Source organism: Pseudomonas sp. OF001, from assembly GCF_904426495.1.
Classification (GTDB): domain Bacteria; phylum Pseudomonadota; class Gammaproteobacteria; order Pseudomonadales; family Pseudomonadaceae; genus Geopseudomonas.
The window spans coordinates 1-56,117 of record NZ_CAJGBM010000020.1; the positions used below are offsets into that span (position 1 = coordinate 1).

General features: G+C 69.5%; 50 protein-coding genes, 1 tRNA gene, 1 other RNA gene and 1 pseudogene (1 of these 53 running past the window's edge). 27 read left to right on the top strand and 26 right to left on the bottom strand.

Features of this window, described 5'->3' with window-relative positions; translation table 11 throughout:
* From RA210_RS12615 to RA210_RS12625, 3 genes and pseudogenes are all read right to left on the bottom strand, one after another.
* A pseudogene (locus RA210_RS12615) lies at positions 1-327 on the bottom strand (molecular chaperone DjlA); the annotation flags it as partial.
* Complete coding sequence (gene murU / locus RA210_RS12620) at positions 327-1,010, bottom strand: N-acetylmuramate alpha-1-phosphate uridylyltransferase MurU (RefSeq protein ID WP_201486685.1); 684 nt, start codon at positions 1,008-1,010, stop codon at positions 327-329. The pseudogene RA210_RS12615 and the gene murU, both read right to left, overlap by 1 nt.
* Positions 1,007-2,023, bottom strand: coding sequence for an aminoglycoside phosphotransferase family protein (locus tag RA210_RS12625; protein ID WP_201486686.1), 1,017 nt, complete (start codon positions 2,021-2,023; stop codon positions 1,007-1,009). The genes murU and RA210_RS12625 overlap by 4 nt, the downstream gene beginning before the upstream one ends.
* A gap of 129 nt (positions 2,024-2,152) precedes the next feature.
* On the opposite strand from RA210_RS12625, the gene RA210_RS12630 reads away from it, so the two are divergent.
* The 11 genes from RA210_RS12630 to RA210_RS12680 all read left to right on the top strand — a co-directional run bounded on the left by RA210_RS12630 (position 2,153) and on the right by RA210_RS12680 (position 16,114).
* Positions 2,153-4,888 (top strand): LPS-assembly protein LptD, encoded by a 2,736-nt coding sequence (locus tag RA210_RS12630; RefSeq protein ID WP_201486687.1) that lies wholly within the window; start codon positions 2,153-2,155, stop codon positions 4,886-4,888.
* Positions 4,866-6,161 (top strand): peptidylprolyl isomerase, encoded by a 1,296-nt coding sequence (locus RA210_RS12635; protein ID WP_178084108.1) that lies wholly within the window; start codon positions 4,866-4,868, stop codon positions 6,159-6,161. Before RA210_RS12630 ends, RA210_RS12635 begins: the two co-directional genes overlap by 23 nt.
* Positions 6,158-7,150: a 4-hydroxythreonine-4-phosphate dehydrogenase PdxA gene (pdxA, locus tag RA210_RS12640; protein ID WP_201486688.1), complete on the top strand. Its 993-nt coding sequence runs from the start codon at positions 6,158-6,160 to the stop codon at positions 7,148-7,150. Before RA210_RS12635 ends, pdxA begins: the two co-directional genes overlap by 4 nt.
* A gap of 161 nt (positions 7,151-7,311) precedes the next feature.
* Positions 7,312-8,118 carry a 16S rRNA (adenine(1518)-N(6)/adenine(1519)-N(6))-dimethyltransferase RsmA gene (gene rsmA / locus RA210_RS12645; protein WP_136490406.1) on the top strand — a complete coding sequence of 269 codons (807 nt, stop codon included), beginning with the start codon at positions 7,312-7,314 and terminating at the stop codon, positions 8,116-8,118.
* A gap of 43 nt (positions 8,119-8,161) precedes the next feature.
* On the top strand, positions 8,162-8,548 hold the full coding sequence (gene apaG, locus RA210_RS12650) for a Co2+/Mg2+ efflux protein ApaG (protein WP_136490405.1): 387 nt from the start codon (positions 8,162-8,164) through the stop codon (positions 8,546-8,548).
* Positions 8,548-9,372: a symmetrical bis(5'-nucleosyl)-tetraphosphatase gene (locus tag RA210_RS12655; protein ID WP_201486689.1), complete on the top strand. Its 825-nt coding sequence runs from the start codon at positions 8,548-8,550 to the stop codon at positions 9,370-9,372. The genes apaG and RA210_RS12655 overlap by 1 nt, the downstream gene beginning before the upstream one ends.
* Complete coding sequence (gene glpE, locus RA210_RS12660; RefSeq protein WP_136490403.1) at positions 9,369-9,698, top strand: thiosulfate sulfurtransferase GlpE; 330 nt, start codon at positions 9,369-9,371, stop codon at positions 9,696-9,698. The genes RA210_RS12655 and glpE overlap by 4 nt, the downstream gene beginning before the upstream one ends.
* A 240-nt stretch (positions 9,699-9,938) precedes the next feature.
* A complete protein-coding gene (locus RA210_RS12665; protein WP_136490402.1) occupies positions 9,939-11,861 on the top strand; it encodes a PrkA family serine protein kinase in 1,923 nt (640 codons plus the stop codon).
* Between the two features lie 89 nt (positions 11,862-11,950).
* On the top strand, positions 11,951-13,225 hold the full coding sequence (locus tag RA210_RS12670) for a YeaH/YhbH family protein (protein ID WP_136490401.1): 1,275 nt from the start codon (positions 11,951-11,953) through the stop codon (positions 13,223-13,225).
* Positions 13,222-14,781 carry a SpoVR family protein gene (locus RA210_RS12675; RefSeq protein ID WP_136490400.1) on the top strand — a complete coding sequence of 520 codons (1,560 nt, stop codon included), beginning with the start codon at positions 13,222-13,224 and terminating at the stop codon, positions 14,779-14,781. The genes RA210_RS12670 and RA210_RS12675 overlap by 4 nt, the downstream gene beginning before the upstream one ends.
* Before the next feature lie 94 nt (positions 14,782-14,875).
* A complete protein-coding gene (locus RA210_RS12680; protein ID WP_136490399.1) occupies positions 14,876-16,114 on the top strand; it encodes a multifunctional CCA addition/repair protein in 1,239 nt (412 codons plus the stop codon).
* 54 nt (positions 16,115-16,168) lie between these two features.
* Here RA210_RS12680 and folK read toward each other — a convergent pair whose 3' ends face one another.
* The gene (gene folK, locus RA210_RS12685) at positions 16,169-16,711 is read right to left on the bottom strand and encodes a 2-amino-4-hydroxy-6-hydroxymethyldihydropteridine diphosphokinase (RefSeq protein WP_201486690.1); all 543 of its coding nucleotides are present in this window, start codon (positions 16,709-16,711) and stop codon (positions 16,169-16,171) included.
* Complete coding sequence (gene folB, locus RA210_RS12690; RefSeq protein ID WP_201486691.1) at positions 16,702-17,058, bottom strand: dihydroneopterin aldolase; 357 nt, start codon at positions 17,056-17,058, stop codon at positions 16,702-16,704. The genes folK and folB overlap by 10 nt, the downstream gene beginning before the upstream one ends.
* Positions 17,059-17,132: 74 nt before the next feature.
* Between folB and plsY the strand changes: the two genes are divergently transcribed.
* The gene (gene plsY, locus RA210_RS12695) at positions 17,133-17,702 is read left to right on the top strand and encodes a glycerol-3-phosphate 1-O-acyltransferase PlsY (RefSeq protein WP_136490396.1); all 570 of its coding nucleotides are present in this window, start codon (positions 17,133-17,135) and stop codon (positions 17,700-17,702) included.
* Here the strand turns inward: plsY and tsaD are convergent.
* Positions 17,699-18,724: a tRNA (adenosine(37)-N6)-threonylcarbamoyltransferase complex transferase subunit TsaD gene (gene tsaD, locus RA210_RS12700; protein WP_136490395.1), complete on the bottom strand. Its 1,026-nt coding sequence runs from the start codon at positions 18,722-18,724 to the stop codon at positions 17,699-17,701. The genes plsY and tsaD overlap by 4 nt on opposite strands.
* Positions 18,725-18,954: 230 nt before the next feature.
* On the opposite strand from tsaD, the gene rpsU reads away from it, so the two are divergent.
* The 5 genes from rpsU (at position 18,955) to RA210_RS12725 (ending at position 23,953) form a co-directional block, all read left to right on the top strand.
* Positions 18,955-19,170: a 30S ribosomal protein S21 gene (gene rpsU, locus RA210_RS12705; RefSeq protein ID WP_003085057.1), complete on the top strand. Its 216-nt coding sequence runs from the start codon at positions 18,955-18,957 to the stop codon at positions 19,168-19,170.
* A 145-nt stretch (positions 19,171-19,315) separates the two neighbouring features.
* Positions 19,316-21,226 carry a DNA primase gene (dnaG, locus tag RA210_RS12710; protein ID WP_201486692.1) on the top strand — a complete coding sequence of 637 codons (1,911 nt, stop codon included), beginning with the start codon at positions 19,316-19,318 and terminating at the stop codon, positions 21,224-21,226.
* A gap of 91 nt (positions 21,227-21,317) precedes the next feature.
* Positions 21,318-23,174, top strand: a complete 1,857-nt coding sequence (rpoD, locus tag RA210_RS12715; protein ID WP_201486693.1) for an RNA polymerase sigma factor RpoD — start codon at positions 21,318-21,320, stop codon at positions 23,172-23,174.
* 192 nt (positions 23,175-23,366) lie between these two features.
* Positions 23,367-23,443, top strand: a tRNA-Ile gene (locus RA210_RS12720).
* Between the two features lie 174 nt (positions 23,444-23,617).
* Positions 23,618-23,953: a DUF2388 domain-containing protein gene (locus RA210_RS12725; RefSeq protein ID WP_136490392.1), complete on the top strand. Its 336-nt coding sequence runs from the start codon at positions 23,618-23,620 to the stop codon at positions 23,951-23,953.
* A 57-nt stretch (positions 23,954-24,010) separates the two neighbouring features.
* Here RA210_RS12725 and gcvP read toward each other — a convergent pair whose 3' ends face one another.
* The 9 genes from gcvP to RA210_RS12770 all read right to left on the bottom strand — a co-directional run bounded on the left by gcvP (position 24,011) and on the right by RA210_RS12770 (position 35,893).
* On the bottom strand, positions 24,011-26,881 hold the full coding sequence (gene gcvP, locus RA210_RS12730; RefSeq protein ID WP_201486694.1) for an aminomethyl-transferring glycine dehydrogenase: 2,871 nt from the start codon (positions 26,879-26,881) through the stop codon (positions 24,011-24,013).
* Between the two features lie 106 nt (positions 26,882-26,987).
* Positions 26,988-27,371 carry a glycine cleavage system protein GcvH gene (gcvH, locus tag RA210_RS12735; protein WP_201486695.1) on the bottom strand — a complete coding sequence of 128 codons (384 nt, stop codon included), beginning with the start codon at positions 27,369-27,371 and terminating at the stop codon, positions 26,988-26,990.
* A 99-nt stretch (positions 27,372-27,470) separates the two neighbouring features.
* Positions 27,471-28,556, bottom strand: coding sequence for a glycine cleavage system aminomethyltransferase GcvT (gene gcvT / locus RA210_RS12740; RefSeq protein ID WP_201486696.1), 1,086 nt, complete (start codon positions 28,554-28,556; stop codon positions 27,471-27,473).
* A gap of 89 nt (positions 28,557-28,645) precedes the next feature.
* A complete protein-coding gene (locus tag RA210_RS12745) occupies positions 28,646-30,262 on the bottom strand; it encodes an ABC transporter permease (protein ID WP_201486697.1) in 1,617 nt (538 codons plus the stop codon).
* Between the two features lie 139 nt (positions 30,263-30,401).
* Positions 30,402-31,403: an extracellular solute-binding protein gene (locus RA210_RS12750; RefSeq protein WP_136490387.1), complete on the bottom strand. Its 1,002-nt coding sequence runs from the start codon at positions 31,401-31,403 to the stop codon at positions 30,402-30,404.
* Between the two features lie 76 nt (positions 31,404-31,479).
* The gene (locus tag RA210_RS12755; protein WP_201486698.1) at positions 31,480-32,730 is read right to left on the bottom strand and encodes a 2-octaprenyl-3-methyl-6-methoxy-1,4-benzoquinol hydroxylase; all 1,251 of its coding nucleotides are present in this window, start codon (positions 32,728-32,730) and stop codon (positions 31,480-31,482) included.
* A 47-nt stretch (positions 32,731-32,777) separates the two neighbouring features.
* A complete protein-coding gene (gene ubiH, locus RA210_RS12760) occupies positions 32,778-33,974 on the bottom strand; it encodes a 2-octaprenyl-6-methoxyphenyl hydroxylase (RefSeq protein ID WP_201486699.1) in 1,197 nt (398 codons plus the stop codon).
* Position 33,975: 1 nt separating this feature from the next.
* Positions 33,976-35,310 carry a Xaa-Pro aminopeptidase gene (gene pepP, locus RA210_RS12765; RefSeq protein WP_136490384.1) on the bottom strand — a complete coding sequence of 445 codons (1,335 nt, stop codon included), beginning with the start codon at positions 35,308-35,310 and terminating at the stop codon, positions 33,976-33,978.
* A gap of 19 nt (positions 35,311-35,329) precedes the next feature.
* Positions 35,330-35,893 (bottom strand): UPF0149 family protein, encoded by a 564-nt coding sequence (locus tag RA210_RS12770; RefSeq protein WP_201486700.1) that lies wholly within the window; start codon positions 35,891-35,893, stop codon positions 35,330-35,332.
* 147 nt (positions 35,894-36,040) lie between these two features.
* On the opposite strand from RA210_RS12770, the gene RA210_RS12775 reads away from it, so the two are divergent.
* From RA210_RS12775 to RA210_RS12790, 4 genes are all read left to right on the top strand, one after another.
* Positions 36,041-36,250, top strand: a complete 210-nt coding sequence (locus RA210_RS12775) for a TIGR02449 family protein (protein ID WP_136490382.1) — start codon at positions 36,041-36,043, stop codon at positions 36,248-36,250.
* Positions 36,247-36,567, top strand: coding sequence for a cell division protein ZapA (locus RA210_RS12780; RefSeq protein WP_136490381.1), 321 nt, complete (start codon positions 36,247-36,249; stop codon positions 36,565-36,567). Before RA210_RS12775 ends, RA210_RS12780 begins: the two co-directional genes overlap by 4 nt.
* Before the next feature lie 31 nt (positions 36,568-36,598).
* Positions 36,599-36,776: non-coding RNA, 6S RNA (gene ssrS / locus RA210_RS12785), on the top strand.
* A gap of 112 nt (positions 36,777-36,888) precedes the next feature.
* Positions 36,889-37,545 carry a 5-formyltetrahydrofolate cyclo-ligase gene (locus tag RA210_RS12790; protein WP_201486701.1) on the top strand — a complete coding sequence of 219 codons (657 nt, stop codon included), beginning with the start codon at positions 36,889-36,891 and terminating at the stop codon, positions 37,543-37,545.
* A 327-nt stretch (positions 37,546-37,872) separates the two neighbouring features.
* Here the strand turns inward: RA210_RS12790 and RA210_RS12795 are convergent, their stop codons facing one another.
* The 4 genes from RA210_RS12795 to trxA all read right to left on the bottom strand — a co-directional run bounded on the left by RA210_RS12795 (position 37,873) and on the right by trxA (position 42,345).
* Positions 37,873-38,853 carry a CDP-6-deoxy-delta-3,4-glucoseen reductase gene (locus RA210_RS12795; RefSeq protein WP_201486702.1) on the bottom strand — a complete coding sequence of 327 codons (981 nt, stop codon included), beginning with the start codon at positions 38,851-38,853 and terminating at the stop codon, positions 37,873-37,875.
* Between the two features lie 94 nt (positions 38,854-38,947).
* Positions 38,948-40,414 carry a 4-hydroxy-3-polyprenylbenzoate decarboxylase gene (gene ubiD, locus RA210_RS12800; protein WP_201486703.1) on the bottom strand — a complete coding sequence of 489 codons (1,467 nt, stop codon included), beginning with the start codon at positions 40,412-40,414 and terminating at the stop codon, positions 38,948-38,950.
* 112 nt (positions 40,415-40,526) lie between these two features.
* Positions 40,527-41,786, bottom strand: coding sequence for a transcription termination factor Rho (rho, locus tag RA210_RS12805; RefSeq protein WP_136491241.1), 1,260 nt, complete (start codon positions 41,784-41,786; stop codon positions 40,527-40,529).
* A 232-nt stretch (positions 41,787-42,018) separates the two neighbouring features.
* On the bottom strand, positions 42,019-42,345 hold the full coding sequence (gene trxA, locus RA210_RS12810; protein ID WP_136491240.1) for a thioredoxin TrxA: 327 nt from the start codon (positions 42,343-42,345) through the stop codon (positions 42,019-42,021).
* A 211-nt stretch (positions 42,346-42,556) separates the two neighbouring features.
* Between trxA and ppx the strand changes: the two genes are divergently transcribed.
* Entirely contained in the window at positions 42,557-44,059 is a 1,503-nt protein-coding gene (gene ppx, locus RA210_RS12815; RefSeq protein WP_136491239.1) for an exopolyphosphatase, read from the top strand.
* A gap of 67 nt (positions 44,060-44,126) precedes the next feature.
* Here the strand turns inward: ppx and ppk1 are convergent, their stop codons facing one another.
* Positions 44,127-46,343 (bottom strand): polyphosphate kinase 1, encoded by a 2,217-nt coding sequence (ppk1, locus tag RA210_RS12820; protein ID WP_201486704.1) that lies wholly within the window; start codon positions 46,341-46,343, stop codon positions 44,127-44,129.
* A 20-nt stretch (positions 46,344-46,363) separates the two neighbouring features.
* Complete coding sequence (gene hemB, locus RA210_RS12825; RefSeq protein WP_136491237.1) at positions 46,364-47,374, bottom strand: porphobilinogen synthase; 1,011 nt, start codon at positions 47,372-47,374, stop codon at positions 46,364-46,366.
* A 250-nt stretch (positions 47,375-47,624) separates the two neighbouring features.
* On the opposite strand from hemB, the gene elbB reads away from it, so the two are divergent.
* The gene (gene elbB, locus RA210_RS12830) at positions 47,625-48,278 is read left to right on the top strand and encodes an isoprenoid biosynthesis glyoxalase ElbB (RefSeq protein WP_201486705.1); all 654 of its coding nucleotides are present in this window, start codon (positions 47,625-47,627) and stop codon (positions 48,276-48,278) included.
* 136 nt (positions 48,279-48,414) lie between these two features.
* Here the strand turns inward: elbB and RA210_RS12835 are convergent, their stop codons facing one another.
* Positions 48,415-48,867 (bottom strand): YaiI/YqxD family protein, encoded by a 453-nt coding sequence (locus RA210_RS12835; protein WP_136491244.1) that lies wholly within the window; start codon positions 48,865-48,867, stop codon positions 48,415-48,417.
* A 230-nt stretch (positions 48,868-49,097) separates the two neighbouring features.
* Between RA210_RS12835 and RA210_RS12840 the strand changes: the two genes are divergently transcribed.
* Genes RA210_RS12840 through RA210_RS12855 form a run of 4 tightly spaced genes read left to right on the top strand, consistent with a single transcriptional unit; the run spans position 49,098 to position 52,223 of the window.
* Positions 49,098-50,465 (top strand): COG3014 family protein, encoded by a 1,368-nt coding sequence (locus tag RA210_RS12840; protein WP_201486706.1) that lies wholly within the window; start codon positions 49,098-49,100, stop codon positions 50,463-50,465.
* A 9-nt stretch (positions 50,466-50,474) separates the two neighbouring features.
* Positions 50,475-50,867 (top strand): YcfL family protein, encoded by a 393-nt coding sequence (locus RA210_RS12845; protein WP_136491234.1) that lies wholly within the window; start codon positions 50,475-50,477, stop codon positions 50,865-50,867.
* 12 nt (positions 50,868-50,879) lie between these two features.
* A complete protein-coding gene (lpoB, locus tag RA210_RS12850; protein ID WP_136491233.1) occupies positions 50,880-51,473 on the top strand; it encodes a penicillin-binding protein activator LpoB in 594 nt (197 codons plus the stop codon).
* A gap of 3 nt (positions 51,474-51,476) precedes the next feature.
* Positions 51,477-52,223 carry a penicillin-binding protein activator LpoB gene (locus RA210_RS12855; protein ID WP_201486707.1) on the top strand — a complete coding sequence of 249 codons (747 nt, stop codon included), beginning with the start codon at positions 51,477-51,479 and terminating at the stop codon, positions 52,221-52,223.
* A 70-nt stretch (positions 52,224-52,293) separates the two neighbouring features.
* On the opposite strand, the gene RA210_RS12860 is transcribed toward RA210_RS12855, so the two are convergent.
* The 4 genes from RA210_RS12860 to RA210_RS12875 all read right to left on the bottom strand — a co-directional run.
* Complete coding sequence (locus RA210_RS12860; protein ID WP_201486708.1) at positions 52,294-54,183, bottom strand: FTR1 family protein; 1,890 nt, start codon at positions 54,181-54,183, stop codon at positions 52,294-52,296.
* A gap of 107 nt (positions 54,184-54,290) precedes the next feature.
* Positions 54,291-54,923 carry a LysE family transporter gene (locus RA210_RS12865; RefSeq protein ID WP_201486709.1) on the bottom strand — a complete coding sequence of 211 codons (633 nt, stop codon included), beginning with the start codon at positions 54,921-54,923 and terminating at the stop codon, positions 54,291-54,293.
* Positions 54,924-55,027: 104 nt separating this feature from the next.
* On the bottom strand, positions 55,028-55,786 hold the full coding sequence (locus tag RA210_RS12870; protein WP_201486710.1) for a TerC family protein: 759 nt from the start codon (positions 55,784-55,786) through the stop codon (positions 55,028-55,030).
* Positions 55,787-55,792: 6 nt separating this feature from the next.
* Positions 55,793-56,117: the 3' portion of a mechanosensitive ion channel domain-containing protein gene (locus RA210_RS12875; RefSeq protein ID WP_136491699.1), read on the bottom strand. The gene runs 263 nt beyond the window's last position; the window shows 325 of its 588 coding nt (coding positions 264-588); its start codon lies off the right edge, out of view — the gene reads right to left on this strand; the stop codon is at positions 55,793-55,795.

Below are 56,117 nucleotides of genomic sequence, written 5' to 3' on the forward strand. Positions count from 1 at the left end.
GCGCGCGCCGCGACGGCCGCGCTCGAAGGCCAGCAGCGCGGCCGTCTCGGCCAGCCCGGCGCGCTGCGCCTCGCGGCGCAGCTGGCGGCGCTGGGCCACGGCGGCATGCGGGTTGGCCGCGGCCAGGCGGCCGAGCAGCTGCATCAGGCGCAGGGCGTCGAGGGTGTCGTGGCCGTGGCCGGCCAGGCGCTCGCGCAGGTCCTCCCAGTCGTGCAGCTGCAGGCGCCGGTCCAGCCAGTGGCCGAGCAGGCCACCGAGCAGCGCGCCCGGCACGCTGGCCAGCACGAAGCCGGCCATGCCGCCCAGTGCGCTGGCCGGCCACAGCATCAGGGGCGCTCCGCCAGCAGGCGCTCGACCTCGTCCAGCCGCTCGCGGGTGCCGACGTCCACCCAGCGGCCGCGGTAGTGCTCGCCGCTGACCTGGCCGAGCGCCATGGCGTCGAGCAGCAGCGGCGCCAGCTTGAACGCTCCCGGCCGGCAGCCGGCGAACAGCGCCGGGTCGAGCACGGCGATGCCGCTGTAGGTCAGTCCGGGCTGCGCGCCGCGGGCGCTGACCCGTCCCTCCTGCAGGCGGAAGTCGCCCTCGGGGTGGTGCGCCGGGTTGTCGACCAGCACCAGATGGGCCAACCCGTCATGGGCCTGCCCCGCCAGCGGGCGGCGCAGGTCGGCGAAGGCGTAGTCGGTCCAGATGTCGCCGTTGACCAGCAGGAAGGGCGCCGCGCCGAGCAGCGGCAGGGCACGATGGATGCCGCCGCCGGTCTCCAGCGGCTCGCCCTCGGCGGAGAAGGCGATGGACACGCCGAAGCGCGCGCCGTCGCCCAGGTAGTCCTCGATCTGCTGGCCGAGCCAGGCATGGTTGATCACCAGCTCGGTGAAGCCGGCGGCGGCCAGGGCGCGGACGTGGTGCTCGATCAGCGGCATGCCGCCGACCGGCAGCAGCGGCTTGGGGGTGTGCAGGGTCAGCGGGCGCATGCGCTCGCCCTTGCCGGCGGCGAGGATCATCGCCTTCATGCCGCGGGCTCCTTGGGCAGGCCGGCGAGCAGCGCGCCGAGCGGCGCCAGTTCGGGGCGGCGGGCGATCACCGTGTCGAGGTAGGCGAAGAAGCGCGGCACGTCGCCGAGGTATTTCGGCTTGCCGTCGCGGTGGCAGATGCGCGCGAAGATGCCGATCACCTTGAGGTGGCGCTGCGCGCCCATCAGGTCGCTGGCGCGCCGGAACTCGGCGAAGCTCTCCGGCAGCGGGATGCCCGCCTCGCCCGCCAGCTGCCAGTAGCGGCGCAGCCAGGCCTCGACGCGCGCCTCGGGCCAGCTGAGGAAGGCGTCCTTGAACAGGCAGGTGACGTCGTAGCTGACCGGGCCGAACACCGCGTCCTGGAAGTCCAGCACGCCGGGGTTGGGGGTGCTGAGCATCAGGTTGCGCGGCATGTAGTCGCGATGCACCAGCACCCGCGGCTGGGCCAGGGCGCTCTGCACCAGCAGGTCGCAGGCCGCCTGCCAGGCCGCCAGCGCCTCGCCCTCCAGGGTCACGCCGAGGTGCCGGGCCAGGTACCAGTCGGGGAACAGCTGCAGCTCGCGGCGCAGCAGCGCCTCGTCGTAGGCGGGCAGCTGGCCCTCCACCGGCAGGCGCTGGAAGGCCACCAGCGCCTGCAGGGCATCCTCGAACAGGGCGTCGGCGTTGTCCTCGCCGATCACTTCCAGGTAGGTCTGCCGGCCGAGGTCGGGCAGCAGCAGGAAGCCCTGCGCCAGATCGCCGGCGAGGATCTCCGGCACGTGCACGCCGGCCTGGGCAAGCAGGCCGGCGACCCTGACGAACGGACGGCAGTCCTCCTGCGGCGGCGGTGCATCCATGACGATCAGGCTGCGCGCGCCATCTTCCCAGCGGAAGTAGCGGCGGAAGCTGGCATCGCTGCTCGCCGGCGTCAGGCTGGCCGGCCCCGGCACGCCCCAGCCGCGCGCGGCGAACACTTCGGGCAGGCACCCGTCCAGCCAGGCTTTCAGGCTTTCCAATCGACTATCCACGGACATCCAGGGCTCCCCTTCTACGCTAGCCGTTGCGTGACGCATTGATTTATTATCCGCGATCTTACTCCAGCCCATCGAAAGGCGTGCGGCCGCACAGGCTGTTGGCGCGCAGGAAGCCCGGACATCGACAAGATGGCACTCACTCCCCCCCTGTTCCGCAGAAAGTTCCCTCTCCTGGTCACCGGCAGCCTGCTGGCCCTGGGCTCCGCTCCGCTGCTGCACGCCGCCGAGCAGTTCGACTGCCAGGCTTCGGCCGGCGGCGGCTGGGCCTGCGCGCCGAAGAGCACGCCGGGCGCCGTGCCGCCGCGCCCCCAGGCAGCGACGACGCCCGCCGCCGCCCCGACGCCCGCCGCCCAGGCCGCAGCGCAGGCCAGCGACAACGGCGGGCGCGCCCTCGCCTCGCGCAGCGCCGACTACAGCCACCTAGACTGGGTACCGCGCGAGCGCCTGAGCAAGGCCCAGCAGGCCGAGATCGCGCCCTTCTGCGCCGGCACCTACGTCGAGCCCCGGCGCGCCGGCATCACCGACGACACGCCGATGAGCGAGGCGCCCACCTTCGTCTCCGCGCGCGCCTCGCGCTACGACCAGCAGAACGAAACCACCACCCTCGCCGGCGACGTGGTGTTGCGCCAGGGCAGCATGCAGGCCGAGGCCGACGAGGCCAGCCTGCGTCAGCTGGAGAACAAGGGCGAGCTGGCCGGCAACGTGCGCCTGCGCGACAAGGGCATCCTGGTGGTCGGCGATCGCGCCGAGCTGCAGCTGGACAACGGCGAGGCCGTGGTCGAGAACGCCGAGTACGTGGTGCACGCCGCCAAGGCGCGCGGCAGTGCCGAGTACGTCAAGCGCCGCGAGGACGCCGTGGTGCGCCTCAAGGACGGCACCTACACCCGCTGCGAGCCGGGCGAGAACACCTGGCACCTGAAGGGCAACAACATCACCCTGAACCCGGCCACCGGCTTCGGCACCGCCACCAACGTGACCCTGCGGGTGAAGGACGTACCGGTGTTCTACACCCCGTACATCTACTTCCCGATCGACGACCGTCGCCAGTCCGGCTTCCTGGCGCCGAGCCTGAGCTCCTCCAGCGACAACGGCCTCACCCTGCAGACGCCCTACTACTTCAACCTGGCGCCCAACTACGACGCGACCCTGTACCCGACGTACATGGTCGATCGCGGCCTGCTGATGGAAGGCGAGTTCCGCTACCTGACTCCGGGCAGCGAAGGCCAGCTGGGCGGCGCCTGGCTCGACGACCAGGACGACACCCGCAAGCGGCAGTCGGAGTACGAGGACCAGCGCTGGATGTACAACTGGCAGCACCGCGGCGGACTGGATTCGCGCCTGCTGGCCGAGGTCGACTACACCGACATCAGCGACCCCTACTACTTCCAGGACCTGGATACCGACCTGGACATCTCCAGGCCGGAGTTCCTCGACCAGCGCGCCAGCCTGACCTGGCGCGGCGACAGCTACCGCGCCCGACTGGCCGCCCACGCCTACGAGCCGACCAGCGTGGTCGACATCACCCCCTACGACCGCCTGCCGCAGTTCAGCCTGGACGGCGCCCTGCCGTTCCAGCCGGGCGGCCTGCAGCTGAGCTACGGCGGCGAGTTCGTGCGCTTCGACCGCGACCTGCGCAGCGGCAACTTCATCGACGAAAACGGCGTTGCCGAGCCCTGGTACGACAACAACGTTACCGGCCTGGCCCGCGCCAACGGCGACCGCCTGCACGTCGAGCCGGGCGTCAGCCTGCCGCTGGAGTGGACCTGGGGCTTCGTCAAGCCGTCGGTCAAGTACCTGCACACCCAGTACGACCTCAGCCTCGACAGCCTGGGCAAGAGCCAGATGGCCGCCCTCGGCCAGCGCTTCGACGACGCGCCCGACCGTCAGGTGCCGATCGCCGGCCTCGATTCCGGCCTGTACTTCGACCGCGACAGCAGCTGGTTCGGCGGTTCGCGGCAGACCCTCGAGCCGCGCGCCTTCTACCTCTACGTGCCGGAGGAGAAGCAGGACGCCATCCCGGTGTTCGATACCGCCGAAAGCACCTTCAGCTACTCCTCGCTGTGGCGCGAGAACCGCTTCTCCGGCAAGGACCGCATCGGCGACGAGAATCGCCTGTCGCTGGGCCTGACCAGCCGCTGGCTCCAGAGCAACGGCTTCGAGCGCCAGCGCATCAGCCTCGGCCAGGCCTTCCACTTCGCCGACCGCAAGGTGCAACTGCCGGGCATCGACTACCGCACGCGCAGCGACGCCACCGCCTCGCAGTCGCCCTACGCCCTGCAGTACCTGTACCGCTTCAACCGCGACTGGCGCCTGAACTCCGACTTCAACTGGGATCCGGACACCCACCGCACCCGCTCCGGCAGCGCCATGTTCCACTACCAGCCGGAAAACGACCCGCGCAAGGTGGTCAACCTCGGCTACCGCTACCGCAACGACAGCGTGCGCTACGACCAGGCCAGCGGCCAGTGGCGCTTCGGCGGCGACTTCGGTACCCCGGGCACTCCCGGCTACATCAAGGACTACTACAAGATCCAGCAGCACGACCTGTCCACCATCTGGCCGGTCGCGCCGCAGTGGAGCGTGATCGCCCGCTGGCAGCACGACTACAACCGCAATCGTACCCTCGAGGCCTTCGGTGGCTTCGAGTACGACAGCTGCTGCTGGAAGCTGCGTCTGATCAACCGCTACTGGGTCGACTACGACGAGACCAGCCTCAACCCCGACCGCAACGACGAGGCGGATCGCGGCATTTTCCTGCAGATCGTCCTCAAGGGCCTGGGCGGCGTCACCGGCAACAAGGTGGAGTCCTTCCTCGACCAAGGCATTCAAGGTTACCGTGAACGTGAAGACCAAGCTTATCAATAACCTGCGCCCCCTCGCCCTCGGCGCCCTGCTGCTCTGCGGCACGGCCTGGGCCGAGGTGCAGCCGCTCGACCGCGTGGTCGCCATCGTCGACAACGACGTGATCATGGCCAGCCAGCTCGAGCGGCGTCTCGAAGAGGTGCAGCAGAACCTGGCCCGCCGCGGCGGCGAGCAGCCGCCGCGCGAGCAGCTCGCCCAGCAGGTGCTCGAGCGGCTGATCGTCGAGAACCTGCAGCTGCAGATGGGCGAACGCTCGGGCATCCGCATCGGCGACGAGGAACTCAACCAGGCGCTGGCCACCATCGCCCAGCGCAACAACCTCAGCCTCGAGCAGTTCCGCGCCGCGCTGGCCCGCGACGGCCTGTCCTACGACGAGGCCCGCGAGCAGGTGCGCCGCGAGATGATCATCAGCCGCGTGCGCCAGCGCCGGGTGGCCGAGCGCATCCAGGTCAGCGACCAGGAGGTGAAGAACTTCCTCGCCTCCGACCTCGGCAAGCTGCAGCTGTCCGAAGAGTTCCGCCTGGCCAACATCCTCATCCCGCTCGGCGAGGGCGCCTCGGCCCAGTCCATCCAGGACGCCGAGCGCCAGGCCCGCGAGATCCACGCCCAGCTGACGCGCGGCGCCGACTTCGCCCGCCTGGCCGCGGCCCGTTCCGGCAGCGAGAACGCCCTGGAGGGCGGCGAGATCGGCTGGCGCAAGGCCGCCCAGCTGCCGCCGCCGTTCGACAGCATGATCGGCGCCCTCGGCGTCGGCGAGGTCACCGAGCCCGTGCGCACGCCGGCCGGCTTCATCATCCTCAAGCTGCTCGACAAGCGCGGTGGCGACAGCGGCGTGCTGCGCGAGGAAGTCCATGTGCGCCACATCCTGCTCAAGCCCAGCGAGATCCGCAGCGATGCGGAAACCCGCCAGCTGGCCGAGCGCCTGTACGAGCGCCTGCAGGGCGGCGAGGACTTCGCCGCCCTGGCCAAGAGCTTCTCCGAGGATCCGGGCTCGGCGCTCAACGGCGGCGACCTCAACTGGGTCGAGCCGGGCTCGCTGGTGCCGGAGTTCCGCCAGGTGATGGCGGACAGCCCGCTCGGCCGCGTGTCCCAGCCGTTCCGCAGCCCGTTCGGCTGGCACGTGCTGGAGGTGCTGGACCGCCGCACCAGCGACGCCAGCGGCGAGGCGCGCGAACAGCAGGCGCTCAACCTGCTGCGCAACCGCAAGTACGACGAGGAACTGCAGAACTGGCTGCGCCAGATCCGCAGCGAAGCCTACGTGGAAACCCGCCTGTGAGTGCGGCACGGCGCTTCGCCCTGACCCCCGGCGAGCCGGCCGGCATCGGCCCCGACCTGTGCCTGCTGCTGGCCCGCGCGGCCCAGCCGCACGCGCTGGTGGCCGTCGCCAGCCGCGCGCTGCTGGCCGCACGCGCCGCGCAGCTGGGGCTGGACATCGAGCTGCTCGAGGTCGGCCCCGGCGCCTGGCCGGACAGCCCGGCGCCGGCCGGCAGCCTGTACGTGTGGGATACCCCGCTGGCCGTGCCGGCGGTCGCCGGCCAGCTCGATGCGCGCAACGCGCCCTACGTGCTGGAGACCCTGCTGCGCGCCGGCAACGGCTGCATTGACGGCAGCTTCGCCGGGATGATCACCGCGCCGGTGCACAAGGGCGTGATCAACGAGGCCGGCATCCCCTTCTCCGGGCACACCGAGTTCCTCGCCGAGCTGACCCACACCGAACAGGTGGTGATGATGCTCGCCACCCGCGGCCTGCGCGTGGCCCTGGTGACCACCCACCTGCCGCTGCGCGCGGTGGCCGACGCCATCACCGCCGAGCGCCTGGCCCGCGTCGCGCGCATCCTCGACGCCGACCTGCGCGGCAAGTTCGGCATCGCCAGGCCGCGCATCCTGGTCTGCGGCCTCAACCCGCACGCCGGCGAAGGCGGCCACCTGGGCCGCGAGGAGATCGAGGTGATCGAGCCGACCCTCGCGCAGCTGCGCGGCGAAGGCCTCGACCTGGTCGGCCCGCTGCCGGCCGACACCCTGTTCACCCCGAAACACCTGGAGCACTGCGACGCGGTGCTGGCCATGTACCACGACCAGGGCCTGCCGGTGCTCAAGTACAAGGGCTTCGGCGCCGCGGTCAACGTCACCCTCGGCCTGCCCATCGTGCGCACCTCGGTCGACCACGGCACCGCGCTGGACCTGGCCGGCAGCGGCCGCATCGACACCGGCAGCCTGCAGGTGGCGCTGGAAACGGCGTATCAGATGAGCGCCGGCCAGGCCTGACACGCCGCTCGGACCTTCTCTCCCCGCTCCGGGAGAGGGGCCCGCCCCGCACATGGCCGATCTGGCCAGCGGGCGCTGCAGCCTGTCGGCGCGTTCGCTGTTAAACTGCGGCTCTTTTCGCATTCGCTTCGAGCTTGCGGCTTGAAGCCTGGAGCCGCCCCATGTCCGAGCTGTACCAACACCGCGCCCGCAAGCGCTTCGGCCAGAACTTCCTGCACGATGCCGGGGTGATCCATCGCATCCTGCGCGCCATCCATGCGCGCCCGGGCGAGCATCTGGTGGAGATCGGCCCCGGCCAGGGCGCCCTCACCGAGGGGCTGCTCGGCAGCGGCGCGAAGCTCGACGTGATCGAGCTGGACCAGGACCTGCTGCCGCTGCTCAGGCTGCGCTTCGGCATCGATCCCAACTTCACCCTCAACGCCGGCGACGCGCTGAAGTTCGACTTCAACGCGCTGGTGCAGGGCGAGGAGAAGCTGCGGGTGGTCGGCAACCTGCCCTACAACATCTCCACCCCGCTGATCTTCCACCTGCTCGAGCACGCCTCGATCATCGGCGACATGCACTTCATGCTGCAGAAGGAGGTGGTCGAGCGCCTGGCCGCCACGCCTGGCGGCGGCGACTGGGGGCGGCTGTCTATCATGGTCCAGTACCACTGCCGGGTGGAGCATCTGTTCAACGTCGGCCCCGGCGCCTTCAACCCGCCGCCCAAGGTCGACTCGGCCATCGTCCGCCTGGTGCCGCACGCCGTGCTGCCGCACCCGGCCCGCGACCACCGCCTGCTCGAGCGGGTGGTGCGCGAGGCCTTCAACCAGCGGCGCAAGACCCTGCGCAACACCCTCAAGCAGCTGCTGCCCGCTGCCGCCATCGAGGCCGCCGGCGTCGACGGCAGCCTGCGCCCGGAGCAGCTGGACCTCGCCGCCTTCGTGCGTCTGGCCGACCAGCTGGCGCTGCAGACACAACCCGAGTGAATCGCTAAGCTTTTACTTCAGGCCGCCCCGAAACCGCATATCGATGACCACACCGGATCCGCGTTACCAGATCGACGTCAGCGTCGCCACCCGCCACCTGCCCGAGCAGTCGCTGCCCGACCAGCAGCGTTACGCCTTCGCCTACACGGTGACCATCCGCAATAGCGGCGCCCTGCCCGCCAAGCTGCTGACCCGCCACTGGATCATCACCGACGGCAACGCCAAGGTGCAGGAAGTGCGCGGCCCCGGCGTGGTCGGCGAACAGCCGCTGCTGCAACCGGGCGAAAGCCACACCTACACCAGCGGCTGCGTGCTGGCCACCCCGGTGGGCAGCATGCACGGCAGCTTCGGCATGCAGGCCGGCGACGGTCACGCCTTCGACGCGCCGATCAGCGCCTTCCGTCTGGCGGTGCCCGGAGCGCTGCACTGATGGCGCTGTACGCGGTCGGCGACGTGCAGGGCTGCCTGCAGCCGCTGCAGTGCCTGCTCGAGCGGGTCGCCTTCGATCCGGCGCGCGACCGCCTGTGGCTGGTCGGCGACCTGGTCAACCGCGGCTCGCAGTCGCTGGAGACCCTGCGCTTCCTGTTCGCCATGCGCGATTCGGTGGTCAGCGTGCTGGGCAACCACGACCTGCACCTGCTGGCGGCGGCGCACAACATCGAGCGCCTGAAGAAGGGCGACACCCTGCGCGAGATCCTCGAGGCACCGGACCGCGACGACCTGCTCGAATGGCTGCGCCGCCTGCCGCTGCTGCACTACGACGAGGAGCGGCAGATCACCCTGGTGCACGCCGGCATCCCGCCGCAGTGGACGCTGAAGAAGGCGCGCAAGCGCGCCGCCGAGGTGGAGGAGGCACTGCGCGACGACGCCCGCCTGCCGCTGTTCCTCGACGGCATGTACGGCAACGAGCCGAACCAGTGGGACGGCAAGCTGCGCGGCATCACCCGCCTGCGGGTGATCACCAACTATTTCACCCGCATGCGCTTCTGCACCGCCGACGGCCGCCTCGACCTGAAGAGCAAGGAGGGCCTGGGCACCGCACCGAACGGCTACGGCCCCTGGTTCAGCCACCCCAACCGCAAGACCCGCGGCGAGCGGATCATCTTCGGCCACTGGGCCGCCCTGCAGGGACGCTGCAACGAGCCCGGCGTCGAGGCCCTGGATTCAGGCTGCGTGTGGGGCGAAGCCCTGACCCTGCTCGACGTCGACAGCGGCGAGCGCCATACCTGCAGTTGCCACAAGGAGCAGCCATGAGCGAATTCAAGCGCATCGATCCCGCCACCGCCCACGACCTGCGCGCCAAGGGCGCGGTGGTGGTCGACATCCGCGACCCGCACAGCTTCGCCAGCGGCCACGTTCCCGGTGCGCGTCACCTGGACAACCACTCGCTGGCCGACTTCATCGCCGGCGCCGACATGGACGCGCCGCTGCTGGTGATCTGCTACCACGGCAACTCCAGCCAGAACGCCGCCGCCTTCCTCGCCCACCAGGGCTTCGCCGAGGTGTACAGCATCGATGGCGGCTTCGAGCTGTGGCGCGCCCACTACCCCGACGAAGTCGCCCGCCTGCCCCACGACTGACCGCCGGCGCATTTGTAACAACTCGCCACCTCCTCTTGTTTTCCTGCTGCGCACGCGCCAAAGCAGGTCTATGCTCAGTTCAAGAGTCTTGCAAAAGGGAAAGCCGGACCACCGGCTTCCAGGCAGGTCGTACGACCATTGGGGGGTCGAGAGAGGGGAGCAGCAGGCCGGCGCCACGCGCCAGCCCGCCCGTGCCCGCCCGAGGCCCACTTACGTACAGGCATCGAGCGAGGTGACGTCATGAGCATTTTCAGCCATTTCCAGCAACGCTACGAAACAACGCGCCAGGAAGAGTACTCCCTGCAGGAGTATCTCGACCTCTGCAAGCAGGATCCCCTGACCTACGCCAGCGCCGCCGAGCGCATGCTCAAGGCCATCGGCGAGGCGCAACTGGTGGATACCTCCACCGATCCGCGGCTGTCGCGGATCTTCTCCAACAAGGTGATCCGCCGCTACCCGGCCTTCGCCGACTTCCATGGCATGGAAGACTGCATCGACCAGATCGTCTCCTACTTCCGCCACGCCGCCCAGGGCCTGGAAGAGAAGAAGCAGATTCTCTACCTGCTCGGCCCGGTCGGCGGCGGCAAGTCGTCCCTGGCCGAGAAGCTCAAGCACCTGATGGAGCACATCCCCTTCTACGCCATCAAGGGCTCGCCGGTGTTCGAGTCGCCGCTCGGCCTGTTCAACCCCGACGAGGACGGCGCCATCCTCGAGGAAGAGTACGGCATCCCGCGCCGCTACCTGAGCTCGATCATGTCGCCGTGGGCGACCAAGCGCCTCAACGAGTTCGGCGGCGACATCAGCAAGTTCCGCGTGGTCAAGCTGTACCCGTCGATCCTCAACCAGATCGCCATCGCCAAGACCGAACCGGGCGACGAGAACAACCAGGACATCTCCGCGCTGGTCGGCAAGGTCGACATCCGCAAGCTGGAGGAATTCCCGCAGAACGACCCTGACGCCTACAGCTACTCCGGCGCCCTGTGCCGCGCCAACCAGGGCATCATGGAATTCGTCGAGATGTTCAAGGCGCCGATCAAGGTGCTGCACCCGCTGCTGACCGCTACCCAGGAGGGCAACTACAACAGCACCGAGGGACTCGGCGCCATCCCCTACAGCGGCATCCTGCTGGCCCACTCCAACGAGGCTGAGTGGCACAGCTTCCGCAACAACAAGAACAACGAGGCGTTCATCGACCGCATCTACATCGTCAAGGTGCCCTACTGCCTGCGCGTCACCGACGAGATCAGGATCTACGACAAGCTGCTGGTCAACAGCTCGCTGGCTCAGGCGCACTGCGCGCCGGACACCCTGAAGATGCTCGCCCAGTTCTCCGTGCTGAGTCGCCTGAAGGAGCCGGAGAACTCCAACATCTACTCGAAGATGCGCGTCTACGACGGCGAGAACCTCAAGGACACCGATCCCAAGGCCAAGTCGATCCAGGAGTACCGCGACAGCGCCGGCGTCGACGAGGGCATGACCGGCCTGTCGACCCGCTTCGCCTTCAAGATCCTGTCCAAGGTGTTCAACTTCGACCCGCACGAGGTGGCGGCCAACCCGGTGCACCTGCTCTACGTGCTGGAACAGCAGATCGAGCAGGAGCAGTTCCCCGCCGAGACGCGCGAGCGTTACCTGCGCTTCATCAAGGAATACCTGGCGCCGCGCTACGTGGAGTTCATCGGCAAGGAGATCCAGACCGCCTACCTCGAGTCCTACAGCGAGTACGGGCAGAACATCTTCGACCGCTACGTGCTGTACGCCGACTTCTGGATCCAGGACCAGGAGTACCGCGACCCGGAAACCGGCGAGATCCTCAACCGCGGCGCCCTCAACGAGGAGCTGGAGAAGATCGAGAAACCGGCCGGCATCAGCAACCCGAAGGACTTCCGCAACGAGATCGTCAACTTCGTGCTGCGGGCACGGGCCAACAACAACGGCAAGAACCCCTCGTGGCTGTCCTACGAGAAACTGCGCGCGGTGATCGAGAAGAAGATGTTCTCCAACACCGAGGACCTGCTGCCGGTCATCAGCTTCAACGCCAAGGGCAGCAAGGACGAGCAGCAGAAGCACAACGACTTCGTGCGGCGCATGGTCGAGCGCGGCTACACCGAGAAACAGGTACGCCTGCTCGCCGAATGGTATCTGCGCGTCCGCAAGTCGCAGTAGTAAGCTAGAGCAAGCCCTGGTCCGCAGCGGCGCCACCCGGCGCCGCTGTGGTCTGCGCCTCGGCCTCCAGCCCCGCACGGGAGCACGCCATGAGTTACGTCATCGACCGACGACTGAACGGCAAGAACAAGAGCACGGTGAACCGCCAGCGCTTCCTGCGGCGTTACCGTGACCACATCAAGAAGGCGGTGGAGGAAGCCGTCAGCCGGCGCTCCATCACCGACATGGAACACGGCGAGCAGATCAGCATTCCCTCCCGCGACATCGACGAACCGGTGCTGCACCACGGCCGCGGCGGCCGGCAGACCATCATCCATCCCGGCAACAAGGAGTTCACCACCGGCGAACGCATCCCGCGGCCCTCCGGCGGTGGCGGCGGTGGTTCCGGCCAGGGCAAGGCCAGCAACTCCGGCGAGGGCATGGACGACTTCGTGTTCCAGATCACCCAGGAGGAGTTCCTCGACTTCATGTTCGAGGATCTCGCCCTGCCCAACCTGGTGAAGAAGCATCTCACCGGCATCGACAGCTTCAAGACGGTGCGCGCCGGCATCAGCAGCGAGGGCACGCCCGCCCGCCTGAACATCGTGCGCACCCTGCGCTCGGCCCACGCCCGGCGCATCGCCCTGTCCGGCTCCAGCCGCAACCACCTGCGCGAGCTGAAGGCCGAGCTGGAACGGCTGAAGGTCGAGGAGCCGGACAACTTCAGCGACATCCGCGACCTGGAGGAGAAGATCGCCGGACTGCGCGCGCGCATCGAGCGCCTGCCGTTCCTCGACACCTTCGACCTCAAGTACAACCTGCTGGTCAAGCAGCCCAACCCGACCTCCAAGGCGGTGATGTTCTGCCTGATGGACGTCTCCGGCTCGATGACCCAGGCCACCAAGGACATCGCCAAGCGCTTCTTCATCCTCCTCTACCTGTTCCTCAAGCGCAGCTACGACAAGATTGAGGTGGTGTTCATCCGCCACCACACCAGCGCCAAGGAGGTCGACGAGCAGGAGTTCTTCTACTCGCGCGAGACCGGCGGCACCATCGTCTCCAGCGCGCTCAAGCTGATGCAGGAAGTGATGGCTGCGCGCTACCCGGCCCACGAATGGAACATCTACGCCGCCCAGGCCTCGGACGGCGACAACTGGAACGACGACTCGCCGGTGTGCCGCGACATCCTGCTGCGCCAGATCATGCCGTTCGTGCAGTACTTCAGCTACGTGGAGATCACCCCGCGCGAACATCAGGCGCTGTGGCACGAGTACGAGCAGGTCGCCGCGGCCTTCCCGGACAGCTTCGCCCAGCAGCAGATCGTTTCCGCCGCCGACATCTACCCGGTATTCCGCGAACTCTTCCAGAGGAGGGTCGCCGCATGAGCCCTCGAGCCAAGAAAGGCCAGCCCCTGTCCACCGGTTCGGAGTGGACCTTCGAGCTGATCCGCAGCTACGACCGCGAACTCGCCCGGCTGGCCGAGCGCTACGCGCTGGACACCTACCCGAACCAGATCGAGGTGATCACCGCCGAGCAGATGATGGACGCCTACGCCTCGGTCGGCATGCCCATCGGCTACCACCACTGGTCCTACGGCAAGCACTTCCTCAGCACCGAGAAGGGCTACAAGCGCGGCCAGATGGGCCTGGCCTACGAGATCGTGATCAACTCCGATCCGTGCATCGCCTACCTCATGGAAGAGAACACCATGTGCATGCAGGCGCTGGTGGTGGCGCACGCCTGCTACGGCCACAACAGCTTCTTCAAGGGCAACTACCTGTTCCGCAGCTGGACCGACGCCAGCTCGATCATCGACTACCTGGTGTTCGCCCGCCAGTACATCGACAAGTGCGAGGAGCGCCACGGCATCGACGCGGTCGAGGACCTGCTCGACTCCTGCCACGCCCTGATGAACTACGGCGTCGACCGCTACAAGCGGCCCTACCCGATCTCCGCCGAGGAGGAGCGGCGCCGCCAGAAGGACCGCGAGGAGCAGCTGCAGCGCCAGGTCAACGACCTGTGGCGAACCATCCCCAAGGGCGCCGGCAAGGGGCGCGCCGACGACGGCAAGCGCTTCCCGCCCGAGCCGCAGGAGAACATCCTCTACTTCATCGAGAAGCACGCGCCGCTGCTGGAACCCTGGCAGCGCGAGGTGGTGCGCATCGTGCGCAAGATCGCCCAGTACTTCTACCCGCAGCGCCAGACCCAGGTGATGAACGAGGGCTGGGCCACCTTCTGGCACTACACCCTGCTCAACGACCTCTACGACGAGGGCCTGGTCACCGACGGCTTCATGATGGAGTTCCTCCAGTACCACACCAGCGTGGTCTACCAGCCGCCGTTCGACAGCCCCTACTACAGCGGCATCAACCCCTATGCGCTGGGCTTCGCCATGTACCGCGACATCCGCCGCATCTGCGAGGAGCCGACCGAGGAGGACCGTCGCTGGTTCCCCGACATCGCCGGCAGCGACTGGCTGGCCACCCTCAAGTTCGCCATGCAGAACTTCAAGGACGAGAGCTTCATCCAGCAGTTCCTCTCGCCGCGGCTGATCCGCGAGTTCCGCCTGTTCAGCATCCTCGACGACGACCAGCAGGACGAGCTGCTGGTCGACGCCATCCACGACGACAGCGGCTACCGCACCATCCGCGATCACCTGGCGGCGCAGTACAACCTCGGCAACCGCGAGCCCAACGTGCAGATCTGGAACGTCGACCGCCGCGGCGACCGCTCGCTGACCCTGCGCCACTACCAGCACGAACGCAAGCCACTGGCCAGCTCCACCGAGGACGTGCTGCGCCACCTGCACCGCCTGTGGGGCTTCGACGTGCACCTGGAGAGCATGCAGGGCGAACAGCGCGTGAACGTGCAGCACATGCCGCCCAAGCGCGAGCGCGAGACGGAAGGCAGCCACTTCGACCTGATCGCCCGCCCGGTCTGAGACCGGGCGCGCAACCCTTGCAGCACCGCCGTCGCCCTGCGCGCGGCGGCGCGCTATCCTCTGCGCCACCCCCCCATTGCCTGCAGGACACGCCATGCAGATCTACAAGGTGGGCGGCGCCGTGCGCGACCGCCTGCTCGGCCGCCCGGTCACGGAAACCGACTGGGTGGTGGTCGGCGCCCACGCCGAAGAACTCATCGCCCAGGGATTTCGCCCGGTCGGCGCCGACTTCCCGGTGTTCCTCCACCCGCAGAGCGGCGAGGAGTACGCCCTGGCGCGCACCGAGCGCAAGAGCGGGCGCGGCTACGGCGGCTTCACCTTCTACGCCAGCCCCGAGGTCACCCTCGAGGAAGACCTGATCCGCCGCGACCTGACCATCAACGCCATGGCCGAGGACGCCGACGGCCGAGTCATCGACCCCTACGGCGGCCAGCACGACCTCGCCCTGCACCTGCTGCGCCACGTCTCGCCGGCCTTCGCCGAGGACCCGCTGCGCGTGTTGCGCGTCGCCCGTTTCGCCGCGCGCTACGCGCCGCTGGGCTTTCGCGTCGCCGAGGAAACCCTGGCGCTGATGGCCGAGATCGCCGCCTCCGGCGAACTGGCCGACCTCACCGCCGAGCGGGTGTGGAAGGAGATCGAGCGCGCGCTGATGGAGCCGCGCCCCGAGGTGTTCATCCAGGTGCTGCGCGACTGCGGCGCCCTCGAGCAGCTGCTGCCCGAGCTGCAGGCGCTGTTCGGCGTGCCGCAGCCGGCGCAGCACCACCCGGAGATCGACAGCGGCGAGCACGTGCTGATGGTCCTGCGCCAGTGCGCCGAACACGACCAGCCGCTCCCCGTGCGCTGGGCCTGCCTGCTGCACGACCTGGGCAAGGGCCTGACCGACCCGGCCGAATGGCCGCGCCACATCGCCCACGAGAGCCGCGGCCTGCGCCTGATCGAGGCGGTCAACGCACGCTGCAAGGCGCCGCGCGACTGCGCCGAGCTGGCCCTGCTGGTCGGCGAATACCACACCCACGGCCACCGCGCCCTGGAGCTGCGCGCGCAGACCCTGGCCGAGCTGTTCCAGCACTTCGACCTGTACCGCCGCCCGGAGCGCTTCGAGGCGTTCGTCGCCGCCTGCGAGATGGACGCTCGCGGCCGCCTCGGCCTCGAGCGCCAGCCCTACCCGCAGGCCGACTACCTGCGCGCCGCCGCCAGGGTGGCGCGCGGCGTGGCGGTGCAGCCGCTGCTGGAGCAGGGCTTCAAGGGCGCGGAACTGGGCGAGGCGCTCAAGCGCGCGCGCCTGGCGGCGCTCAAGGCGTTCCGCGAGGCGCAGCGCGCCAACGCGCCGTAGGGTGCGCCGCACGCGCCTTGGACTGCAGGGTGTGGCTGGCGCGCATGGCGCACCCTAGGGTGCCGGAGGCGGAAAGCTGCTGCGCAGCTCTTCCGGCGTCAGCTCCGCGCCGCGCCAGACGAAGGGCACCGGCCACAGGCGCTGCTCGCTGCGCATCGCCTGCCAGAGGGCGGCGAAACTGCGCCCCTCGGCCGGATGGCGCGCCTCGGGGGCGAGCAGGGCCAGCGGCCAGAGCACGAAGGCGTTGCGCAGGATCTCCGCGCGCGGCAGTTGCAGGCCGTCGAAGTCGCCCACCAGGTCGTCGTAGAGCAGCACGTCGATGTCCAGCGGCAGGCCCTTGCGGTCGGGCGCATAGCGGCCGTTGTCCGCCTCGATGGCCTTGAGCCGGCGATCCAGCTCGGCCAGCGGCAGCTCGGTCCGCGCCGTCACCGCGAGGTTGTAGAACGGGCCGCTGCGGATGCCCACCGCCTCGCTCTCGAACACCGGCGAACAGCGCATGTCGACGAGAAAGGCCGCCAGTGCGTCGAGGCCGGCGGTCAGATGCGCGTGGCGGCGGACATTGCTGCCCAGGCCGAGAAACACCGTGGTCAGCGGCATCCGCGCTCGATCTCCACGCCGACGCCGCCGCGCGCCGCCGGCACCGCGCCGGGCTTGGCGATGCGCAGGCGCAGCCAGCGGATGCCGAACTCGGCCATCAGCAGCGTGGCCAGGCGCTCGGCGAAGGTTTCCACCAGCTGGAAGGTGCTCTCGGCCGCGAAGGCCTGTACCCGAGCACTGACCGCCGCGTAGTCGAGCGCTGCGGCCAGGTCGTCGCCGGCCGCCGCCGGGCGGATGTCCCAGCCCAGCTGCAGGTCCAGGATCAGACACTGGCGGATGCCGCGCTCCCAGTCGTACACGCCGATGACGGTGTCGACCTCCAGGCCGTCGATGAAGACTATGTCCACGCTATCCTCTTTCGCGTCACGACAAGGTCGCGCCGCCTCGTTAGAATCGGGGCTCCACCGCAGCGGAACCGATCATGCCCTGGCTTCTGGCCATTGTTGCCTACCTGCTCGGCTCGGTGTCGTTCGCCGTGCTGCTCAGCCGCCGGCTCGGCACCGCCGATCCGCGCCTGGGCGGCTCGGGCAACCCCGGCGCCACCAACATGCTGCGCCTGGGCGGGCGCCGCGCCGCGGCCCTGACCCTGCTCGGCGACCTGCTCAAGGGCCTGCTGCCGGTGCTGCTGGCCCGCCTCCTCGAACTGCCGCCGGTGCAGCAGGCCTGGATCGGCCTGGCCGCGGTGCTCGGCCACCTCTATCCGCTGTACTTCCAGTTCCGCGGCGGCAAGGGCGTCGCCACCGCCGCCGGCCTGCTGCTCGGCCTGCACTGGCCGACCGCCCTGCTGGCGCTGGCCGTCTGGCTGCTGCTCTTCACCCTGACCCGCACCAGCTCGCTGGCCGCGCTGCTCGCCACCGGCCTCTGCCTGCCGCTGCTGGCCTGGCAGCAACCGGTCCTGCTGCTGCCGCTCGGCCTGCTCGCCGGCCTGATCGTCTGGCGCCACCGCGGCAACCTGCGCGATCTCTCCGCCGGCCGCGAACGGCATTTCTAGACCGCCGGCAGCGTCTCCATCGACCAGCGCGGCTGCACGCCGATCGCCGGGCCGTCGTGCTGGCCGGCGAGCAGACGCTGGCAGCCGGCGTAGGCGATCATCGCCCCGTTGTCGGTGCAGAAGCGCGGCCGCGCATAGAACACCTGGCCGCGCAGCTCGCCGAGCATCTTCTCCAGCGCCTGGCGCAGCGCCTGGTTGGCGCTCACCCCACCGGCGATCACCAGGCGCTTCAGGCCGGTCTGCTTGAGCGCACGGCGGCACTTGATGGTCAGCGTCTCCACCACCGCCTGCTGGAAGGCCAGGGCGATGTCGGCGCGCGCCTGCTCGAGGTCGCCGCCCTCGCGCTCGCACTGCCGCCAGGTGTTGAGGGCGAAGGTCTTCAGGCCGCTGAAGCTGAACTCCAGGCCCGGCCGGTCAGTCATCGGCCGCGGGAACACGAAGCGCCCCGGCGTGCCCTGCTCGGCCAGCCGGGCGATCTCCGGACCACCCGGATAGCCGAGGCCGATCAGCTTGGCGGTCTTGTCGAAGGCCTCGCCGGCGGCATCGTCCAGCGACTCGCCGAGCAGCTGGTAGCGGCCGATGCCGTCGACCCGCACCAGCTGGGTATGCCCGCCGGACACCAGCAGGGCGACGAACGGGAACTCCGGCGGCGTCTCCTCCAGCATCGGCGCCAGCAGATGGCCTTCCATGTGGTGCACGCCGACCGCCGGCACGCCCCAGGCCAGCGCCAGCGCCTGGGCGCAGGAGGCGCCGACCAGCAGCGCACCGACCAGGCCTGGCCCTGCGGTATAGGCCACCGCGTCGATGTCGGCGAAGCCGCAGCCCGACTCGGCCAGCACCTGGCGGATCAGCGGCAGCATGCGCTTGACGTGGTCGCGCGAGGCCAGCTCGGGCACCACGCCGCCGTAGACGCGGTGCAGGTCGATCTGGCTGAACAGCGCATCGCCCAGCAGGCCGCGCTCGCTGTCGTACAGCGCCACGCCGGTTTCGTCGCAGGAAGTTTCCAGGCCAAGGACTCGCATCGGGCAACCCGTGATCGTTCGCTAAACCGCGCATGATAAGCGCCCGGAGCCTGCGACACCAAGCATCGGGCGAGGGTGGCGGACCACCGGCGGGCGGCTTTTCCCGTCTGGGGGCTTGGCAGTGCGGCTGTCAAGGGGTTAATATCCGCAGCCCTTGAAAACCGGTGCCTCCCGAGCCTTTTGCAGGATTGCACCATTCATACTCGGTAATCAGTGAAGGTACGACCTGGATGCCCGCCGTCAAAGTTAAAGAGAACGAACCCTTCGACGTAGCCCTGCGTCGTTTCAAGCGCTCCTGCGAAAAAGCCGGTGTTCTGGCTGAAGTGCGTAGCCGCGAGTTCTACGAAAAGCCCACCGCCGAGCGCAAGCGCAAGGCCGCGGCTGCCGTGAAGCGCCACGCCAAGAAAGTGCAGCGCGAGCAGCGTCGCCGCGAGCGTCTGTACTGAGTTACCACTCGGACAGCAGCGTCTCGCACAACACCCGGCTCATGCCGGGTGTTTGCTTTAGCAGCACCCCGACTCCGACTTGCCCGGCAAGCCTCGGAGTTTTTGCGTTTTCCGCCGCTTCGAACCGTACAGTCACGAGCAGCCCATGGCCGGCCTGATCCCCCAGCACTTCATCGACGACCTGCTCAACCGCACCGACATCGTCGAGGTGGTGGGCGCGCGCGTGCAGCTGAAGAAGACCGGCAAGAACTACAGCGCCTGCTGCCCGTTCCACCAGGAAAAGACCCCCTCGTTCACCGTCAGCCCGGACAAGCAGTTCTACTACTGCTTCGGCTGCGGCGCCGGCGGCAACGCCCTCGGCTTCATCATGGACCACGACCACCTGGACTTCCCCCAGGCGGTCGAGGAGCTGGCCAAGCGCGCCGGCCTCGAGGTCCCGCGCGAGGACAGCCGCCCCGGGCAGAAGCCGCGCCAGAGCGTGGACTCGCCGCTGTACCCGCTGCTCGGCGCCGCCGCCGACTACTACCGCCAGGCGCTGAAGAGTCACCCGGCGCGTCAGGCGGCGGTGAACTACCTCAAGGGCCGCGGCCTGTCCGGCACCATCGCCCGCGACTTCGGCCTCGGCTTCGCCCCGCCCGGCTGGGACAACCTGTTGAAGCACCTGGGCGGCGACAGCCTGCAGCAGAAGGCGATGATCGACGCCGGCCTGCTGATCGAGAACGCCGAGGGCCGCCGCTACGACCGCTTCCGCGACCGGGTGATGTTCCCGATCCGCGACAGCCGCGGCCGGGTGATCGCCTTCGGCGGCCGGGTGCTCGGCGACGACAAGCCCAAGTACCTCAACTCGCCGGAAACCCCGGTGTTCCACAAGGGTCAGGAACTCTACGGCTTGTACGAGGCGCGCAGGAGCAACCGCGACCTCGACGAGATCCTGGTGGTCGAGGGCTACATGGACGTCATCGCCCTCGCCCAGCAGGGCCTGCGTAATGCGGTGGCGACCCTCGGCACGGCGACCAGCGAGGAGCACATCAAGCGCCTGTTCCGCGTCGTGCCGAGCATCCTGTTCTGCTTCGACGGCGACAGCGCCGGACGCAACGCCGCCTGGCGGGCGCTGGAATCCTGCCTGCCGAGCCTGCAGGACGGCCGCCGGGTGCGCTTCCTGTTCCTCCCCGAGGGCGAGGACCCTGACAGCCTGGTGCGCAGCGAGGGCGCCGACGCCTTCCGCGCCCGCATCAGCCAGCAGGCCGAACCGCTGGCCGAGTACTTCTTCCGCCATCTCGCCGAGGAAGCCGACCCGAGCACCCTCGAGGGCAAGGCGCACCTAGCCACCCTGGCCGCACCGCTGCTGGAGAAGATCCCCGGCGCCAACCTGCGCGCCCTGATGCGCCAGCGCCTCGGCGCGATCACCGGCCTGACCGGCGAGGCGCTCACCCAGTCGTCGCCTGCCCCGGGCGGCGAGGTGCCGCCGACCGACTTCCCGACGTCCTATGCCTATGCGGACGGCATCGAGTATGCCGCAGCGACCGGCCACGCCGAGCGCCCCGCCAGCCAGGAGCGCAAGCCCTGGCAGAAGAACGACTGGAAGGGCCGCAAGGGCGAGGCGCGCCGCGAGCCGCCGGCGGTCATGCCGCCGCGCGGCGGCGCCGGCGTCGAGTCGCCGACCCTCAGCGCCCTGCGCGCCCTGCTGCACCATCCGCAGCTGGCGCAGAAGGTCGAGGACGCCGGCCACTTCGCCGCCGAGGACGACACCTGGACCCAGCTGCTGGTGGCCCTGCTGGAATCGCTGCAGAAACAGCCGCAGCAGAACTCGCTGCAACTGATCGCCCGCTGGCACGGCACGGAACAAGGGCGCCTGCTCCGCGGTCTAGCGGAAAAGGAATGGCTGATCAGTCAGGACAACCTTGAACAACAGTTTTTCGACACTATAACTACCTTGGCAGCCCGCCAGCGTGAGCGCAGCCTCGAAGGCCTGTTGCGCAAAGCGCGGCACAGCGAACTCAGCGCGGAGGAAAAGCTCCGCCTGCGCGCGCTTCTCAGCCGAAGCGAAGCCCCGTGAGCCCGGGGCCATCTGGTGCCAGCCAGCCCGGATCGACTATAATGCTCGGCTTCTTTTCAGCCCGCCAAGACCTTCAGTGGATAGGGTGAACATGTCCGTAAAAGCGCAACAGCAGTCCCGCCTCAAAGAGCTGATCGCCCGTGGTCGTGAGCAGGGTTACCTGACTTACGCCGAGGTCAACGACCACCTGCCGGAGGATATTTCCGATCCGGAACAGGTGGAAGACATCATCCGCATGATCAACGACATGGGGATCAACGTATTCGAGACAGCCCCGGATGCGGATGCCCTGCTGCTCGCCGAAGCGGACACCGACGAGGCCGCCGCCGAGGAAGCCGCCGCCGCCCTGGCCGCGGTGGAAAGCGACATCGGCCGCACCACCGATCCGGTGCGCATGTACATGCGCGAGATGGGCACCGTGGAGCTGCTCACCCGCGAAGGCGAGATCGAGATCGCCAAGCGCATCGAGGAAGGCATCCGCGAGGTGATGGGCGCCATCTCCCAGTTCCCCGGCTCGGTGGAGAGCATCCTCGCCGAATACCAGCGCGTCACCAGCGAAGGCGGCCGCCTGTCCGACATCCTCAGCGGCTACATCGACCCCGACGACGGCACCCTGCCGGCCGAGAGCGACGTCGAACTGCCCACCGCCAGCGCCAAGACGGCGGCCGCGGCCGTCGACGAGGACGAGGAAGAGGAAGCCGAGGACAAGGGCGACAGCGAGGAAGAGGGCGACGGCGGCCCCGATCCGGAAGAAGCCGCCCGCCGCTTCGGCGCCGTGTCCGAGCAGCTGGAGAAGACCCGCAAGACGCTGCAGAAGCATGGCCGTCACCACGCCGAGGCGATCGCCGCGCTGGGCACGCTGGCCGAGCTGTTCATGCCGATCAAGCTGGTGCCCAAGCAGTTCGACGCCCTGGTGGCCATGGTCCGCGACGCCCTCGAGCGCGTGCGCGGCCAGGAACGCGCCATCATGCAGCTGTGCGTGCGCGACGCGCGCATGCCGCGCGCCGACTTCCTCAAGCTGTTCCCCGGCAACGAGGTCGACCTGACCTGGAGCGAGGGCCTGACCACCGGCAAGGCCAAGTACGCCGAGGCCATCGGCCGCCTGCAGGCCGACATCGTGCGCAACCAGCAGGTGCTGGTCGACCTGGAGAACGAGGTCGGGCTGACCGTCGCCGAGATCAAGGAAATCAACCGGCAGATGTCGCTCGGCGAGGCCAAGGCCCGCCGCGCCAAGAAGGAGATGGTCGAGGCCAACCTGCGCCTGGTGATCTCCATCGCCAAGAAGTACACCAACCGCGGCCTGCAGTTCCTCGACCTGATCCAGGAAGGCAACATCGGCCTGATGAAGGCGGTGGACAAGTTCGAATACCGCCGCGGCTACAAGTTCTCGACCTACGCCACCTGGTGGATCCGCCAGGCGATCACCCGCTCGATCGCCGACCAGGCGCGCACCATCCGCATCCCGGTGCACATGATCGAGACCATCAACAAGCTCAACCGGATCTCCCGGCAGATGCTCCAGGAGATGGGCCGCGAGCCGACTCCGGAGGAGCTGGGCGAGCGCATGGAGATGCCCGAGGACAAGATCCGCAAGGTGCTGAAGATCGCCAAGGAGCCGATCTCCATGGAGACGCCGATCGGCGACGACGAGGACTCGCACCTGGGCGACTTCATCGAGGACTCCACCATGCAGTCGCCGATCGACGTGGCGACCGTGGAAAGCCTCAAGGAAGCCACCCGCGAGGTGCTCGCCGGCCTCACCGCCCGCGAGGCCAAGGTGCTGCGCATGCGCTTCGGCATCGACATGAACACCGACCACACCCTCGAGGAAGTCGGCAAGCAGTTCGACGTCACCCGCGAGCGCATCCGCCAGATCGAGGCCAAGGCCCTGCGCAAGCTGCGCCACCCGACCCGCAGCGAGCACCTGCGCTCGTTCCTCGACGAGTAAGGCGCCGCCCACGGACAAGCCCCGGCACCGCAAGGACCGGGGCTTTTTCCTGCCCGCGCGCCAGGCTTGGCGCGGATGCGCGGCCACCGCTATAATCGCCGCGCTTCGCCGGTCGCCCACGCGGCCACCGGCACCTCCAGACGCGACGCCCACCGTCCTCGCGCATGGAAGCAACCCTCGAGGTTCTCCCGTGGGCCTATAGCTCAGTTGGTCAGAGCAGGCGACTCATAATCGCTTGGTCGCAGGTTCAAGTCCTGCTGGGCCCACCATACAAATCAAGGGGTCAGGCGATCAGCCTGGCCCCTTGCCGTTTTCGGGGCGGAGCTTTCCTCATCTCCCGCCCCCCCGCTCCGCAGCCGATGGACGGCACCTGCCGCCGGGAACTCCGCACCACCCTTCCCCTCTGACGGGCACACCGCCCCGGTGTTTCAGAGGAGCCCATCATGCGCCGTACCCTGCTTGCCACTGCCCTTGTCCTGCTGCCCGCCGCCGGCGCCCTCGCCGACCATGACGGACACGGCGGGGATATCGGCTGGGGCGAGATCGCCACCTCGGCGGGGACTTCCGCCTCGCTGTACTCCACCTTCAAGGACGACAAGCTGGTGCTCGCCGCCGCGGACGACGCCTCCAGCTTCGTCGCCAGCGGCGGCGCGATCCGCGGCGCCTACCTGGAGGCCGCGCTGCAGCAGATCCGCCGCGACCATCCGGGCCTCGAGGCCAGCGACGAGGAGCTGGCCGGCGCCATCCTCGCCAGCGCCCAGGACGGCAGCCCGCGCTGACGCGCCTGCCACAGACGCCGAGGCCGCCCGCGGGCGGCCTCGGCGTTCATGCCCCGCTCACTCGCGACCGGCGTCCACCGGCACGCAGGCGCAGAACAGGTGGCGGTCGCCGTAGACGTTGTCGACCCGGTTGACCGCCGGCCAGTACTTGCACGCCCGGGTGTGTGCGCTGGGGGTCACTGCCTCGGCGATGCTGTAGGGCCGCTCCCAGACGCCGGTGACGTCGGCCAGGGTGTGCGGCGCGCGCTTGAGCGGGTTGTCGTCCGCCGGCCACTCGCCGGACTCGACCTTCGCGATCTCGGCGCGGATGCCCAGCATGGCCTCGACGAAGCGGTCCAGCTCGGCCTTCGACTCGCTCTCGGTGGGCTCGATCATCAACGTGCCGGGCACCGGGAAGGACATGGTCGGCGCATGGAAGCCGTAGTCCATCAGGCGCTTGGCGATGTCCTCCTCGCTGATCCCGCTGGACGCCTTGAGCGGGCGCAGGTCGATGATGCACTCGTGGGCCACCCGGCCGTTGCGACCGCTGTAGAGCACCGGGTAGGCCTCGGCGAGGCGCGTCGCCAGGTAGTTGGCGTTGAGGATCGCCACCTCGGTGGCCTCCTGCAGCTGCGGGCCCATCAGGGCGATGTACATCCAGCTGATCGGCAGGATGCTGGCGCTGCCCCATGGCGCGGCGCTGACCGCGCCGTTGCCGGGCAGCGGGCCGTCCAGCTCCACCACCGGGTGGTTGGCGAGGAACGGCGCGAGGTGCGCCTTGACGCCGATCGGGCCCATCCCCGGGCCGCCGCCGCCGTGGGGGATGCAGAAGGTCTTGTGCAGGTTCATGTGCGCCACGTCGGCGCCGATGTCGGCCGGGCGGCTGAGGCCGACCTGGGCGTTGAGGTTGGCGCCGTCCATGTACACCTGGCCGCCGTGGGCGTGCACCAGCGCGCAGATCTCGCGGATGCCCTCCTCGAACACGCCGTGGGTCGAAGGGTAGGTGATCATCAGGCAGGACAGCCGCTCGCCGGCCGCCGCGGCCTTGGCCTCGAGGTCGGCGAGGTCGACGTTGCCGGTCCTGTCGCAGGCCACCACCACCACCTGCAGGCCGGCCATGCTGGCGGTGGCCGGGTTGGTGCCGTGCGCCGAGGCGGGAATCAGGCAGATGTCGCGCTGCGTCTCGCCGCGGCTGGCGTGGTAGTGCTGGATCGCCAGCAGGCCGGCGTACTCGCCCTGCGCTCCGGAGTTGGGCTGCATGCTGATGGCGTCGAAGCCGGTGATCGCGCACAGCCAGCCTTCCAGCTCGCCGATCATCCGCTGGTAGCCGCGCGCCTGCTCGCGCGGCACGAAGGGGTGCAGGCTGGCGAACTCGGGCCAGCTGACCGGCAGCATCTCGCTGGTGGCGTTGAGCTTCATGGTGCAGGAACCGAGCGGGATCATCGCCTGGTTGAGCGCCAGGTCGCGGCCCTCCAGCTGGCGCAGGTAGCGCAGCATCTCGGTCTCGCTGTGGTGGCTGTTGAACACCGGATGCTCGAGGAAGCCGGAGGTGCGCGCCAGATCGGCGGGAATGCCGGCAGGCAGCGCCGGGTCGTCGGCCAGCGCGGCGAGGTCGATGCCGTGGTCGGCGCCGAGGAAGATCTGCGCCAGCCGCTCGACGGTGTCCAGGCTGCAGGTCTCGTCGAGGCTGAGGCCGAGCTGGCCGCGGCCGAGGATGCGCAGGTTGATCCGCGCGGCGCTGGCGCTCTCCAGGATCGCCTGCTGGGCGCCGCCGACTTCGAGGGTCAGGGTGTCGAAGAACTGCCGGTTGCGGCGGGCGATGCCGCCCTGCTCGAGTGCCGCGGCGAGGATCGCGGTGAGCCGCTGCACCCGCCCGGCGATGCGCCGCAGACCCTGCGGGCCGTGGTAGACGGCGTAGAAGCCGGCCATGTTGGCCAGCAGCGCCTGCGCGGTGCAGATGTTGGAGTTGGCCTTCTCGCGGCGGATGTGCTGCTCGCGGGTCTGCAGCGCCATGCGCAGGGCGACGTTGCCGCGCGCGTCCCTGGACACGCCGATGATGCGTCCCGGCATGGCGCGCTTGAACTCGTCGCGGCAGGCGAAGAAGGCCGCGTGCGGGCCGCCGTAGCCCATCGGCACGCCGAAGCGCTGGGCGCTGCCCAGGGCGATGTCGGCGCCCAGCTCGCCGGGCGGGGTGAGCAGCACCAGGGCGAGCAGGTCGCAGGCCACGCAGGCCAGCGCCTGCTGGGCGTGCAGCTGCTCGATCAGCGGGCGCAGGTCGCGGATCTCGCCGTGGCTGTCGGGGTACTGCAGCAGCGCGCCGAACACCTGGTACCGGCCGAGGTGCTCCGGGCTGTCGATCACCAGCTCGAAGCCGAAGCCGGCGGCGCGGGTCTGCAGCACCGAGAGGGTCTGCGGATGGCAGTTCTCGTCGACGAAGAAGCGGTTGCTGGCGCTCTTCGCCACCCGGCGGGCCATGGCCATGGCCTCGGCGGCGGCGGTGGCCTCGTCGAGCAGCGAGGCACTGGCCAGCTCGAGGCCGGTCAGGTCGCAGGTCAGCTGCTGGAAGTTGAGCAGCGCCTCCAGGCGGCCCTGGGAGATCTCCGGCTGGTAGGGCGTGTAGGCGGTGTACCAGCCGGGATTTTCCAGCACGTTGCGCAGGATCACCGGCGGGGTGTAGGTGGCGTAGTAGCCCATGCCGATCAGGCTGGTCCGCAGCTCGTTCTGTTCGGCATGGCTGCGCAGGCGGGCCAGCGCGGCCTGCTCGTCGAGCGCCGGCGGCAGCGCCAGCGGGCCGGCCAGGCGGATCGCCGGCGGCACGCTCTGACCGATCAGCTCGGCGCGGTCGGCGACACCGAGGGCGGCGAGCATGGCGCGCTGCTCGGCGGCATCGGGGCCGATATGGCGATGGAGGAAGGCTTCGGGCTGCAGCAGGTCGCTGGGGCGAGACATGGCACGGACTCCGGAACGGGGGTCCGGCCGCTCCGGCAGCCGGACAGGCGTTTGGCGCGGAGCCGGCAGCCCCGCCGGCAGGCGCGAGCCACCGGCGGGAGGGGGATCAGGCGTCGCAGCTGGCCTGGTAGGCGGCGGCGTCGAGCAGCTGGTCGAGGTCGCTGGCGCTGGCCGGCTGCAGCCTGAAGAACCAGGCGCCGTAGGGGTCGCCGTTGATGCTTTCCGGTGCGTCGGCCAGCGCCTCGTTGACCGCGATCACGGTGCCGGCGACCGGCGCGTAGATGTCCGAGGCGGCCTTCACCGACTCGACCACGCCGGCCTGCTCGCCGGCGGCCATCGCCTTGCCGACTTCCGGCAGTTCGACGAAGACTACGTCGCCGAGGGCTTCCTGGGCGTGGTCGGTGATGCCCACGGTGACGCTGCCGTCCTGTTCCAGGCGGGCCCATTCGTGGCTGGCGGCATAACGCAGTTCGGCGGGAGTGTTGCTCATTGTTGGATTCCTTGTTCGATTCGGCGCCGGGGCGGCACCCGCGGAGAATGTGCGCTCAACAGTACAGGGACGCGGTCGGCGCGGCTACGTCCCGCGCCCTCAGATCAGCGGCTTGCCGTGACGCACGAAGCTCGGCTTGACCACCCGCACCGGGTACCACTTGCCGCGGATCTCCACCTCGGCGCGCTCGCCGGTGCCGGCCGGCACGCGGGCCAGGGCGATGGCCTTGCCGAGGGTCGGCGAGAAGCTGCCGCTGGTGATCTCGCCGTCGCCGATGCCGGCCACGCGCACCACCTGGTGGGCGCGCAGCACGCCGCGCTCCTCGAGCACCAGGCCGACCAGTTTGGTCTCGGCGCCGCCGCCGTCGCGCTGCGCCTGCAGGGCGGCGCGGCCGATGAAGTCGCGCTCGACCGGCTGCCAGGCGATGGTCCAGGCGAGGTTGGCGGCCATCGGCGTCACCGTCTCGTCCATGTCCTGGCCGTACAGGTTGAGGCCGGCCTCGAGGCGCAGGGTGTCGCGCGCGCCGAGACCGGCCGGGGTGATGCCGGCGCCGACCAGGTCGTTGAGGAAGCCCGGCGCCTCGGCGGCCGGCAGCATGATCTCCAGGCCGTCCTCGCCGGTGTAGCCGGTGCGGGCGATGAACCAGTCGCCCTCGGCCTGGCCGTGGAACGGCTTGAGGGCGCGGATCAGCGCGGCGCGCGGCGGGGTGACCAGCGCGGCGCAGCGCTCCAGGGCGTGCGGGCCCTGTACGGCGAGCATGGCCAGGTCGTCGCGCTCGCGGATCTCGACGGCGAAGCCCTCGGCCTGCGCCTGCAGCCAGGCGAGGTCCTTGGCGCGGGTGGCGGCGTTGACCACCAGGCGGTAGCCGCCCGCGCTGCGGTAGACGATCAGGTCGTCGATCACCCCGCCCTCGGCGTTGAGCATCAGGCTGTACAGCCCCTTGCCGACCGCGTCGAGGCGCGCCACGTCGTTGGCCAGCAGGCGGCGCAGGTACTCCCCGGCCTGGGGCCCGGCGACGTCCACCACGGTCATGTGCGAGACGTCGAAGACCCCGCAGTCGCTGCGCACCTGATGGTGCTCCTCGACTTGCGAACCGTAGTGCAGCGGCATGTCCCAGCCGCCGAAGTCGACCATCTTGGCGCCCAGCGCCACGTGCAGATCATGGAGGGGTGTACGCTGTCCCATGGGAACCTCTTCCGGGCCTCGAATGGCGGGCATTGTAGCCGCAAATCCGCCAGCGGACATGCGCCCGGTCAGCCCGCCGGCCGGCGCGCTCAGCCGTAGCGGCGCGCCGAGCGGCGGATCAGGCCGATCACCGGCAGCAGGCCGACCAGCACCAGGGTCAGCGCCGGCAGCGCCGCGCGCGCCCACTCGCCCTCGCTGGTCATCTCGAATACCCGCACCGCCAGGGTGTCCCAGCCGAACGGGCGCATCAGCAGGGTCGCCGGCATCTCCTTGAGCACGTCGACGAACACCAGCAGCGCCGCGCTGAGCACGCCGGGCACCAGGAGCGGCAGGTAGACCCGACCGAACAGGCGCACGCCGCCGACCCCCAGGCTGCGCGAGGCCTCCGGCAGCGACGGGCGGATGCGCGCCAGGCTGCCCTCCAGCGGGCCGTAGGCCACCGCCATGAAGCGGATCAGGTAGGCCAGCAGCAGCGCCGCCAGACTGCCCAGCAGCAGCGGCTTGCCGGCGCCGCCGAGGGCGCCGGACAGCGGGATGACCAGGTGGCGGTCCAGCCAGCTGAAGGCCAGCATGATCGACACCGCCAGCACCGAGCCGGGCAGCGCGTAGCCGAGGTTGGCCAGGCCGACCAGCGCCTGCATGCGCCGGGTCGGCGCCAGGCGGCGGGCGAAGGCCAGCAGCAGGGCCAGGGCCACGGTGATCGCCGCGGCCAGCGCGCCGAGGTAGAGGGTGTGCAGGATCAGGCCGACGTAGCGCTCGTCGAGGTCGAAGCGCCCGCGCTGCCAGAACCAGGCCAGCAGCTGCAGCACGGGGACGACGAAGGCGCAGGCGAACACCAGGCCGCACCAGGCGCTGGCGGCGAAGGCGCGGGCGCCGCGCAGGTGGTAGAGCGCCGCGCTGCGCGCGCGCTCGTTGCCGGGCCGGCTGGCGCCGCGGGCGCGGCGCTCGCCCCAGAGCAGGACCATCACCGCCAGCAGCAGCAGGCTGGCCAGCTGGGTGGCGCCGGACAGGCTGTAGAAACCGTACCAGGTCTTGTAGATGGCGGTGGTGAAGGTGTCGAAGTTGAACACCGACACCGCGCCGAAGTCGGCCAGGGTCTCCATCAGCGCCAGCGCCAGGCCGGCGCCGATCGCCGGGCGCGCCACCGGCAGGGCGACCCGCCAGAACGCCTGCCAGGGCGACAGGCCGAGCACCCGCGCCGCCTCCATCAGGCCCTTGCCCTGGGCGAGGAAGGCGTTGCGCGCCAGCAGGTAGACGTAGGGGTAGAACACCAGCACCAGCACCAGGATCACCCCGCCGGTGGAGCGCACCCGGGGCAGGCGCAGGCCGCTGCCGAACAGCTCGCGCAGCAGGCTCTGCACCGGCCCGGCGAAGTCGAGCAGGCCGACGAAGACGAACGCCAGCACGTAGGCGGGAATGGCGAAGGGCAGCATCAGCGCCCAGTCCAGCCACTTGCGGCCGGGGAACTCGCACAGCGCGGTGAGCCAGGCCAGGCTGACGCCGAGCAGGGTCACGCCGACGCCGACGCCGAGCACCAGGCTCAGGGTGTTGCCGAGCAGGCGCGGCATCTGGGTGTCCCACAGGTGACTCCAGATCTCGCCGTCCACTTCGCCCCAGCTCAGCAGCAGGACGCTGAGCGGCAGCAGGACCAGGGCGGCGATGGCCGCGGCGGGCGGATACCAGCGGCGTTGGGCGGAATGGGCCACGCAGACTCCTTGGCAGACAGGACACGGGATCGGGCGGGCCGGATCATGCAAGTCTCATGCACAGCCATGCGCCATCCCCAAACGAAAACGCCCCGGCTGGGCGGCCGGGGCGTCGAGTATAACCAAAGGCGGACGGGAATCAGTTCCAGCCGGCGCGATCCATCAGGCGGATCGCCTCGGCCTGGCGCTTGCCGGCCACTTCCACCGGGATGCTGTCGGCCTTGAACTCGCCCCAGGCGGCCACCTCGGCGGACGGCTTGACCTGCGGGTTGGCCGGGTACTCCTGGTTGACCCCGGCGAACACGCCCTGGGCTTCGGCGCTGGTCATCCACTCCAGCAGCTGCTGCGCCTGCTCGGCGTGCGGGGCGTACTTGGTCACGCCGGCGCCGGCCAGGTTGACGTGCACGCCGCGGTCGGCCTGGTTCGGCCAGAACAGCTTGGCCTTGAGGTCCGGCTTCTGCTGGTGCAGGCGGCCGTAGTAGTAGGTGTTGACGATGCCGACGTCGCACTGGCCGGCGTCGATGGCCTGGATCAGCGCGGTGTCGTCGGCGAACGGGTCGGTGGCCAGGTTGGCGACCCAGCCCTTGACGATCTGCTCGGCCTTCTCGGCGCCGTGAGTCTCGATCAGGGTGGCGGTCAGCGACTGGTTGTAGACCTTCTTGCTCGAGCGCAGGCACAGGCGGCCTTCCCAGTTCTTGTCGGCCAGCGCCTCGTAGGTGCTCAGTTCGGCCGGCTTGACCCGCTCGGTGGAGTAGACGATGGTCCGTGCGCGCAGCGACAGGCCGGTCCAGGCACCGGTGCTGGAGCGGTACTGGCTGGGGATGTTGGCCTCGATGACCTTGGACTGCAGCGGCTTGAGCACGCCTTCCTGCTCGGCCTGCCAGAGGTTGCCGGCGTCCACGGTGATCAGCAGGTCGGCCGGGGTGTTCTCGCCCTCGGCCTTCAGGCGCGCCAGCAGCGGCGCCTCCTTGTCGGTGATGAACTTGACCTTGACCCCGGTCTTGGCGGTGTACTGGTCGAACACCGGCTTGATCAGCTCGTCGATGCGCGCCGAATAGACCACGACCTCGTCGGCTGCCTGCACGGTACCGGCCAGGGTGGTCAGCGCCAGGGCTGCCAGGATCTTCTTGTTTGCCTGCATGGAACACGCCTCGTAGGGGGTTGAGTTGGGCAAATGATAGTTACTAGCATTTGCCATAACAACCCGCAACGTGCCTTCAGGCACGCATTTTTTGCTCCCGATCAAGCCCCTCGGCCCGCGCCAGTGCCGGCAGGTCGCCGGACAGGCCCAGCGCCTGGCGCACGAACAGGCCCTTGGCCTCGTGGTGGCCGTCCATCAGGCGCAGGCCGGCGTTGCGCAGCCAGCGAAGCGCTGGCCGGTCGGCCTGGAACAGGCGCTCGAAGCCCTCCATGGCTGCCATCATCGCCAGGTTGTGCGGCATGCGCCGGCGCTCGAAGCGCCCCAGCACGCGCGCATCGGCCAGCTGCTCGCCGCGCGCGCGGGCGTGCAGCAGCACCTCGGCGAGGGTGGCGGCGTCGAGGAAGCCGAGGTTGACCCCCTGCCCGGCCAGCGGGTGGATGACGTGGGCGGCGTCGCCGATCAGCGCCAGGCCCGGCTCGACGTAGCGCTTGGCGTGGCGCTGGCGCAGCGGGATGCACAGGCGCGGATCGACATGCAGCACGGTGCCCAGGCGCTGTTCGAAGGCGCGGCCCAATGCCTGGGCGAAGGCGGCGTCGTCCAGCGCCATCAGCCGCTCGGCCTCGGCCGGGGTGCACGACCAGACGATCGAGCACCAGTGGCGGTCGCCGCCCCTGTCGAGCGGCAGGAAGGCCAGCGGACCGTCGTCGGTGAAGCGCTGCCAGGCGGTGGCCTGATGCGGCTGCTCGCAACGCACGCTGGTGACTATGGCCTGGTGCAGGTAGTCCCACTCGCGGGTGGCGCAGCCGGCCAGGCGGCGCACCGCCGAATGAGCGCCATCGGCGGCGACCAGCAGCGGCGTGCGCAGCTCGCGGCCGTCGGCCAGCTGCAGCAGCCAGCCACCGGCAGAGCGGCGCAGCTGCTCGAGCCGGGCATGGGCGAGCAGCTCGACGCCGCTATCCTGCAGCCGTTCGAGCAGGGCGTCCTGCACCACGCGGTTCTCGACGATGTGGCCGAGCACCGCGGCGTGCACGCTGGCGGCGGAAAAGTGGATCTGTCCGGTGCCGGAGCCGTCCCACACCTGCATCGCCGTGTAGGGCGCGGCGCGCCGCGCGACGATGCCCTCCCAGGCGCCGAGACGGGCGAGGATGCGCCGGCTGGCCTCGGACAGCGCGCTGACCCGCGGCTCGAAGGGCGCGGCCGGGTCGAAGGGCGCCGGTTCCAGCGCGCCGCCGTCGATCAGCAGGATGCGCAGGCCGCTGCCGGCCAGGGCCAGCGCCAGGCTGCTGCCGACCATGCCGGCGCCGACGATGATCAGGTCTGCGTGCATCGGGTGCTCCTCGCGCCCGGCCAGCGGCGGGCGCCTGTGAAGTGGTGTCAGGGCCGGGTGCCCAGGCCCATGGCCTGGCGGGCGAACCAGTGCTTGGCCGGCGGCAGCAGGTCGAGCGCCAGCAGGCCGAGGTGGCGGACGTCGCTCAGGCCGGCGCGCTCGTGGGAGAACAGCCGGGTGACCCGGTCGGAAAAGCCCACGGTCAGCGTCTGGTCGAGGCGCTGGCCGGCCAGGTAGCGCTGCAGCACGCCCAGCTCGCCGAGCGCTGCGTCATCCTGCAGCAGGGTCTCGGCCAGCGCCATGACGTCGCGCAAGGAAAGGTTGTAGCCCTGTCCGGCGATCGGGTGCAGGCCGTGGGCGGCGTTGCCGAGCACCACCAGGTGGCGGCGCACCTGCTCCTCGGCCTCGAGCAGCGCCAGCGGGTAGCTGTGCCGCGCGCCGACCCTGCGCAGGGCGCCGAGGCGGTAGCCGAAGGCCCGCTGCAGCTCGGCGAGGAAGGCGCGCTCGTCGAGCGCGGCGAGGCGCGCGGCATCGGCGTCGGGGCGGGTCCACACCAGCGCGCAGCGGTCGTCGGCCAGCGGCAGCAGGGCCATCGGCCCGTCGCTGGTGAAGCGCTCGAAGGCCTCGCCGCGATGCGCCTCGCCGGGGGTGACGTTGGCGATCAGCGCGGTCTGCCCGTAGGGCGTGCGGCGCACGTGGATGCCCAGCTGCCGGCGCAGGTCGGAGCGGCCGCCGTCGGCCAGCACCAGCAGCTCGCAGTCCAGCGGGCTGCCGTCGTCGAGGGTCAGCCGGTAGCCGCTGGTGCGCGCCTGCGCTGCGCTCACCCGCGCCGGGCAGCGCCAGTCGATGCCGGCCTCGCCATGCAGCGCCTGCCACAGGCAGTGGCCGAGCCAGGCGTTCTCCACCACGTAGCCGAGCGCCGGCACGCCCTCCTCGTCTGCCGCCAGGCGGGTGGCGCCGAAGCGGCCGCGCTCGGAGACGTGGATGCGGGTGATCGGCTCGGCGCGCCCGGCGATGGCCGGCCACAGGCCGAGGTCCTCGTAGATCAGCCGGGTGCCGAACGACAGCGCCGAGCAGCGCGCGTCGTAGCTGGGCTGGAAGCCGTCGCCGGGGGCGTGCGGCTCGATCAGGCTGATCGTCCAGCCGCGCTCGCGCGCACCGCCCTGCAGCAGGGCCAGCGCCAGGCTGGCGCCGACCAGGCCGCCGCCGACGATGGCGATGCGGCCCTTGCCGTCAGCCGCCATCTCAGGCCGCCTGGCTGCGCGCGGCAGCCATCAGCGCCTCGATCTCGGCGACCGTCTTCGGCACGCCGGCGGTGAGGATCTCGCAGCCGTCGGCGGTGACCACCACGTCGTCCTCGATGCGCACGCCGATGCCGCGCCAGCGCTCCGCGACGCTCTGGTTGTCGTGGGCGATGTAGATGCCCGGCTCGACGGTCAGGCACATGCCCGGCTCCAGCTCGCGCCACACGCCGCCGATCTTGTAGTCGCCGACGTCGTGCACGTCCATGCCCAGCCAGTGGCCGGCGCGGTGCATGTAGAACGGCTTGTAGGCCTCGCACTCGATCAACTGGTCGACCTCGCCGGCCAGCAGGCCGAGCTCCACCAGCCCGGCGGTGATCACCCGCACGGTGGCCTCGTGGGCCTGGTTCCAGTGCTTGCCCGGGGCGATCTCGGCGAAGGCGGCGGTCTGGGCGGCGAGCACCAGCTCGTAGATGGCCTTCTGCTCGGCCGAGAAGCGCCCGCTGACCGGGAAGGTGCGGGTGATGTCGCTGGCGTAGCAGTCGATCTCGCAGCCGGCGTCGATCAGCACCAGGTCGCCGTCGCGCAGCGGCGCATCGTTCTCGCGGTAGTGGAGGATGCAGGCGTTGCGGCCGCTGGCGACGATCGAGCCGTAGGCCGGCAGCTTCGCCCCGCCCTTGCGGAACTCGTAGTCCAGCTCGGCCTCCAGGTGGTACTCGGACAGTCCGGCGCGGCTGGCCTGCATGGCGCGCACATGGGCGCGCGCGGAGATCGCCGCGGCGGCCTTCATCACCTCGACCTCGGCCGGCGACTTGAACAGGCGCATGTCGTGCAGCAGGTGGTCGAGGGCGCCGAACTCGCTGGGCGGGGTGGCGCCCTGGCGGACCTTGCTGCGGATCGCGTTGATCCAGCCGACCAGCTGGCGGTCGAACTCGGGGTTGGCGCCGAGGGCGTAGTAGACCCGCGAGCGGCCCTCGATCAGGCCGGGGAGGATGTCGTCGATGTCGTCGATGGGGAAGGCGTCGTCGGCGCCGTAGTCGCGCACCGCGCCCTCCTGGCCGGCGCGCAGGCCGTCCCACAGCTCGCGCTCGGGATTGCGCTCGCGGCAGAACAGCACGTACTCGCCGTGCTCGCGCCCGGGGATCAGTGCCAGCACCGCCTCCGGCTCGGGGAAGCCGGTCAGGTACTGGAAGTCGCTGTCCTGGCGGTAGTCGTACTCGACGTCGCGGTTGCGCACGTGCACCGGCGCGGCGGGCAGGATGGCGATGCTGCCCGGCACCATCTGCTGCATCAGCGCCTGGCGGCGGCGGGCGTACTCGGACTGGGCGATGCGGGTCATGACGCGCCTCCTTGGCGGATCAGTGCAGGGACGGTTTGGCGTCGTCGGCGGGCTTCACCGGCAGGCCGCCGCACTCGCTGAGCAGCAGCAGGGGGGCGACGCGCAGGTACTCCATCACCTCCATGTAGTCGTTCTCGGCGTCCTCGGACTCCTCCAGCGACTCCTCGATACGGGCGATGGCGGCCAGGTCCTGGAGCACCTCGCCGGCCTCGGCGGACAGCTTGCCCTCGCGGGCGGTGAGGCCGAAGCCGGCGAGGAAGCCCTGGCACCACTGGCCCAGCGCCGCGGCGCGCTCGGCCAGCGGCGCCTCGTCGGCCGGCAGCAGCAGCACCAGCGACAGCTCGCCGCCCTCCAGCTCGCTCCTGACCATCGCCTGCAGGCCGAGCAGGGCCTGGCGCAGGCGCTCGTCGGGGGCGGCGTCGAGCAGCTCGGCGGCGGCGGCCAACCACAGGTCCGGGTCGAAGCCGGCGCCGGCGCAGGTGCGCCCGAGCAGCAGGCCGTGCAGCTCGGCGGGAGAGATGGACTGGCCGGAACCGGAAAGCAGGGCGGCGAAGGCGGAATAGGCGGAGGCAGGCAGGGACATGGCAGGCAGTCGGCACCGGGCGAAAGGACGGGAATCGTCGGCCAATGCTAGCACCGGCGCGCCGGCCAAGACCATCGGCAGCGGCCGGCGACCGCGCTGGTTGTGTTGTATAGTCAGACGATCATTCCGCGCCTCGAGCAAGAGCCCATGGAAGACGCCGACCTCAACGCCCTGGCGGCGAAGATCGATCAGCTGATCCACCTGGTCGAGCAGCTGAGCCTGGAAAACCACCAACTGCGGGCCAGCGAACAGCAGTGGCGCAGCGAGCGCGCACGCCTGATCGAGCAGAACGAACTGGCCCGGCACACGGTCGAATCGATGATTTCGCGCCTAAAAGCCCTGGAGCAGGACTCATGACCCAGCCGCAGACCGTCACCGTACAGATCCTCGACAAGGACTACCCCATCGCCTGTCCGCCGCAGCAGCGCGCCAACCTGGAAAGCGCCGCGCGCTACGTGGACGGCAAGATGCGCGAGATCCGCAACAGCGGCAAGGTGATCGGCGCCGACCGCATCGCCGTGCTCGCCGCGCTGAACATCGCCCACGAGCTGCTGCAGCGCGGCGCCGCGCCGGCGCAGCCGGCCGCCGGCGACACCCGCGAGCGGGTGCGCGAGCTGCTCGACAAGGTCGACCGCGCCCTGCAGGAGCGACCGCTGGAGCAACAACGGGGATGACAAGCCGGAAGTTTGCGGTAAACTCACCTCCAGCTCCCTGGTGTGTTGGCCAGTCGGTAATGTCCCTGAGCCGATTCACACAACCCGGGGGTTGCGTCTGGAAGCCGGTGTGCATGTCCGCCTGACGGAAAGCCTTAACGCTTCCTGCAACCTCCACCTTGAACTTTCGGGTTCAAGGGCTAATCCGACAGCGGCACTTCGGGGAGTCATGCCTACCTTCGGCCGTCGCCTGCGCACGGCCTGCGGCGACCGCCGCCTGCACTGCCGCTGCCCGTCCACCGACCGCCCGTCCCGGGCGGTCCGTATCCGCCAGCTTCCGCGATGATCCACGCCGACCAGCACTCCCGTCCCGCCCTGCGCCGCCTGCTGCGCGCCAGGCGCCGCGCCCTCAGCCCGGCCGAGCAGCGCCAGGCCGCCCGCGACCTGTACCGCCAGCTGGCCCAGCACCCGCTGTTCCGCCGCGCCCGCCACATCGCCCTGTACCTGCCCAACGACGGCGAGATCGACCCCGTGCACCTGCGGCGCGAGGCGCAGCGCCGCGGCAAGCAGGTCTACCTGCCGCTGCTGGCGCACTGGCCGCGCACGCACATGGTGTTCCAGCGCCTGGAGGCCGGCGAGACGCTGCGCCGCAACCGCTTCCGCATCCCCGAGCCGCAGCCCTGCCCGGCGCGCCAGCGCAAGCCCTGGGCGCTGGACCTGCTGCTGCTGCCGCTGGTGGGCTTCGACGGCGGCGGCGGCCGCCTGGGCATGGGTGGCGGATTCTACGACCGCGCCCTGGCCTACCGCCTGCGCCACCACAACTGGCAGAAGCCGGTGCTGCTCGGCCTGGCGCACGCCTGCCAGCAGGTCGACCGCCTGCCGCTGGAAAGCTGGGACGTGCCGCTGCACGCCACCGTGACCGACCGTGGCTGGCACGCCGGCTGCCGGCGCGAGGAACTGGAAGAGGCGCTCGCCGGCCAGCCGCGGCGCCAGCGCTGAGCGCGGGCGCCGCGCAGGTTCAGCGGAGGCGGGAAGGGATATCGCGGGGCGGCAGCCGACTCACGGCCACCACAGGCTCTGCGCGTAGCTGGTGGTCACCACCCCCAGGCCGAACAGGCAGACCAGCACCCACAGCAGGTCAGGTTTCTTGCGCAGTTGCATCTCGGATGCCTCTCCCTCGCAGGCAAGCAGAAGTGCGATTCGCCGCGACTGGCGAACGGGTCCGGAGTCGGACCGCGCGCATTCTCCGGCAAGCGCGGGCACCATGCAATTTGTCCATGCAACCGGTGGTCGGCTCGACTCCGCCGCGCTCCCGGCCGCCGCGATTCAGGCCGGACGCGGCGCGTAGGCGAACACGTCGGCGCGCATCTGGTGCGCGTCCATGCCGGCCTCAACCAGCGCATCCAGCGTGGCGTAGACCATCGCCGGCGAGCCGCTGGCGTACACATGCAGGCCGCGCAGGTCGGCGAAATCGGCGCGCACCGCCTGGTGCAGCAGGCCGCAGCGCCCGCTCCAGCCGTCGTCCGGCTGCGGGTCGCTGACCACCGGGTGGAGGAACAGGTTGGGCAGGCTCCGCCACTCCTCCCACACCGGCAGGCGGTAGAAGTCCTGCGGGCGGCGCACGCCCCAGTACAAATGCACCGGATGGGCGAAGCCGCTGGCGCGGCAGTGCTCGATCAGGCTGTGCATCTGCGCCAGGCCCGTGCCGGCGGCGAGCAGCAGCAAGGGACCCGCGGGCAACTCGGCCAGGTGGCAGTCGCCGAACGGCAGCTGCACGCGGGCCAGACCGTTCGCGCGGATCTCGTCGAGCAGCGCGCGGGTCGCCTCGTCGCGGGCGAGGATGTGCAGCTCCAGTTCGCGCCCGGCGTGCGGCGCCGAGGCGATGGAGAAGGCCGCCGGGCGCCCCCCGGCGCGCTCGAGCAGCAGGTACTGGCCGGCGTGGTAGCGCGGCGGCTTGCCGGCCGGGGCGCGCAGGCGCAGGCGGAACACGTCGCCGCCGAGCGCCTCGCAGGCCGCCAGCTGGCAGGCCAGCCGGCGCCGCGGCAGCTCGCCGGGGGCCAGCACGCCGTCCCAGTGCAGCACGCAGTCGGTCAGCGGCTCGGCGATGCAGGTGAACAGCTCGCCGTGGTCCAGCTCGGCGCCCTGCTGGCGCACCCGCCCTTCCACCAGCAGCGCGGCACACACGTGGCAGTTGCCGTTGCGGCAGCTCTGCGGGCAGTCGAAGCCCAGGCGCCGCGCGCCGTCGAGAATACGCTCGCCGGGTTGCAGTTCGAGGCTCAGGCCGGAGGGTTGCAGGGTGATGCGCATGGATGACTCCCGTTGCCAAGGTACTGGGTAGGGTGCGCCATGCGCACCACTACCGCCGGCGCAATCCGATGGTGCGCATGGCGCACCCTACACCTCAGTCGATGCCGAGCTGGCTCCACAGCTCGTCGACCCGCGCCACCGTCGCCGGATCGCGCTCGATCGCCCGCCCCCACTCGCGATCGGTCTCGCCGGGCCACTTGTGGGTGGCGTCCAGGCCCATCTTCGAGCCCAGCCCGGACACCGGCGAGGCGAAGTCCAGGTAGTCGATCGGCGTGTTGTCGATCAGCACGGTATCGCGCGAAGGGTCCATGCGCGTGGTGATCGCCCAGATCACGTCGTTCCAGTCGCGGGCGTCGATGTCGTCGTCGGTGACGATGACGAACTTGGTGTACATGAACTGGCGCAGGAACGACCACACGCCGAGCATGACGCGCTTGGCGTGGCCGGGATACTGCTTCCTGATGGTCACCACCGCCATGCGGTACGAGCAGCCTTCCGGCGGCAGGTAGAAGTCGACGATCTCCGGGAACTGCTTCTGCAGGATCGGCACGAACACCTCGTTGAGGGCCACGCCGAGGATCGCCGGCTCGTCCGGCGGGCGGCCGGTGTAGGTGCTGTGGTAGATCGGGTCCTTGCGGTGGGTGATGCGCTCGACGGTGAACACCGGGAAGCGGTCGACCTCGTTGTAGTAGCCGGTGTGGTCGCCGTAGGGACCTTCGTCGGCCATCTCGCCGGGATGGATATGCCCCTCCAGCACGATCTCGGCGTAGGCCGGCACCTGCAGGTCCGAACCGATGGCCTTGACCAGCTCGGTGCGCGAACCGCGCAACAGCCCGGCGAAGGCGTACTCGGAGAGGGTGTCCGGCACCGGGGTGACCGCGCCGAGGATGGTCGCCGGATCGGCGCCCAGCGCCACGCACACCGGGTAGGGCTGGCCCGGATGCTTCTGGCACCACTCGCGGTAGTCCAGCGCGCCGCCGCGGTGGCTCAGCCAGCGCATGATCACCTTGTTGCGGCCGATCACCTGCTGGCGGTAGATGCCGAGGTTCTGGCGCTCCTTGTTGGGCCCGCGGGTGATGGTCAGGCCCCAGGTGATCAGCGGCGCGGCGTCGCCCGGCCAGCAGTGCTGCACCGGGATGCGCGACAGGTCGACGTCGTCGCCTTCGAGCACCACCTCCTGGCAGGGCGCATCCTTGAGAACCTTGGGCGCCATGCTGATGACCTTCTTGAAGATCGGCAGCTTGTTCCAGGCGTCCCTGAGCCCCTTGGGCGGCTCCGGCTCCTTGAGGAAGGCCAGCAGCTTGCCGATCTCGCGCAGCTCGGGGACCGCCTCGGCGCCCATGCCCAGCGCCACCCGCCTGGGCGTGCCGAACAGGTTGCCGAGCACCGGCATGGAAAAGCCAGTGGGCTGCTCGAACAGCAGCGCCGGGCCGCCCTTGCGCAGGGTGCGGTCGCAGATTTCGGTCATTTCCAGCACGGGCGAGACGGGCACCCGGATGCGCTTGAGTTCGCCTTGCGCCTCCAGCCCACGGATGAACTCGCGCAGGTCGCGGTACTGCATGCTTGAGCCTCGGGAAGATTCGGAAGGCGGCCAGTCTAGCGCCGAACGGCATTGCCCGGAAACGACAACGGCCGGGATGGCCGGCCGTTGTGGATACTCCAGGGAGGTGCGCTTACTTGCGCTTCATCGACTGGAAGAATTCCTCGTTGGTCTTGGTGTCCTTCAGACGGTCGAGGAGGAACTCGATGGCGGCGATCTCGTCCATCGGGTGGAGGATCTTGCGCAGGATCCAGATGCGCTGCAGCTCCTCGTCGCCAGTGAGCAGCTCCTCGCGGCGGGTGCCCGAGCGGTTGATGTTGATCGCCGGGAACACGCGCTTCTCGGCGATCTTGCGATCGAGCTGCAGCTCCAGGTTGCCGGTGCCCTTGAACTCCTCGTAGATCACCTCGTCCATCTTCGAGCCGGTCTCCACCAGCGCGGTGGCGAGGATCGTCAGGCTGCCGCCCTCCTCGATGTTGCGCGCCGCGCCGAAGAAGCGCTTGGGCTTCTCCAGGGCGTGGGCGTCGACACCACCGGTGAGCACCTTGCCGGAGCTGGGGATCACGGTGTTGTAGGCGCGCGCCAGGCGGGTGATGGAGTCGAGCAGGATGACCACGTCCTTCTTGTGCTCGACCAGGCGCTTGGCCTTCTCGATGACCATCTCGGCGACCTGCACGTGACGGGCCGGCGGCTCGTCGAAGGTGGAGGCGACCACTTCGCCGCGCACGGTGCGCTGCATCTCGGTCACTTCCTCCGGGCGCTCGTCGATCAGCAGGACGATCAGGTAGCACTCGGGGTTGTTGCGGGTGATGTTGGCGGCGATGTTCTGCAGCATGATGGTCTTGCCCGCCTTCGGCGGGGCGACGATCAGGCCGCGCTGGCCCTTGCCGATCGGTGCGCAGAGGTCGATCACCCGGCCGGTGAGGTCTTCCTTGGAGCCGTTGCCGGCCTCCATCTTCAGGCGCTTGTTGGCGAACAGCGGGGTCAGGTTCTCGAACAGGACCTTGTTCTTGGCGTTCTCCGGGCGGTCGAAGTTGATGGTGTCGACCTTGAGCAGCGCGAAGTAGCGCTCGCCTTCCTTGGGCGGACGGATCTTGCCGACGATGGTGTCGCCGGTGCGCAGGTTGAAGCGGCGGATCTGGCTGGGCGAGACGTAGATGTCGTCCGGGCCGGCCAGGTAGGAGGAGTCCGCGCTGCGCAGGAATCCGAAGCCGTCCTGCAGGATCTCCAGCACGCCGTCACCGGAGATCTCCTCGCCACTTTTCGCGTGCTTCTTCAGCAGGGCGAAGATGATGTCCTGCTTGCGCGACCGGGCCATGTTCTCCAGGCCCATCTGGTCGGCCATTTCCAGCAGTTCGGGAATCGGCTTTTGCTTGAGTTCGGTCAGGTTCATAGGATGAGGTGCAGGTTGGCGAGAAAGAAGGAAAGCTTCGAGCTTCGGGAGCCGCGCCGCGTGAATACGGCAGCTTCACTGCGAGAATTCGGGGCGAGAGGGCGGCGGCTACGGCATGCGGGAGGCAGTCTGATCGCGACTGCTAGCCGAATTTATCACTGCATTCGTGGCAGAGTCTAGCACGCAAGCAGAAAAAACCCCGTCGCGCAACGGGGTTTTTCGAACATCCGGGTCAGATGTTGCTGTCGAGGAAGGCCGCCAGCTGCGACTTGGACAGGGCGCCGACCTTGGTCGCCTCGACGTTGCCGTTCTTGAACAGCATCAGGGTCGGGATGCCGCGTACGCCGAACTTGGCCGGGGTGTCCTGGTTCTCGTCGATGTTCAGCTTGCACACGGTGAGCTTGCCCTGGTAGTCCTTGGCAATCTCGTCCAGCACCGGGGCAATCATCTTGCACGGACCACACCACTCGGCCCAGTAGTCGACCAGCACCGGGCCGTCGGCCTTGAGCACGTCCTGCTCGAAGCTGGCGTCGGTAACGTTGGTGATGAATTCGCTCATGGGGGTTCTCCGTGATAATCGGATGCGAAAAAGTCGCGCCATGATAGCCCCACTCGCCGGCAACCGAAAGGCGGCGGCGATTGCCATTGGCTATGACACGCGCAGGCGGTGCCTATGGCCGGACCGGAGCCGTTGACCGCTGTCACCTGCGCCGGACGGGATTGCTCTATCATGGCAGGATTCTGCCGTTTTGCCGCGAGAAGTCCCGATCATGCCGCACACCCCTGCCCACGCCTTCCCCCTGATCGCCGCCATCGACATCGGCTCCAACAGCATCCACATGGTGCTGGCGCGGGTCGACCAGGGCGAAATCCGCCTGCTCGAGCGTCTGGGCGAGAAGGTGCAGCTGGCCGCCGGCCTCGACGAGCAGCGCAACCTCGACGAGGCGGCGATGGGCCGCGGCCTCGACTGCCTGCGCCGCTTCGCCCAGCTGATCCAGGGCCTGCCGCAGGGCGCGGTGCGCATCGTCGCCACCAACGCCCTGCGCGAGGCGCGCAACCGCGCGGTGTTCATCCGCCGCGCCGAGGAGCTGCTCGGCCACCAGGTGGAGGTGATCTCCGGCCGCGAGGAAGCACGCCTGATCCACCTCGGCGTGTCGCACAGCCTGCCGGTGGCCGAGGGCAAGCGCCTGGTGATCGACATCGGCGGCGGCAGCACCGAGTTCATCATCGGCGAGCGCTTCGAGTCGCTGCTGCGCGAGAGCCAGCAGATGGGCTGCGTCAGCTACAGCAAGCGCTTCTTCGGCGACGGCAAGCTCAGCCTGGCGCGCTATGCCCAGGCCTACACCGCGGCGCGCCTGGAGCTGATGGGCTTCGAGCAGGCGCTGCGCCGGCTCGGCTGGAACGAGGCGGTCGGCTCCTCCGGCACCATCCGCGCCATCAGCCTGGCGCTGCAGGCCGGCGGGCAGACCAACGGCGAGATCACCCCGCAGGGCCTGGCCTGGCTGAAGCGCAAGATCCTCAAGTCCGACAGCCTCGCCGAACTGGCCATCGACGGGGTCAAGCCGGACCGTCAGCCGATCCTGCCGGCGGGCCTGGCGATCCTCGAGGCGACCTTCGACGCCCTCGAGATCCAGTCGATGATCCATGCCGAGGGCGCCCTGCGCGAGGGCGTGCTGTACGACATGATCGGCCGGCAGAGCCACGAGGACGTGCGCGAGCGCACCCTGTCGGCGCTGATGGAGCGCTGCCACGTCGACCTCGACCAGGCCGCGCGGGTGGAGGCCAAGGCGCTGTCGATCCTCGCCCAGGTCGCCGAGCCCTGGGGGCTCAACGACGACTGGCACCGCGAGCTGCTCAGCTGGGGCGCCAAGGTCCACGAGATCGGCCTGGACATCGCCCACTACCACTACCACAAGCACGGCGCCTACATCCTCGAGCACGCCGACCTGCCCGGCTTCTCGCGCCTCGACCAGGAGATGCTGGGCCTGCTGGTGCGCGGCCACCGCCGCAACATCCCGGTGGAGCGCTTCGCCGAGTTCGGCGAGGAAGGCGAGCGCCTGGTGCGCCTGTGCATCGTGCTGCGCTTCGCCATCCTGTTCCACCACATCCGCGGCACCCAGGAAATGCCCGAGGTGACCTTCCACGCCGGCCCGCGCAGCCTGGAGGCGGTGTTCCCGCCCGGCTGGCTGGCCGCCAACCCGCTGACCGAGGCCGACATCGAGGCCGAGGCGCAGTGGCTGGCGCGGGTGGGCTACAAGCTCAGCGGGCGCTGAACAGAGCGCAAGACGAAAGGGGCGACCCCGCGAGGAGTCGCCCCTTTCGTTTGCCGCGCGGATCGCCTCAGCGCGCCAGCGGGCCGCTCAGCTTCTCCACCATCAGCGCCTGGGCGCTGCGCGGGTTCTGGTTGCCGGTCGGCTGCAGGTGCACGTAGCGGCCGTCGCTCTGCAGCACCCAGGCCTGGGTGTTGTCGGCCAGGTAGGCCTCCAGCTCCCTCTTGACCCGGCCGATCAGCTTCTTGCCCTCCAGCGGGAAGCAGGTCTCCACCCGCTTGTCGAGGTTGCGCTCCATCCAGTCGGCGCTGGCCAGGTACAGCTGCTCGTCGCCGTCGTTCTGGAAGTAGTAGGCGCGGCTGTGCTCGAGGAAGCGGCCGATGATCGAGCGCACGTGGATGTTGTGCGATACCCCGGGGATGCCCGGGCGCAGGCAGCACATGCCGCGCACGATCAGGTCGACCCTCACCCCGGTCTGGCTGGCCTTGTACAGCGCCTTGATCATCTTCGGGTCGGTCAGGGCGTTGACCTTGATGATGATGTGCGCCGACTTGCCCTCGCTGGCGTGCTGGGTCTCCCGCGCGATCATGTCGAGCAGGGTCTTCTTCAGGGTGAAGGGCGCATGCAGCAGCTTCTTCATGCGCAGGGTCTTGCCCATGCCGATCAACTGGTTGAACAGCTTGGAGACGTCCTCGCACAGCGCGTCGTCCGAAGTCAGCAGGCTGTAGTCGGTGTACAGGCGGGCGTTGCCGGCGTGGTAGTTGCCGGTGCCGAGGTGGGCGTAGCGCACCAGCTCGCCGTTCTCGCGACGCAGGATCAGCATCATCTTGGCGTGGGTCTTGAAGCCGACCACGCCGTAGATCACCACCGCGCCGGCCTGCTGCAGGCGGCTGGCCAGGGCCAGGTTGGACTCCTCGTCGAAGCGCGCGCGCAGCTCGATCACCGCGGTGACTTCCTTGCCGCTGCGCGCCGCGTCGACCAGCGCGTCGACGATCTCCGAGTTGGCCCCGGAGCGGTACAGGGTCTGCTTGATCGCCAGCACATTGGGGTCCTTGGCCGCCTGGCGCAGCAGGTCGACCACCGGGGTGAACGACTCGAACGGGTGGTAGAGCAGCACGTCCTGCTTGCCGACCACGTTGAACAGCTTCTCGCTGCTCTGCAGCAGCCGGGGAATAACCGGGGTCAGCGGCGTGAACTGCAGCGCCCGCTGGCTTTCCAGGCCGGTGATGGAGAACAGCCGGGTCAGGTTGACCGGGCCGTTGACCCGGTACAGCTCGCTCTCGGCCAGGCCGAACTGCTTGAGCAGGTAGCTGGTGAGGTGCTCGGGACAGTTGTCCGCCACCTCCAGGCGCACCGCGTCGCCGAAGCGCCGCGAGTACAGCTCGCCGCGCAGCGCGCGGGCCAGGTCCTCGACGTCCTCGGCGTCCACCGACAGGTCGGCGTTGCGGGTCAGGCGGAACTGGTAGCAGCCCTTGACGCTCATGCCGTGGAACAGGTCGTCGGCGTGGGCGTGGATCATCGAGGAGAGGAACACGAAGTTGTCGCCGGGGCCGCCCACCTCCTCCGGCACGCGGATCACCCGCGGCAGCAGGCGCGGCGCCGGCAGGATGGCCAGGCCCGAATCGCGGCCGAAGGCGTCGATGCCCTCCAGCTCGACGATGAAGTTCAGGCTCTTGTTGACCAGCAGCGGGAACGGGTGGGTCGGGTCGAGGCCGATCGGCGTCATGATCGGCGCGATCTCCTCGCGGAAATACTTGCGCACCCAGTTCTTGATCTTCAGCGTCCAGTTGCGCCGGCGGATGAAGCGGATCTGGTGCTGCTCCAGCGCCGGCAGCAGCACGTCGTTGAGGATCGCGTACTGGCGCTCGACCTGCTCGTGGACCAGCTCGGAAATCCGCGCCAGCACCTGGTGCGGCTGCAGGCCGTCGGCGCCGGCCAGCTCGCGGGCGAAGGCGACCTGCTTCTTCAGCCCGGCGACGCGGATCTCGAAGAACTCGTCGAGGTTGCTGGAGAAGATCAGCAGGAACTTCAGCCGCTCGAGCAGCGGCACGGACTCGTCGAGCGCCTGCTCCAGCACGCGGATGTTGAACTGCAGCTGCGACAGCTCGCGGTGGATGTACAGGCTGCTGTCGTCGAGGCCGGGTACCGCCGCGACCGACTCCGCGGTGGTCGCGACCTCGGCGACCACGGCTTCGGGCTCTGGCGCAGGCTCGGCCTCGACGGCCGGCGGAACGGAAGCCGCCACGGCTTCCGGCAATTCGCTATCGATGAGTCCTTGAGTGTTCATTGCATCTTCCCGCAGGGACGTCAGCCCTGCTTCAACTGTTGTGCCGCACGCTTGGCGAAGTAGGTGAGGATGCCATCGGCCCCGGCGCGCTTGAACGCTACCAAAGACTCGAGGATCACCGCCTCGGAAAGCCAGCCGTTCTGGATCGCCGCCATGTGCATGGCGTACTCGCCGCTGACCTGATAGACAAAGGTCGGCGCGCGGAATTCGTCCTTCACCCGACGCACGATGTCGAGGTAGGGCATGCCCGGCTTGACCATCACCATGTCGGCGCCTTCGGCCAGGTCGAGGGCCACCTCGTGCAGGGCCTCGTCGCCGTTGGCCGGGTCCATCTGGTAGGTGAACTTGTTGCCGCCCTTGAGGTTGCCGGCCGAGCCGACCGCGTCGCGGAACGGGCCGTAGTAGGCGCTGGCGTACTTGGCCGAGTAGGCCATGATGCGCACGTTGCCATGACCGGCCACCTCCAGCGCCTCGCGGATCGCCTGGATGCGCCCGTCCATCATGTCCGAGGGCGCCACCACCTGGGCGCCGGCCTCGGCGTGGGACAGCGCCTGCCTGACCAGCGCATCGATGGTCACGTCGTTCTGCACGTAGCCGGCGTCGTCGAGGATGCCGTCCTGGCCGTGGGTGGTGAACGGGTCGAGGGCCACGTCGGTGATCACGCCGAGCTCGGGGAAGCGCGCGCGCAGGGCGCGGGTGGCGCGCTGGGCCAGGCCGTCCGGGTTCCACGCCTCCTCGGCGAGCAGCGACTTCTTCTCCAGCGGAGTCACCGGGAACAGCGCCAGCGCCGGAATGCCGAGGGCCACCAGCTCGGCGGCTTCCTCGAGCAGCAGGTCGATGGACAGGCGCTCCACCCCCGGCATCGACTCGACCTGCTCGCGGCGGTTCTCGCCCTCCAGCACGAACACCGGCAGGATCAGGTCGTCGACGGTCAGCACGTTCTCGCGCACCAGGCGGCGGGAGAACTCGTCGCGACGGTTGCGGCGCAGGCGGGTGGCGGGGAACAGGCGATTGGCGGGGGTAAAGCTCACGGCGCACTCCAGGCCCGAAACGGGCACGCTAGACAGTCTATGAAGCAATTGTGACGGAAATGCGACAGCCTGGCCGCAGCACGAGGCGCTGCCGCAGTCGCTCCGACGCCTACCATAGCCCGCCACCGCCCTCCTCGGCCACTGACGCATGGCCGCAGAGCCCCGCTTGCGGCTAGGATGATGGCAATGCCATCGCCTGCGCCGGCCACCGCGCGCAGGTCCGTCCGACATCCCCCAAGGAGTGCCCAGAATGAGCAAGAAGGTTGCCGTGATCCTGTCCGGCTGCGGCGTCTACGACGGTGCCGAGATCCACGAGAGCGTGATCGCCCTGCTGCGCCTCAGCCAGCGCGGCGCCCAGGTGCAGTGCTTCGCCCCGGACATGGCCCAGTACCACGTGGTCAACCACCTGACCGGCCAGGAAATGGCCGAGAGCCGCAACGTGCTGGTGGAATCGGCGCGCATCGCCCGCGGCCAGGTGCGCGACGTGCGCGAGCTGAAGGCCGCCGACTTCGACGCCCTGGTGATCCCCGGCGGCTTCGGCGCGGCGAAGAACCTGTCCGACTTCGCCTTCAAGGGCGCCAGCTGCAGCGTGCGGCCAGACGTGCTGGCCGCCACCCGCGGCTTCGCCGAGGCGCACAAGCCGGTCGGCCTGATCTGCATCGCCCCGGCGATGGCCGCGCGCATCTACGGCGCCGGCGTGCACTGCACCATCGGCCATGACCCGGACACCGCGGCCAAGCTGGCCGACATGGGCGCCGAGCACGTCGAGTGCCCGGTGGAGGACATCGTGGTGGACGAGGCACGCAAGCTGGTCACCACCCCGGCCTACATGCTGGCCAGGTCGCTGGCCGAGGCGGCCAGCGGCATCAACAAGCTGGTCGACCGGGTGCTCGAGCTGGCCTGATCACCTGCAGGGGGCAGGGAGCCTTGCAGGGTGGGCTTTAGCCCACGCAGACCTCCGTTGGTGGGCTAAAGCCCACCCTACGGGCCTTTGCGCCAGGCTCCAACGCCTAACGCAGACATAGCCAATCGATTCGCCCCTACAGCCGCGCCAGGGCGTTGAGCAGGCGGTCCAGCGCGTTGGCGAAGGCCTGGCGGTCCTTCTCGCCGTAGGCCGCCTGGCCGCCGCCGACCTGGCCCTGCTCGCGCAGGTCGGTGAACAGGTTGCGCACCGCCAGGCGCTCGCCCATGTTGCGCTCGTCGAACTCGCGGCCGCGCGGGTCCAGCGCCGCCACGCCCTTCTTCACCAGGCGGTCGGCCAGCGGCACGTCCGAGCAGATCACCAGCTCGCCGGGCACGGCGTGCTCGACCAGGTAGTCGTCGGCGGCATCCGGCCCGCTCGGCACCACGATCAGCCGCACGCAGGCGAACGCCGGCTTGACCTGCGCCTGGCCGGCCACCAGCACCACCTCGAACTTGCGCTTGAGCGCAAACTTCACCACCAGATCCCGCGCCGCCCGCGGGCAGGCGTCGGCATCGATCCACACGCGCATCACCAGTTGCTCCCCCGGCAAAAGACGGCAGTATGCCACCGGGCCGGGGCCGGCGATGGGCATGACAACCGATCTTTGTTAAAGTTCCCGCCGCCGCCTTGACCCTCACGAGGAATCAGGCCCCGCCGCGGCGGAGATGGCACGGAAGCCCAAAGCGCATGCCATGTGGTGACCACACCCCAGCCTCGCCACGAGGCCGGGCTTTCGATTCATGGACGAGAGATCCCCCGATGGCATCCCGTACCCTTCTGGCGCTCGCCCTCTGCGCCACCCTGCCGCTGGCCGGCTGCTCGGCCTTCCGCAGCTACCAAAGCGAACTCACCCAGACCAGCCAGCACCTGTCGAGCGGCGACGTGCCCGCCGCCCTGGCCCTGCTGGAGAAGAACAACAGCTCCGCCGACAAGGACCTCCTCTACTACTTCGAGAAGGGCGAACTGCTGCGCGCCCAGGGCGACCTCGCCGGCAGCCAGGAAGCCTGGCGCAGCGCCGACCGCACCATCGTCGAGTGGGAGGACTCGCTCAAGGCCGATCCGGGCAAGCATCTCGGCACGGTCGGCAGCCTGCTGGTCAACGACAAGGTACGCCGCTACGAGGGCTACGACTACGAGAAGGTCATGCTGACCACCCAGATGGCCCTCAGCCACCTGGCCCTCGGCGACTTCGACGGCGCCCGCACCGAGATCAAGAAGACCCACGAGCGCGAGGCGCTGATCGCCGAGCTGCGCGACAAGGAATACCTCAAGCGCGAGGAGGAGGCCAAGGAGAAAGGCATCACCGCCGAGTTCAAGGATCTGCAGGGCTATCCGGTGGAAACCCTCGACGCTCCGGAAGTGCTCGGCCTGAAGAACAGCTACCAGAGCGCCTTCAGCCACTACCTGTCCGGCTTCGTCTACGAGGCGCTCGGCGAGCGCGGGCTGGCAGCGCCCGGCTACCGCAAGGCCCTCGAACTGCGCCCGAATACCCCCCTGCTGGAGCAGGCGCTGCTCGACCTCGACGCCAGCGCCCGCCGCAAGGCCGACGAGAGCGAGGTGCTGCTGGTGGTGCAGAGCGGCCTGGCACCGAGCCGCGACTCGGTACGCATCCCCCTGCCGATCCCGACCCCCAACGGCCTGATCATCACCCCGCTGTCCTTCCCGGTGATCCGCGAGGACAACTCGACCCCGGCTCCCGCCAGCCTGGTCGTCGCCGGCCGGACGGTCGACCTGACCGAGCTGAACAGCACCTCGGCCATGTCGCGCCGCGCCCTGCGCGACGACATGCCCGGCATCATCCTGCGCACCAGCGTGCGCGCCATCAGCCGCAGCGTCGCGCAGAAGCAGCTCAACGAGGTCAATCCGCTGGCCGGCCTGGCCGTGGGCCTGGCCTCGGCCATCACCGAAGGCGCCGACGAGCGCACCTGGCGCACCCTGCCGGACCGCACACGCATCGCCCGCCTGCGCCTGAAGAAGGGCGAGCACGAGCTGAACCTTGACGGCCACCCGCTACACGTCAAGGTCGAGCGCGACTACCAGGTCATCACCCTGCGCAGCGTCGGCAACCAGCTGTTCAGCGCCGGCACCGCCACCCCCGCCAGCCCCATGCAGACCGCCGCCCGCTAAGGAGCCCCCATGAAACGCAACATTTTCGCCGCCCTCGGCCTGGCCCTGCTGGCCGGCTGCGCCACGCCGCCGCCGGCACCGGGCAGCGCGGCCAGCAAGGTGGTGTCGCTGGGCAGCATGGAGCACATCGAGGTCGGCGCCATGCGCGTCGCCCGCGAGAACGGCTTCCTCACCGTCAAGGTCGAGCTGCGCAACGACAGCCACAAGAACAAGGGCATGTACTACCGCTTCGCCTGGCTGGGCGACGACGGCTTCCCGGTCGCCGGCGAGGAAGCCTGGAAGAGCCTGACCCTGTACGGCAAGCAGGTCAGCTACCTCCCGGCCATCGCCCCGGTGCCGCAGGCCACCGACTTCCGCCTGGAAGTCCAGACCCCGGAAAACTCCGTCAACCTGTTCCGCTAAGAGAGAGTCCCCATGCCGTTCGCACGCCTGTCCCTCGTCGCCGCCTTCGCCCTGCTGGCCAGCGGCTGCGCCTCCACCTCCTCGCCGGTGCTGGGCGGTGGCAACATCAGCTACGGCGACAGCAAGGCCGTCGAGCTGGTCACCAACGAGTTCGGCTCCACCGACCTGCAGACCATCGCCGAATCCATGACCCGCTCGCTGGCCCAGTCCGGCGTGCTGCAGGGTCGCCCGGTGGTGCAGGTCTACGACGTGAAGAACAAGACCAGCGAATACATCGACACCCGCGAGATCACCACCTCGATCAAGACCCAGCTGCTCAAGTCCGGCGTGGCGCGCTTCGCCAGCGACAACGTCGACATGCAGAGCCAGGTCGACCAGCTCAAGCTGCAGAACCAGAGTGGCCTGTACAAGAACGCCACCGTGGCCAAGACCGGCAACATGGTGGCCGCCAAGTACCGCCTGGAGGGCTCGATCAGCTCCATCGTCAAGCGCAGCAACGACTACAAGGACGTGTTCTACAAGTTCAGCCTGCAGTTGGTCGAGGTCGAGAGCGGCCTGGCCGAGTGGATGGACGAGAAGGAAATCCGCAAGACCACGGAGCGCTAGAGCATGCGAGCATCGATAGCACTGATCGCGCTGGGACTGAGCCTGGCCTGCCAGGCGGAACCGAAGATCGCGGTCACCGACCTGGCCTACGAGGAGCAGGTGCGCGAACAGATCCGCACCGTCAATGCCCACAGCCATATGCAGGCCAACGGCTTCGCCACCAGCGCCACCTCCAGCTACGAGGAGGTCGAGGACGTGCGCAAGTACATCGAGCGCGGCGAGCTGCGCAAGTTCACCGGCGACATCAAGGGCGAGATCCTCCGCTCCGGCCTGTTCCAGCTGGTGCAGGGGCGTCCGCACAGCGGCGTGGAGAACGGCGAAGGCCTGCACGACGTGATCCAGCGCATCGAGCTGGGCCAGTTCGAAGGGGCCGACTATGTGCTGTTCGGCAGCCTCTCGGACATCGACTTCCGCGAGGACCTCAACGACATCGCCAACACCGACAGCTACTCGAAGGTGCTCGGCCTGACCCTGGTGGCCGACTTCAGCCTGATCGACACCCGCACCCACGAGGTGACTGCGGCCTTCACCGCCATGGGCGAGGCGCAGGACGTGCGGCTGGTGAACGGCAACGACATCCGCGCCACACCCAACCGCGGCCGGGTGATGCGCGAGGTGTCGAAGTCGATCGGCGAGGACGTGACCCGTCAGCTCAAGGAGCAGCTGCTCGGCGAGTACGACGACGGCACCGACGTCCAGTCGGGGTCCGGCCAGCTGCCGCCGGACGAGCCACCGCGCATCCTGCGCTGAAACGGCAAGGGCGACCCGCGGGTCGCCCTCGCTTTTGGCGCGCGGCCGGGGCTGGCCACGCCTCGGGCGTTCACGCCAGCTCGCGCCCCCGCGCGCCCAGCCGGCTGCGCCCGTAGAACACGGCGATGGCCAGCAGCGCCAGGGCCTGGGCACCGAGGCTCAGGGCGTCGGGATGGATGCCCAGCCAGTCGAGCTCGACGAAGCGCAGCGGATGCAGGCCGAACACGCCGGCCTCCTGCAGGGCGGCGACGCCATGCCCGGCGAACACCACCGACAGCGCGCAGAGCAGCACGGCGTTGATGGCGAAGAAGGTGCCCAGCGGCAGCCGCTGCGAACCGCGCAGGATCACCCAGGCCAGGCCGAGCAGCAGCACCAGGGCGGCGCCGGCGCCGGCCAGCACCATGCCGTGGCCGGCAGCGCCGGCCTGCAGCCAGAGGGTCTCGTAGAACAGGATGACCTCGAACAGTTCGCGGTAGATCGACACGAAGGCCAGCACGGCGAAGCCCAGGCGCCCGCCGCTGCCGAGCAGGCTGCTGCTGATGTGCGCCTGCCAGGCCGCGGCATGCCGGCGGTCGTGCATCCACACGCCGACCCACAGCAGCACCACGCTGGCGAACAGCGCCGAGCCGCCTTCCAGCAGCTCGCGCTGCGCGCCGCTGACCTCGATCACCCAGGCGGCCAGCCCCCAGCTGGCGACGCCGGCGAGCAGCGCCAGGCCCCAGCCGAGGTGCACGCTGCGCACGGCCTGCTGCTGGCCGGTGTTGCGCAGGTAGGCGAGGATCGCCGCCAGCACCAGGATCGCTTCGATACCCTCGCGCAGCAGGATCAGCAGGCTGGACAGGAAGCTCAGCGAGGCGGACAGGCCGTCGCCGCCGAGCAGCTCGGCGCAGCGCGCCAGTTCGGCCTTGGCGGCCTCCAGGCGCGGCGCCAGGCGGGTGGCCGGCAGGCCGTCCTGCAGGCCCTGGCGGTAGGCCATCAGCGCCCGCTCGGTGGCCTTGCGCTGCGCGCCGTCGACATTGTCCAGGGCGCTCTCCACCAGCTCGAAGCCTTCCAGGTAGGCGGCCACCGCCAGGTCGTAGGCCTGGTCGCGCTGGCCGTCGCGATAGGCGGCCAGGCTCTGTTCGAGGGTGTCGCGGGAGAAGTCGAGCAGCTGCTGGGTGCTGCGCTGCGGCTGCGGCGGCGCCGCTCGCTGGGCGCGCAGGGCAGCCGCCGCGGCAGGCCCCTGCTCGGCCGCGACCTGCTGCGGGGTCTGCCCGGCCAGTTGCTCGAGGCTGAAGGTCGCCCCGCGTGCCGCAGCGGGATCGGCGCTGAAGCCGGCGACATGGCTGGCCAGATCCCAGCGCGCGCGCTCGTCGAGCTGCGCGGCGAAGGCCGGCATGTCGGTGCCCTCCACGCCGAGGCCGATGCTGTTGTACAGGTCGTAGAGGCTCAGGCTGTCCATCCGCGCGGCATTGCGCATGTTCGCCGGCGGCGGCTCGAGGCCGATCCCCGCCGGGCCGTCGCCGAGCCCGCCCTCGCCGTGGCAGACGCTGCAGTGCTGGGCGAACAGCGCCGCGCCGCGCGCCGGGTTGGGAGTGATGCGCGGAGTCAGGCTGATCCGGTAGCTCGCCACCAGATCGGCGGCCAGCTGGCGTGCCTGGTCGGCCACCGCGGCGCCGTCGCGGCGCTCGCGGATGCTGTCGCCGAGACGGGCGACGCCCTGCAGCAGGCCATCCTTGCCGGCGTTGGCCGGCAGCGCGGCGACCAGCCCGGCCAGCACGCCATGGAACTCCAGCTGCTCCTGGTATTCGCCGCTGTCGACCACCTGGCCGGCGGCCACCGTGGCCGGGTAGTCGGCGCCCAGGTAGCTCAGCAGGTGCAGGGCCTGGGCGGCGCCCTCGGGTTCGGCGAGGGCCATCAGGCTGCACAGCGCCAGCACGGGCAGCAGCAGCCAGCTCAGAAATCGCTTGCGGGTAAGCATGAGTGAATCCCAAATGAGAACAAATGCCATTGCCCTTTTACGCCTCATTGCGGCGTCACTCAAGGGCCGTCCCGGCCAGCGGCTGCGACGATTCGCCGCGAAAGTCCTCAGGCCGGCGCGCGGCGCACCAGCGACAGCAGGCCCGCGGCGGCGACGAACAGGCTGGCGAAGGTGCGGTTGAGCAGGCGCTGCTGGCGCGGCGTGCGCAGCAGGCGCAGGACCCGCGCGGCCAGTCCGGTGTAGCCGGCCATCACCACCAGGTCGACGGCGATCATGGTCGCCGCCATGGCCAGGTACTGGGCCAGCAGCGGACGGGCCGGGTCGAGGAACTGCGGCAGCACGGCGAGGATGAACACGATGGCCTTGGGGTTGCTGGCGTTGACCACGAAGCCGCGCAGCACCAGGGTCAGCGGCCGGCCGAGCGGGCGTCCGCCGTTCTCGGTGGCCAGCTCGCCGACCGGCGCGCACCACTGCTTCCAGCCCAGATAGGCCAGGTAGGCGACGCCGAACCACTTGATCGCTGCGAAGGCCAGCTCGGAGGTGGCGAGGATGGCACCGACGCCGGCGGCGACGATGGCGATCTGCAGGGCCAGCGCCAGCTGCAGGCCGATGGCGTTCCAGTAGCCGCGGCGGAAGCCGTAGTTGAGGCCGCTGGACATCGAGGCGATGGCGCCGGCGCCGGGCGACAGGCTGATCACCCAGCAGGCGGCGAAGAAGGCAAGCCAGGTTTCCAGGCTCATGGGGCATTCTCCGGTAGAGGATGGCGGAAACGACGCCGGCCCATGACGGGCCGGCGCGGGTACAGCATGGCATGCGGACAGGCTTCGGCCTACCCCGCCAGCACTCAGTCCGGCAGGTCCTTGTGCAGCTTGACCGGCTCCTTGAGCTTGCGCTTCATCGCGGTGCGCATGCGGATGTTGAGCGCCTCGACGCCCAGCGAGAAGGCCATGGCGAAGTAGACGTAGGCCTTGGGCACGTGCACATCGAACGCCTCGGCGACCAGCAGGGTGCCGACCACGATGAGGAACGACAGGGCGAGAATCTTCAGCGACGGGTGCTTCTCGATGAAGTCGCTGATGGTGCCGGCGGCCAGCATCATCACCAGCACGGCGATGATGATCGCGGCGACCATCACCGGCACGTTCGACACCAGGCCGACCGCGGTGATCACCGAGTCCAGCGAGAAGATGATGTCGATCACCGCGATCTGCAGGATCACGCTCATGAAGGCGGCCTTCTTCACGCCGCCCTCCTCGCCCGCTTCCTCCTCGCCCTCGACGCTGTGCCAGATCTCCATGGTGCTCTTGAACAGCAGGAACAGGCCGCCGAAGAACAGGATCAGATCGCGGCCGGAGACGCCCTGCTCGAACACGGTGAACAGGTCGGCGGTCAGGCGCATCACCCAGGCGATCGACAGCAGCAGCAGGATGCGCGTGCCCATGGCCAGCGCCAGGCCGAAGAAGCGCGCCTTGGCCTGCTGCTCCCTGGGCAGGCGGCCGACCAGGATCGAGATGAAGATGATGTTGTCGATGCCGAGGACGATCTCCAGGGCGGTCAGAGTGAGGAAAGCAACCCAGATTTCCGGGCTAGTCAGCCATTCCATGATGGTTCAGGTCTCGTTGGGGGTAGTGGTTGGAGTGAGTTGATGTTCGGTCCCGCGCCAGCGGCGCACGACCTTCTGGAAGAACAGGCTGTTGGGGATCTGCACCAGCGCGCCGCTGCCGTTCTCGGCGTCTTCCTCCAGCGTGGTGTACAGCAGGTTGATGGCGATCACCCGGCCCTTGGCGCCGGGCTTGTCCGCGGCCTCCAGCACCTCGACGCGATCGCCCAGGCGGAACGGCCCGATGGTGAAGATCAGCACCGCGCAGAACAGGTTGGACAGCACGCTCCACACGGCGAAGAAGGCCACCGCGGCCACCGCGACGAAGCCGGAG

Bases quoted from the DNA above. Each gene is read 5' to 3' on its own strand.
- ubiH (WP_201486699.1), bottom strand. From the start codon at position 33,974: ATGGCGGCTGACGGCAAGGGCCGCATCGCCATCGTCGGCGGCGGCCTG.
- dnaG (WP_201486692.1), top strand. From the start codon at position 19,316: ATGGCCGGCCTGATCCCCCAGCACTTCATCGACGACCTGCTCAACCGC.
- RA210_RS12775 (WP_136490382.1), top strand. From the start codon at position 36,041: ATGGAAGACGCCGACCTCAACGCCCTGGCGGCGAAGATCGATCAGCTG.
- RA210_RS12840 (WP_201486706.1), top strand. From the start codon at position 49,098: ATGGCATCCCGTACCCTTCTGGCGCTCGCCCTCTGCGCCACCCTGCCG.
- RA210_RS12675 (WP_136490400.1), top strand. From the start codon at position 13,222: ATGAGCCCTCGAGCCAAGAAAGGCCAGCCCCTGTCCACCGGTTCGGAG.
- rpsU (WP_003085057.1), top strand. From the start codon at position 18,955: ATGCCCGCCGTCAAAGTTAAAGAGAACGAACCCTTCGACGTAGCCCTG.
- rsmA (WP_136490406.1), top strand. From the start codon at position 7,312: ATGTCCGAGCTGTACCAACACCGCGCCCGCAAGCGCTTCGGCCAGAAC.
- RA210_RS12790 (WP_201486701.1), top strand. From the start codon at position 36,889: ATGATCCACGCCGACCAGCACTCCCGTCCCGCCCTGCGCCGCCTGCTG.
- gcvP (WP_201486694.1), bottom strand. From the start codon at position 26,881: ATGTCTCGCCCCAGCGACCTGCTGCAGCCCGAAGCCTTCCTCCATCGC.
- gcvH (WP_201486695.1), bottom strand. From the start codon at position 27,371: ATGAGCAACACTCCCGCCGAACTGCGTTATGCCGCCAGCCACGAATGG.
- murU (WP_201486685.1), bottom strand. From the start codon at position 1,010: ATGAAGGCGATGATCCTCGCCGCCGGCAAGGGCGAGCGCATGCGCCCG.
- RA210_RS12860 (WP_201486708.1), bottom strand. From the start codon at position 54,183: ATGCTTACCCGCAAGCGATTTCTGAGCTGGCTGCTGCTGCCCGTGCTG.
- RA210_RS12625 (WP_201486686.1), bottom strand. From the start codon at position 2,023: ATGTCCGTGGATAGTCGATTGGAAAGCCTGAAAGCCTGGCTGGACGGG.
- folK (WP_201486690.1), bottom strand. From the start codon at position 16,711: ATGCCGCTGACCACGGTGTTTCTCGGCCTGGGCAGCAATGTCCGCCGC.
- ppk1 (WP_201486704.1), bottom strand. From the start codon at position 46,343: ATGAACACTCAAGGACTCATCGATAGCGAATTGCCGGAAGCCGTGGCG.
- pepP (WP_136490384.1), bottom strand. From the start codon at position 35,310: ATGACCCGCATCGCCCAGTCCGAGTACGCCCGCCGCCGCCAGGCGCTG.
- RA210_RS12780 (WP_136490381.1), top strand. From the start codon at position 36,247: ATGACCCAGCCGCAGACCGTCACCGTACAGATCCTCGACAAGGACTAC.
- RA210_RS12845 (WP_136491234.1), top strand. From the start codon at position 50,475: ATGAAACGCAACATTTTCGCCGCCCTCGGCCTGGCCCTGCTGGCCGGC.
- ubiD (WP_201486703.1), bottom strand. From the start codon at position 40,414: ATGCAGTACCGCGACCTGCGCGAGTTCATCCGTGGGCTGGAGGCGCAA.
- RA210_RS12865 (WP_201486709.1), bottom strand. From the start codon at position 54,923: ATGAGCCTGGAAACCTGGCTTGCCTTCTTCGCCGCCTGCTGGGTGATC.
- gcvT (WP_201486696.1), bottom strand. From the start codon at position 28,556: ATGGGACAGCGTACACCCCTCCATGATCTGCACGTGGCGCTGGGCGCC.
- RA210_RS12770 (WP_201486700.1), bottom strand. From the start codon at position 35,893: ATGTCCCTGCCTGCCTCCGCCTATTCCGCCTTCGCCGCCCTGCTTTCC.
- RA210_RS12725 (WP_136490392.1), top strand. From the start codon at position 23,618: ATGCGCCGTACCCTGCTTGCCACTGCCCTTGTCCTGCTGCCCGCCGCC.
- RA210_RS12655 (WP_201486689.1), top strand. From the start codon at position 8,548: ATGGCGCTGTACGCGGTCGGCGACGTGCAGGGCTGCCTGCAGCCGCTG.
- RA210_RS12855 (WP_201486707.1), top strand. From the start codon at position 51,477: ATGCGAGCATCGATAGCACTGATCGCGCTGGGACTGAGCCTGGCCTGC.
- tsaD (WP_136490395.1), bottom strand. From the start codon at position 18,724: ATGCGAGTCCTTGGCCTGGAAACTTCCTGCGACGAAACCGGCGTGGCG.
- RA210_RS12630 (WP_201486687.1), top strand. From the start codon at position 2,153: ATGGCACTCACTCCCCCCCTGTTCCGCAGAAAGTTCCCTCTCCTGGTC.
- apaG (WP_136490405.1), top strand. From the start codon at position 8,162: ATGACCACACCGGATCCGCGTTACCAGATCGACGTCAGCGTCGCCACC.
- RA210_RS12680 (WP_136490399.1), top strand. From the start codon at position 14,876: ATGCAGATCTACAAGGTGGGCGGCGCCGTGCGCGACCGCCTGCTCGGC.
- RA210_RS12835 (WP_136491244.1), bottom strand. From the start codon at position 48,867: ATGCGCGTGTGGATCGATGCCGACGCCTGCCCGCGGGCGGCGCGGGAT.
- plsY (WP_136490396.1), top strand. From the start codon at position 17,133: ATGCCCTGGCTTCTGGCCATTGTTGCCTACCTGCTCGGCTCGGTGTCG.
- elbB (WP_201486705.1), top strand. From the start codon at position 47,625: ATGAGCAAGAAGGTTGCCGTGATCCTGTCCGGCTGCGGCGTCTACGAC.
- RA210_RS12755 (WP_201486698.1), bottom strand. From the start codon at position 32,730: ATGCACGCAGACCTGATCATCGTCGGCGCCGGCATGGTCGGCAGCAGC.
- rho (WP_136491241.1), bottom strand. From the start codon at position 41,786: ATGAACCTGACCGAACTCAAGCAAAAGCCGATTCCCGAACTGCTGGAA.
- RA210_RS12750 (WP_136490387.1), bottom strand. From the start codon at position 31,403: ATGCAGGCAAACAAGAAGATCCTGGCAGCCCTGGCGCTGACCACCCTG.
- RA210_RS12795 (WP_201486702.1), bottom strand. From the start codon at position 38,853: ATGCGCATCACCCTGCAACCCTCCGGCCTGAGCCTCGAACTGCAACCC.
- lpoB (WP_136491233.1), top strand. From the start codon at position 50,880: ATGCCGTTCGCACGCCTGTCCCTCGTCGCCGCCTTCGCCCTGCTGGCC.
- RA210_RS12670 (WP_136490401.1), top strand. From the start codon at position 11,951: ATGAGTTACGTCATCGACCGACGACTGAACGGCAAGAACAAGAGCACG.
- RA210_RS12665 (WP_136490402.1), top strand. From the start codon at position 9,939: ATGAGCATTTTCAGCCATTTCCAGCAACGCTACGAAACAACGCGCCAG.
- rpoD (WP_201486693.1), top strand. From the start codon at position 21,318: ATGTCCGTAAAAGCGCAACAGCAGTCCCGCCTCAAAGAGCTGATCGCC.
- glpE (WP_136490403.1), top strand. From the start codon at position 9,369: ATGAGCGAATTCAAGCGCATCGATCCCGCCACCGCCCACGACCTGCGC.
- ppx (WP_136491239.1), top strand. From the start codon at position 42,557: ATGCCGCACACCCCTGCCCACGCCTTCCCCCTGATCGCCGCCATCGAC.
- trxA (WP_136491240.1), bottom strand. From the start codon at position 42,345: ATGAGCGAATTCATCACCAACGTTACCGACGCCAGCTTCGAGCAGGAC.
- RA210_RS12870 (WP_201486710.1), bottom strand. From the start codon at position 55,786: ATGGAATGGCTGACTAGCCCGGAAATCTGGGTTGCTTTCCTCACTCTG.